Source organism: Allorhizobium paknamense (genome assembly GCF_030815125.1).
Lineage (GTDB): Bacteria > Pseudomonadota > Alphaproteobacteria > Rhizobiales > Rhizobiaceae > Allorhizobium > Allorhizobium paknamense.
In genome coordinates this window covers 173,015-229,556 of sequence record NZ_JAUSWH010000003.1, presented here as the reverse complement: position 1 = coordinate 229,556, position 56,542 = coordinate 173,015, and the positions used below count along the sequence as shown (strand labels likewise).

The 56,542-nt window shown below is 61.6% G+C and carries 48 protein-coding genes and 2 pseudogenes (2 of these 50 cut by a window edge); 18 read left to right on the top strand and 32 right to left on the bottom strand.

Annotated features, from left to right (window positions below; genetic code table 11):
* Positions 1–735: the 5' portion of a histone deacetylase family protein gene (locus QO005_RS06915; RefSeq protein WP_307157261.1), read on the bottom strand. The gene continues 201 nt to the left of window position 1, outside the view; 735 of the gene's 936 nt are visible here — the first part of the coding sequence; the start codon lies at positions 733–735; its stop codon lies beyond the left edge, outside the window.
* Between the two features lie 66 nt (positions 736–801).
* On the opposite strand from QO005_RS06915, the gene QO005_RS06910 reads away from it, so the two are divergent.
* A complete protein-coding gene (locus QO005_RS06910; protein WP_307157260.1) occupies positions 802–1,203 on the top strand; it encodes an acyl-CoA thioesterase in 402 nt (133 codons plus the stop codon).
* A gap of 151 nt (positions 1,204–1,354) precedes the next feature.
* Here QO005_RS06910 and QO005_RS06905 read toward each other — a convergent pair whose 3' ends face one another.
* The 3 genes from QO005_RS06905 to QO005_RS06895 are packed head-to-tail and all read right to left on the bottom strand — an operon-like array spanning position 1,355 to position 3,224.
* Positions 1,355–1,921 carry a biotin transporter BioY gene (locus QO005_RS06905; protein ID WP_307157411.1) on the bottom strand — a complete coding sequence of 189 codons (567 nt, stop codon included), beginning with the start codon at positions 1,919–1,921 and terminating at the stop codon, positions 1,355–1,357.
* A 2-nt stretch (positions 1,922–1,923) separates the two neighbouring features.
* Positions 1,924–2,547 (bottom strand): CbiQ family ECF transporter T component, encoded by a 624-nt coding sequence (locus QO005_RS06900; protein ID WP_307157259.1) that lies wholly within the window; start codon positions 2,545–2,547, stop codon positions 1,924–1,926.
* Positions 2,544–3,224, bottom strand: coding sequence for an energy-coupling factor ABC transporter ATP-binding protein (locus tag QO005_RS06895; RefSeq protein WP_307157258.1), 681 nt, complete (start codon positions 3,222–3,224; stop codon positions 2,544–2,546). Before QO005_RS06895 ends, QO005_RS06900 begins: the two co-directional genes overlap by 4 nt.
* Before the next feature lie 208 nt (positions 3,225–3,432).
* On the opposite strand from QO005_RS06895, the gene speB reads away from it, so the two are divergent.
* A complete protein-coding gene (speB, locus tag QO005_RS06890) occupies positions 3,433–4,329 on the top strand; it encodes an agmatinase (RefSeq protein WP_307157410.1) in 897 nt (298 codons plus the stop codon).
* Between the two features lie 31 nt (positions 4,330–4,360).
* Complete coding sequence (locus tag QO005_RS06885) at positions 4,361–5,596, top strand: winged helix-turn-helix domain-containing protein (protein WP_307157257.1); 1,236 nt, start codon at positions 4,361–4,363, stop codon at positions 5,594–5,596.
* 50 nt (positions 5,597–5,646) lie between these two features.
* Here QO005_RS06885 and QO005_RS06880 read toward each other — a convergent pair whose 3' ends face one another.
* The 3 genes from QO005_RS06880 to QO005_RS06870 form a co-directional block, all read right to left on the bottom strand.
* Positions 5,647–5,949, bottom strand: a complete 303-nt coding sequence (locus QO005_RS06880) for a hypothetical protein (RefSeq protein ID WP_307157256.1) — start codon at positions 5,947–5,949, stop codon at positions 5,647–5,649.
* Between the two features lie 452 nt (positions 5,950–6,401).
* Complete coding sequence (locus tag QO005_RS06875) at positions 6,402–8,405, bottom strand: methyl-accepting chemotaxis protein (RefSeq protein WP_307157255.1); 2,004 nt, start codon at positions 8,403–8,405, stop codon at positions 6,402–6,404.
* A 342-nt stretch (positions 8,406–8,747) separates the two neighbouring features.
* A complete protein-coding gene (locus tag QO005_RS06870; protein WP_307157254.1) occupies positions 8,748–10,568 on the bottom strand; it encodes a HAMP domain-containing methyl-accepting chemotaxis protein in 1,821 nt (606 codons plus the stop codon).
* A 424-nt stretch (positions 10,569–10,992) separates the two neighbouring features.
* On the opposite strand from QO005_RS06870, the gene QO005_RS06865 reads away from it, so the two are divergent.
* Entirely contained in the window at positions 10,993–11,751 is a 759-nt protein-coding gene (locus QO005_RS06865) for a TlyA family RNA methyltransferase (RefSeq protein ID WP_307157253.1), read from the top strand.
* Positions 11,748–13,004, top strand: coding sequence for a class I SAM-dependent RNA methyltransferase (locus QO005_RS06860; RefSeq protein ID WP_307157252.1), 1,257 nt, complete (start codon positions 11,748–11,750; stop codon positions 13,002–13,004). Before QO005_RS06865 ends, QO005_RS06860 begins: the two co-directional genes overlap by 4 nt.
* Positions 13,005–13,120: 116 nt before the next feature.
* Here QO005_RS06860 and QO005_RS06855 read toward each other — a convergent pair whose 3' ends face one another.
* The 3 genes from QO005_RS06855 to QO005_RS06845 form a co-directional block, all read right to left on the bottom strand.
* A complete protein-coding gene (locus QO005_RS06855) occupies positions 13,121–13,423 on the bottom strand; it encodes a hypothetical protein (protein ID WP_307157251.1) in 303 nt (100 codons plus the stop codon).
* A 321-nt stretch (positions 13,424–13,744) separates the two neighbouring features.
* Complete coding sequence (locus tag QO005_RS06850; RefSeq protein WP_307157250.1) at positions 13,745–14,503, bottom strand: crotonase/enoyl-CoA hydratase family protein; 759 nt, start codon at positions 14,501–14,503, stop codon at positions 13,745–13,747.
* Positions 14,504–14,513: 10 nt separating this feature from the next.
* Positions 14,514–16,283 (bottom strand): acyl-CoA dehydrogenase family protein, encoded by a 1,770-nt coding sequence (locus QO005_RS06845; RefSeq protein ID WP_307157249.1) that lies wholly within the window; start codon positions 16,281–16,283, stop codon positions 14,514–14,516.
* 500 nt (positions 16,284–16,783) lie between these two features.
* Here QO005_RS06845 and QO005_RS06840 point away from each other — a divergent pair, with 500 nt between their 5' ends.
* On the top strand, positions 16,784–17,779 hold the full coding sequence (locus QO005_RS06840) for a transporter (RefSeq protein WP_307157248.1): 996 nt from the start codon (positions 16,784–16,786) through the stop codon (positions 17,777–17,779).
* A 43-nt stretch (positions 17,780–17,822) separates the two neighbouring features.
* Here QO005_RS06840 and QO005_RS06835 read toward each other — a convergent pair whose 3' ends face one another.
* Positions 17,823–18,281: a BA14K family protein gene (locus QO005_RS06835; protein WP_370878011.1), complete on the bottom strand. Its 459-nt coding sequence runs from the start codon at positions 18,279–18,281 to the stop codon at positions 17,823–17,825.
* A gap of 327 nt (positions 18,282–18,608) precedes the next feature.
* Between QO005_RS06835 and QO005_RS06830 the strand changes: the two genes are divergently transcribed.
* Positions 18,609–19,214: a DUF6656 family protein gene (locus QO005_RS06830; protein WP_307157246.1), complete on the top strand. Its 606-nt coding sequence runs from the start codon at positions 18,609–18,611 to the stop codon at positions 19,212–19,214.
* Between the two features lie 377 nt (positions 19,215–19,591).
* On the opposite strand, the gene QO005_RS06825 is transcribed toward QO005_RS06830, so the two are convergent.
* Together QO005_RS06825 and QO005_RS06820 are read right to left on the bottom strand one after the other, a co-directional pair.
* A complete protein-coding gene (locus QO005_RS06825; protein WP_307157245.1) occupies positions 19,592–20,671 on the bottom strand; it encodes an FAD-binding oxidoreductase in 1,080 nt (359 codons plus the stop codon).
* Positions 20,672–20,763: 92 nt separating this feature from the next.
* Positions 20,764–22,008, bottom strand: coding sequence for an aromatic ring-hydroxylating oxygenase subunit alpha (locus QO005_RS06820; RefSeq protein ID WP_307157244.1), 1,245 nt, complete (start codon positions 22,006–22,008; stop codon positions 20,764–20,766).
* Between the two features lie 294 nt (positions 22,009–22,302).
* Between QO005_RS06820 and QO005_RS06815 the strand changes: the two genes are divergently transcribed.
* Complete coding sequence (locus QO005_RS06815) at positions 22,303–23,703, top strand: coniferyl aldehyde dehydrogenase (protein ID WP_307157243.1); 1,401 nt, start codon at positions 22,303–22,305, stop codon at positions 23,701–23,703.
* Positions 23,704–23,773: 70 nt separating this feature from the next.
* Here the strand turns inward: QO005_RS06815 and QO005_RS06810 are convergent, their stop codons facing one another.
* From QO005_RS06810 to QO005_RS06800, 3 genes are all read right to left on the bottom strand, one after another.
* On the bottom strand, positions 23,774–24,223 hold the full coding sequence (locus tag QO005_RS06810; protein WP_307157242.1) for a hypothetical protein: 450 nt from the start codon (positions 24,221–24,223) through the stop codon (positions 23,774–23,776).
* An 81-nt stretch (positions 24,224–24,304) separates the two neighbouring features.
* The gene (locus QO005_RS06805) at positions 24,305–25,606 is read right to left on the bottom strand and encodes an MFS transporter (RefSeq protein WP_307157241.1); all 1,302 of its coding nucleotides are present in this window, start codon (positions 25,604–25,606) and stop codon (positions 24,305–24,307) included.
* A 235-nt stretch (positions 25,607–25,841) separates the two neighbouring features.
* Positions 25,842–26,915: a GGDEF domain-containing protein gene (locus QO005_RS06800; protein ID WP_307157240.1), complete on the bottom strand. Its 1,074-nt coding sequence runs from the start codon at positions 26,913–26,915 to the stop codon at positions 25,842–25,844.
* A 229-nt stretch (positions 26,916–27,144) separates the two neighbouring features.
* Here QO005_RS06800 and QO005_RS06795 point away from each other — a divergent pair, with 229 nt between their 5' ends.
* From QO005_RS06795 to QO005_RS06785, 3 genes are read left to right on the top strand one after another with little or no spacing between them, the layout of a single operon-like run.
* Complete coding sequence (locus tag QO005_RS06795) at positions 27,145–28,119, top strand: L-threonylcarbamoyladenylate synthase (RefSeq protein WP_307157239.1); 975 nt, start codon at positions 27,145–27,147, stop codon at positions 28,117–28,119.
* Between the two features lie 9 nt (positions 28,120–28,128).
* Positions 28,129–29,559, top strand: a complete 1,431-nt coding sequence (locus QO005_RS06790) for an FAD-binding oxidoreductase (protein WP_307157238.1) — start codon at positions 28,129–28,131, stop codon at positions 29,557–29,559.
* The gene (locus QO005_RS06785) at positions 29,559–29,912 is read left to right on the top strand and encodes a winged helix-turn-helix domain-containing protein (RefSeq protein WP_307157237.1); all 354 of its coding nucleotides are present in this window, start codon (positions 29,559–29,561) and stop codon (positions 29,910–29,912) included. The genes QO005_RS06790 and QO005_RS06785 overlap by 1 nt, the downstream gene beginning before the upstream one ends.
* Here QO005_RS06785 and modC read toward each other — a convergent pair.
* From modC to QO005_RS06765, 4 genes are all read right to left on the bottom strand, one after another.
* Positions 29,898–30,977 (bottom strand): molybdenum ABC transporter ATP-binding protein, encoded by a 1,080-nt coding sequence (gene modC / locus QO005_RS06780; protein WP_307157236.1) that lies wholly within the window; start codon positions 30,975–30,977, stop codon positions 29,898–29,900. The genes QO005_RS06785 and modC overlap by 15 nt on opposite strands.
* Complete coding sequence (modB, locus tag QO005_RS06775; RefSeq protein WP_307157235.1) at positions 30,974–31,672, bottom strand: molybdate ABC transporter permease subunit; 699 nt, start codon at positions 31,670–31,672, stop codon at positions 30,974–30,976. The genes modC and modB overlap by 4 nt, the downstream gene beginning before the upstream one ends.
* A gap of 11 nt (positions 31,673–31,683) precedes the next feature.
* Positions 31,684–32,445: a molybdate ABC transporter substrate-binding protein gene (modA, locus tag QO005_RS06770; protein WP_307157234.1), complete on the bottom strand. Its 762-nt coding sequence runs from the start codon at positions 32,443–32,445 to the stop codon at positions 31,684–31,686.
* A gap of 117 nt (positions 32,446–32,562) precedes the next feature.
* Positions 32,563–34,749, bottom strand: a complete 2,187-nt coding sequence (locus QO005_RS06765) for a DUF1217 domain-containing protein (RefSeq protein ID WP_307157233.1) — start codon at positions 34,747–34,749, stop codon at positions 32,563–32,565.
* A 390-nt stretch (positions 34,750–35,139) separates the two neighbouring features.
* On the opposite strand from QO005_RS06765, the gene QO005_RS06760 reads away from it, so the two are divergent.
* On the top strand, positions 35,140–35,706 hold the full coding sequence (locus QO005_RS06760; protein ID WP_307157232.1) for a DUF6101 family protein: 567 nt from the start codon (positions 35,140–35,142) through the stop codon (positions 35,704–35,706).
* An 85-nt stretch (positions 35,707–35,791) separates the two neighbouring features.
* Here QO005_RS06760 and ubiA read toward each other — a convergent pair whose 3' ends face one another.
* From ubiA to QO005_RS06745, 3 genes and pseudogenes are all read right to left on the bottom strand, one after another.
* Entirely contained in the window at positions 35,792–36,745 is a 954-nt protein-coding gene (ubiA, locus tag QO005_RS06755) for a 4-hydroxybenzoate octaprenyltransferase (protein ID WP_307157231.1), read from the bottom strand.
* A 179-nt stretch (positions 36,746–36,924) separates the two neighbouring features.
* A pseudogene (locus tag QO005_RS06750) lies at positions 36,925–38,178 on the bottom strand (cyclopropane fatty acid synthase); the annotation flags it as partial.
* 142 nt (positions 38,179–38,320) lie between these two features.
* The gene (locus tag QO005_RS06745) at positions 38,321–40,642 is read right to left on the bottom strand and encodes a Tex family protein (protein ID WP_307157230.1); all 2,322 of its coding nucleotides are present in this window, start codon (positions 40,640–40,642) and stop codon (positions 38,321–38,323) included.
* Positions 40,643–40,805: 163 nt separating this feature from the next.
* Between QO005_RS06745 and purD the strand changes: the two genes are divergently transcribed.
* The 4 genes from purD (at position 40,806) to QO005_RS06725 (ending at position 44,979) form a co-directional block, all read left to right on the top strand.
* Positions 40,806–42,080, top strand: coding sequence for a phosphoribosylamine--glycine ligase (gene purD, locus QO005_RS06740; RefSeq protein WP_307157229.1), 1,275 nt, complete (start codon positions 40,806–40,808; stop codon positions 42,078–42,080).
* A gap of 129 nt (positions 42,081–42,209) precedes the next feature.
* The gene (locus QO005_RS06735) at positions 42,210–42,629 is read left to right on the top strand and encodes a plant virulence effector HPE1-like domain-containing protein (protein WP_307157228.1); all 420 of its coding nucleotides are present in this window, start codon (positions 42,210–42,212) and stop codon (positions 42,627–42,629) included.
* 167 nt (positions 42,630–42,796) lie between these two features.
* Positions 42,797–44,626: a methyl-accepting chemotaxis protein gene (locus QO005_RS06730; RefSeq protein WP_307157227.1), complete on the top strand. Its 1,830-nt coding sequence runs from the start codon at positions 42,797–42,799 to the stop codon at positions 44,624–44,626.
* 110 nt (positions 44,627–44,736) lie between these two features.
* The gene (locus QO005_RS06725; protein WP_307157226.1) at positions 44,737–44,979 is read left to right on the top strand and encodes a hypothetical protein; all 243 of its coding nucleotides are present in this window, start codon (positions 44,737–44,739) and stop codon (positions 44,977–44,979) included.
* Between the two features lie 118 nt (positions 44,980–45,097).
* Here the strand turns inward: QO005_RS06725 and QO005_RS06720 are convergent.
* The 9 genes and pseudogenes from QO005_RS06720 to QO005_RS06680 form a co-directional block, all read right to left on the bottom strand.
* Positions 45,098–45,589 (bottom strand): annotated as a pseudogene (locus QO005_RS06720) (2-thiouracil desulfurase family protein); the annotation flags it as partial.
* Positions 45,582–47,735, bottom strand: a complete 2,154-nt coding sequence (glyS, locus tag QO005_RS06715; RefSeq protein ID WP_307157224.1) for a glycine--tRNA ligase subunit beta — start codon at positions 47,733–47,735, stop codon at positions 45,582–45,584. The gene glyS and the pseudogene QO005_RS06720, both read right to left, overlap by 8 nt.
* Before the next feature lie 102 nt (positions 47,736–47,837).
* Entirely contained in the window at positions 47,838–49,094 is a 1,257-nt protein-coding gene (aroA, locus tag QO005_RS06710) for a 3-phosphoshikimate 1-carboxyvinyltransferase (RefSeq protein WP_307157223.1), read from the bottom strand.
* 98 nt (positions 49,095–49,192) lie between these two features.
* Positions 49,193–49,939 (bottom strand): DUF4328 domain-containing protein, encoded by a 747-nt coding sequence (locus QO005_RS06705; protein WP_307157222.1) that lies wholly within the window; start codon positions 49,937–49,939, stop codon positions 49,193–49,195.
* Positions 49,940–49,960: 21 nt separating this feature from the next.
* The gene (locus tag QO005_RS06700; RefSeq protein WP_370878016.1) at positions 49,961–50,893 is read right to left on the bottom strand and encodes a glycine--tRNA ligase subunit alpha; all 933 of its coding nucleotides are present in this window, start codon (positions 50,891–50,893) and stop codon (positions 49,961–49,963) included.
* Positions 50,894–50,984: 91 nt separating this feature from the next.
* Positions 50,985–51,176 (bottom strand): hypothetical protein, encoded by a 192-nt coding sequence (locus QO005_RS06695; protein WP_307157220.1) that lies wholly within the window; start codon positions 51,174–51,176, stop codon positions 50,985–50,987.
* Positions 51,177–51,189: 13 nt separating this feature from the next.
* On the bottom strand, positions 51,190–52,056 hold the full coding sequence (locus QO005_RS06690) for a S49 family peptidase (protein ID WP_307157219.1): 867 nt from the start codon (positions 52,054–52,056) through the stop codon (positions 51,190–51,192).
* Between the two features lie 87 nt (positions 52,057–52,143).
* Positions 52,144–52,929: a tRNA1(Val) (adenine(37)-N6)-methyltransferase gene (locus QO005_RS06685; RefSeq protein WP_307157218.1), complete on the bottom strand. Its 786-nt coding sequence runs from the start codon at positions 52,927–52,929 to the stop codon at positions 52,144–52,146.
* Between the two features lie 73 nt (positions 52,930–53,002).
* Complete coding sequence (locus tag QO005_RS06680; RefSeq protein WP_307157217.1) at positions 53,003–54,151, bottom strand: acyltransferase family protein; 1,149 nt, start codon at positions 54,149–54,151, stop codon at positions 53,003–53,005.
* A gap of 491 nt (positions 54,152–54,642) precedes the next feature.
* On the opposite strand from QO005_RS06680, the gene QO005_RS06675 reads away from it, so the two are divergent.
* Entirely contained in the window at positions 54,643–55,659 is a 1,017-nt protein-coding gene (locus QO005_RS06675) for a polyprenyl synthetase family protein (RefSeq protein WP_307157216.1), read from the top strand.
* A 406-nt stretch (positions 55,660–56,065) separates the two neighbouring features.
* A protein-coding gene (locus QO005_RS06670; protein ID WP_307157215.1) for a tetratricopeptide repeat protein crosses the window boundary here: on the top strand, positions 56,066–56,542 show its start. 1,371 nt of this gene lie beyond the right edge of the window; only the first 477 of its 1,848 coding nucleotides appear in the window; its start codon is at positions 56,066–56,068; its stop codon lies beyond the right edge, outside the window.

Genomic DNA, 56,542 nt, shown 5'->3' with positions numbered 1-56,542 from the left:
GGCGGAAATCAGGATGAGATCGGGCGCAAAATCATGAAGCGCCGGCAGTACGCGCGATTTGAAGGCCTCGCGGAAGTGATCCGAGCCGGTATTTTCCGAAAGCGGCGCATTGACGATGGTGCCGTGGGCGCCAACCTCTTCTTTCTTGCCGGTCCAGGGATAGAGCGGCATCTGATGGGTGGAACAGAAAAGCACGGAAGGATCGTCCCAGAAAATGTCCTGGGTGCCATTGCCGTGATGCACGTCCCAATCGACGATCGCCACGCGCTCCACGCCATGGACCTTTTGCGCATGGCGGGCGGCAATGGCCACCGTGTTGAAGAGACAGAAACCCATGGCCTTGGTCTTTTCCGCATGATGGCCGGGCGGGCGGCCCGCCACGAAGGCATTGTCCACCGTGCCCGTCATCACATCGTCCACGGCGGCCATGGCGCCACCAATCGCGGTCAGCGCGGCCTGCAGGCTTTTCTGCGAGGCATAGGTATCGGCCTCAAGCTGGTTGATGCGGTCTTCCTCTTCCGGCACTTCCCGCATCACCGCAATGAAATGCTCTTCCGGATGGGCCAGCATGACCGCATCTTCATTGGCCTGCGGCGCCTGGCTGCGGTCGAGACTGGCAAAATTCGGATGTTCCAGCGCGATATTCAGCGAGCGCAGCCGGTCCGGCCGTTCGGGATGACCCTCCGGGGTCCTGTGATCCAGAAAAATCGGATTTTCATAGAGGCGTGTGGTCACGGATTTCGGCCTTGTCTAAAAACTATCCTTCCTTTTACATGGAGAGAATTGGGACGGAAACACGCCATGGCAAGAAAAGAACGCCTTGATGTGACGATGATGACGCTTGGCCTGCGCGATATCGGCCCGGGCGGACGGCTTTCCAATGCCGCGCTGATCGCGCTGGCGGAAGAGGCGCTTTACCGTTTCTGGCAGCAACGGCCGGGAGCGGCGGAGGAGCCGGACTTTCGTTCCACCAAATTCGAAGGCCGCGTGCATGAGGCGCTGTCTGCCGGAGACGCCGTGCAGTTTACCGTGACGGTGGAGAAGATCGGCGGCAAATCCATCGGCTTTTCTATTGTATTGGACAGGGAAAAGCGCCGCGCCGCCGAGGTGGATATTCTCTGGACGGCCGTGGACCGGACAAGCGCCGAGCCCGTCGCGCTGCCGGAGGCCTTGCGCGACTGGCTTTATCAGTGGCTGCCTTAGGGTGTTCCCGGAAAACCAGTTTTCACTTTTCCTAGAGCGTTTCATTGCTTCACGGAAGCATTGAAACGCTCTAAGCCTTTGTTTTTACGCATTTCCTGACGGAAAACCGCTACTCACTTTTCCTGGAAATGCTCTAGGATGTCCTAACCCATCACGCCGTGCGCCGGCCCATCAGCGGATAGCCCACCATGACGGCGCGGCCCGCAAGCGCTGCAATGGCGGCTTTCAGCAGATCGCCCGGAATGAAGGCCAGCGAGCCGAGGAACGCCTTGGGCAATCCCATGCCCGCGACTACGGCAAGGAACGGCACGCCGATCAGGTAGACGACGCCGACACCGCCGACGGTGGCGGCGAGAAAAAAGCCCAGCGTCTGGGGCACGGCGCCAAGCCCGCGAACGGCAAAGCGCTCCGCCACGAGGCCGGAGACGAAGGCGCCGACAGGCCAGCTCAGCAGAAAGCCGCCGGTGGCGCCGAAAAACACCGAAAGACCGCCGCGCCCGCCCGGCAGGATGGGTAGGCCGATGGCCACCAGCAGCAGGAAAAGCGCGCCGGCAAGACCGCCGCGCTTGCCGCCCAGCACCACGCCCGCCAGCATGACGCCCAGCGTCTGCGCGGTGATGGGTGCGGGAATAAAGGCGAGCGGAATGGCAGGCACCAGCCCGAGCGCGGCGATGATGGCGGCGAACAGGGCAATGAGAACGAGATCGCGGGTTTGCATGGTCATGTCTCCCTCTTTTCCTTTTCATGGCCGCGAATGCCGCGGGCGTCAATGGCGGCAGCGATGGCGTCGGCCTCACGCAGGGTGGAAATGATCAGTGGCCCCAGCAGGGTGGTGGCGCGCAGTTTCAGCCCGCGCGCCTGATGCGCCTCGGCAATGGCCCGGTAGCGGTTCACCACCTCCGGCAAAAAGCGCAGGGCAAGCCCGACCGCAAGGCCGATATCGGCGGCCCGCACCAGCCCTGCCCTTTCCAGCGGCCGGGCGGCCCGCTCGATCACCGCCATGAAATCGTGAAGCGGCGTGCTGGCCGTTACGGCAGTTGCCAGCAGGGTGAGCGACAAGAGCCGGAACAGCGTCTCAGCCCCCTCCCTCGGCCCGGCGACAAGGGCAGTGAACAGCGCGATCAGCGCAATCGACAGGGCAAGGGGTTTCAGGGCCGCGAGACCCGCCCTGCCCTGCAGCCCGGCATGCAGATAAAGGCCAAAGGCCAGCAGAGCGGCGATGACCAGCGGCACGAGACCCGGCAGAGCCAGAACGGCGAGCGCCAGAAAGGCCAGCGCCACCAGCTTCACTGCCGCAGGCAGGCGATGCAGCAGGCTCCGGCGCTGAACGTAAAGGCTCATCATGCGAGCGCCAGCTCCCGGTAACGGCAAATGGCGCTCTCGGCATCACCATCGAAGGCGAGACGCCCCTGATGGAAGACCAGCACCCGGCCATAGGCGCGGATCAATTCCAGATCATGGCTGATGACGATCGCCTGCTCCTCCAGCGCCTCGATGGCCGCTGCCACCAGCGCGCGGTTTTTCAGGTCCAGCTGGTTTGTCGGCTCATCGAAGATCACCAGCTTCGGGCGCGTCACCATCACCGCCGCAAGGGCCGCCAGTTGCAACTCCCCGCCGGAAAGCTCGTGCGGGCGGCGCTCGGCCAGATGCGCAATCCCGAAGCGGGCAAGGGCAGCCTCCACCGCCTGATCGAGGGCCGGCCCCTTCAGCCCCTGCGCCTTCGGGCCCATGGCCACATCGTCGCGGATGATCGGCAGGATGATCTGGTTGGCCGGGTTCTGGAAGATGAAGCCGGTCTGCGGCAGAACGGCTTTGGCATCCTTGACCGTATCCAGCCCATCCAGCAGCACCCGTCCCGCACTCGGCTTGACAAGGCCCTTGATCAGCCGCGCGAAACTGGACTTGCCGGAGCCGTTCAGCCCGATCACGCCAATCCGGCTTTCGCCAAGGTCAAGGGTCAAGGGGTGAAGGGCGACCTGCCCCTCATAGGACAGGCTGGCTTGATCGAACTGGATATTCAAGCGGCGTAGGACCTTTCACAGATGGGTGCCCTGTTCTTATAATCAGCCCCGTCATCAAGAAAAGAGCATTTACTTCCTGCCATGGTTTTGCTCGGATGGGCATCTCGGTTTTCCCCGCAAGTTCCAAAGGCCGGAGCCCCTCGTGACACGTTACAACCAGCCCGTCGATGCCGCGCAAATTCCCCGTTTTGCCGGTCATTCCACCTTCATGCGCCTTCCCGCCGTCACCTCCGCCGAAGGGCTGGATATTGCCCTGGTCGGCATTCCCTGGGATGGCGGCACCACCAACCGGGCCGGGGCCCGCCATGGCCCACGCGAAATCCGCAACCAGTCCAGCCTGATGCGCCGGGTGCATCATGTCTCGAAAATCGCTCCCTTCGAGCTTGCCAATATTGCCGATGCCGGTGACCTGCAGGTCAACCCGATCGACCTGATGCGGGCGCTTGAGGAAATCGAAAACGGCATTTCCCGGATCGTCGAGGCCGGTGCGCGACCGCTGATCGCAGGCGGCGACCATTTGACGACCCTGCCGGTGCTGCGCGCCGTGGCGCGCAAGGCTCCCCTCGGCCTCATCCATTTCGACGCCCATTCCGATACCAATGACAGCTATTTCGGCGGCGCGCGCTTTACCCATGGCACCCCTTTCCGCCGCGCCATCGAGGAAGGCCTGCTCGATCCGAAACGCATGGTGCAGATCGGCATTCGCGGCTCAAATTATGAACTGGACGAGCACGACTGGGCAAAGGCTGAGGGCATCCGCATCATCTATATGGAAGAATTCACCGCCCGTGGCCCCGAGGATGTGATGGCCGAGGCCCGCGCCATTGCCGCAGACCAGCCCACCTATGTGAGCTTCGATATCGACAGCATCGACCCCTCCATGGCGCCGGGCACCGGTACGCCGGAACTGGGCGGCTTCCTCACGCGCGAGGCACAGGCCATGGTACGGCTGTTGCAGGGCGTGGATATTGCCGCCGCCGATGTGGTGGAAGTGGCACCCCCCTTCGACCTTGGCGGCATGACGGCGCTGACAGGTGCCACCATGATGTTCGAACTCCTGTGTATCATGGCGGAAAATCAGGCGCGCAAGCGCGGGAAGACTTGAACAAAATAAGAACAAACCCTATCCTGCGCCGATGACCCAGGTGATTGGCAATGACGTGGCGCGATGCATGTTTCTGGAGCGGCAGGGGCTTTCCCGGCCGCCGGGAAAGGCGCTGTCACGGGCGGGGCTGCTGGCGCTGATCGAGGAACTGGGCTTCGTGCAGGTGGACAGCATCGCCACCGTGGAGAGAGCCCATCACCAGATCCTGTTTTCCCGCAACCAGACCTATCGCCGCCAGGATCTGACGGCGCTTCTGGAAGAGGACCGCCAGCTTTTCGAGCACTGGACGCATGATGCCTCGATCATTCCCGCCGCCTTTTACCCCTATTGGAAGCACCGCTTCCGCCGGGAAGAAGAGCGGGTGCGAAACAACTGGCGCAAATGGCAGGGCGAGGCTTTCGAGACCATCTATGAGGACACCTACCGCCATGTGCTTGAAAATGGCCGGGTTCTTTCCCGGGACCTGAAGGAAGAAGAGCATAAATCCGGCGGGTGGTGGAACTGGCACCCCTCCAAGACGGCGCTGGAATATCTCTGGCGCAGCGGCAGGCTGGCCATTGCCGCCCGCGAGAATTTTCAAAAAATCTATGATCTGGCCGAGCGGGTCATCCCGCAGCCGCACTACGATCAGGACGTTGAGCACGATGCCTTTGTCGATTGGGCCTGCCGGTCAGCCCTGACGCGGCTGGGCGCTGCCACCTCCGGCGAAATCGCCAGTTTCTGGGCGCTGGTGACCCCACAGGAAGCAAAAAACTGGATCGAAGACCAGCGCGCGGCGCTGGAAGAGGTGGAGATCGAATGCGCCGGGGACCGGCCACGCCGGGCTTTCGCGCTGGCAGAAGACCTGCCCCGCCTGCTCAACCCCGCAGAGCCGCCTTCCCGCATCCGGGTGCTCAGCCCCTTCGATCCGCTGATCCGTGACCGCAACCGCACGGAACGGCTCTTCGGCTTCTTCTACCGCATCGAGGTCTTCGTGCCGGAGCCGAAGCGGGAATATGGCTATTATGTCTTTCCGCTGCTGGAGAAGGACCGGCTGATCGGAAGGATCGACATGAAAGCCGACCGCAAGACCGGCAGTCTCGATGTGAAGCGGCTATGGCTGGAAAAGGGTGTGCGCCCCTCCACCGGGCGGCTGGAACGGCTGCATGCCGAACTGCTGCGGCTTGCCCGCTTTACCGGCGTGGAACGGGTGGTCTATCGCGATGGCTGGCTTGGCGGATCCCCTTTTTCCGGACCCCCTGTACAACGTGACAAGCCCCGGACATGAAAAAGGGGCATGCCGCCACATGCCCCTTTTCTGTAGACTGAGGGATCAGCCTACTCCTCGTTGGAATACATATGCTCCAGGTAGAGTGCTTCGACCTGCTGCACCGGGGAGGAAGAGGTTTCATCCTCCGACGCGTCCTTGACCGCCGCAGACGATGCGCTGCTCTTTCCGGTGTCCAGGCTCCACAGCGCATTGGCAAGCGAGGCCGAAAGCAGGGTGCTGGTGGAATTGCCGCCGGCAGAGCGCGAGCGTGAGACCACCGCCGTTTCGGCAGCCGCATCTTCCGCATTGGTTACGCCATGGACGTAACGACTCTGATACTGTGAATTTCCAAGGCTGCTGTCGATCCTCATCGCAAGCCCCTTTCCATCGCTTCGTTAAGGCTCTGTTAACCTTTGAAGCTTGCGCGAGGCTTGCGTGTTTGCGGTATCATCCGATCCATTGTGGCTGAAAGAGCCAAACACCCTAAATATAGTTTTAGATCATTCTGAATTCTAAATAATTAAGCGTTCCCAGCGCTGGAATCTTTTCAACCATGCGAAAAGTCTGCAATTTTCGGTCGCAAAAACGAATCACGAACGGCTAGAGCATTGTCCCGAAAAAAGTGGAAACCGGTTTTCAGTCCGGAAATGCGTAAACCAGGGATTTAGAGCGCTTCAGTGTTTCCGTGAAACACTGAAGCGCTCTAAAACATCGCTGATTGGTGCGAATTGACGAAAGACAATCGGCAAAACAAAAGAAGGGCCGCAAAATGCAGCCCTTTTTGTTTGACCTCTGCCGTGCACAGGTCAGATTTTATCATCTGTCAAAATTCCGACCATTCCTGCTTGACGGCGGCAGAGGAGGAACCACCCCCGAAGGCACTGCCCAGGCGCGCGGCAAGGGCACGGGCGGGGGAAGCCACCGGCTTTTGCTGGCCGCTGGCCGGGGCGGGACGCGCTGCCGGGACAGAAGAGGCAGGCCGTGCAGGCGTTGCGCGCGCCGGGGCGGCATGGCCGGTGCCCGCCTTTGTCTGAGCCACGCCCTCATTGCCCAGCTTGAACTGGCGAAGAAGATGCATCAAGGCATCGGCCTCGGACGCCAGCGTATGGCTGGCGGCGGTCTGCTGTTCCACCATGGCCGCATTTTGCTGGGTGCCCTGGTCCATGGCAGTGACGGCGGTGTTGATTTCCGACAGGCCGGTGGACTGTTCGCGGCTGGCCGTGACAATCGCGGTGACGTTTTCGCTGATCTCCTGCACCGCCTTGACGATCTGTTCCAGTTCGCGGCCGGTTTCGCCCACCAGTTCCACGCCAGAGCCGACATGGGCCGAAGAGGTGCTGATCAGGCCCTTGATCTCCTTGGCCGCATTGGCGGAGCGTTCGGCCAGCGCCCGCACTTCCTGCGCCACCACGGCAAAGCCCTTGCCCGCATCGCCGGCTCGCGCCGCCTCGACGCCAGCGTTGAGCGCCAGAAGATTGGTCTGGAAGGCAATGTCCTCGATCACGCCGATGATATTGCCGATCTCGCCGGAGGATTTTTCGATCTCCGTCATGGCGGCCACGGCCTTGCGCACCACATCGCCGGAGCGTTCGGCACCGGTGCGGGTGGTCGTCACCAGTTGCCCGACATCCTCGGCGCGGCGGGCGCTATCGCGCACCGTCCGCGTGACCTGCTCCAGCGCGGCGGCGGTTTCTTCAACGGAGGCCGCCTGCTGCTCGGTGCGGCGGGCGAGATCGTCCGCAGAGGCGCGGATTTCGGCAGCGCCCGCATTGATGGCATGGGCATTTTCGCCCACGGTGCGCAGGGCCGCCTGCAACTTCAGCAGGCTGTCGTTGAAATTGACGCGCAGGCTGTCCAGACGGGCGGCAAAGGGCGTGTCCAGCTGGCAGGCGACATTGCCATTGGCCAGTTCCTGAAGTCCTTGCGCCAGTTGCGAAACGGCGAAGGAAATTTCATCGGCCTCACGCTGCTTTTCGGCTTCGGCGGCGCGATGTTCCTCTTCCGACTTGCGGCGCATGGCCTCGGTTTCGCTGGTCAGCCGCAGCTTTTCCACCGCCGCCTGCTTGAACACCAGAACCGCCTTGGCCATACGGCCCACTTCATCCTCACGCTCGACGGCAGGCACCTCGACGCCGTGGTCGCCTTCGGCCAGCCGGGTCATGGCGGCGGTCATGCCGGTGATCGGCACGACGATGGAGCGGGCGAGCAGCCAGATCAGCGCCACCGCGACACCGCCGGCCACCACGCAGCCTGCGATCAATGCGAATTCAAGATTGGCATGGGCGCTTTCCTGCGTGCTGCGCTGGAGATTGACCTGGCCGATCAGGTCACTGCGAATGGCGGAAGCCGCCTGACGGAAAAGATCGAGATCGCCGGTCGAGCCGCTCGCACCGATCTGCACCACCTGCTCAAGCGGCTGGCCATCCTTTGCGGCCTGGATCTGCGGCATGGCGCGCTGGGTATGGAAACGATCCGCAGCGGCGCGCATGTCGTTCACGAACGAGGAGAGCCGTGCATCGCCTTTCAGTTTAGCGCTGACATCGTCCAGCGCCTTGACCACGGCATCCCGCGCACTCAGAACACCCTGATAGGTACTGTCGGATTTCAGCAGCAGGAAGCCGCGCTGATTTGTGGCTTCTTCCAGCATGGCCTGCTGGGCGCGGTCCACCACTTCCAGGATGGTTTCAACACGCAATTGCTCACGCGAAGCGGAGCTTGCCTGCCGTCCCTGGATCAGCACGACCATCGAGGCGAGGAAGCAGCCTGCCATGATCGCGCAAAAGGTCAGATACAGCTTCTTGCTGAGCGATAAATTCTGAAAAGACATCGGCACTTTCCACTCCTGATCCTGCCGTGACGGAAGGTCGGCATGAAAATGCGGCATCATGATCCAAGCCTTTGTTTCCTGAAAAACGCCTGGAAACCGATCCTGCCGATCAGAAAAAATCCCGCACCCTCGAAAGCCGGTGGCTGACCCTTGCTGCAACCGCCCCAGCCTTGCGGCGTAAGACGGGCCGAGCAGGACGGCCATCCCGTCACCCTTGCGGCGACCCTAGCGCCGGGGCTCTAATAAAGGGTTACGGATACAGCCCTGCCGCGTATATCGACAGCAAAAACCGGCCGTTTCCGGCCGGTTTATTGTCTTTTGTCAAATAGATAGCCTTCAGGCTCATGCCGCCTTGCGATATCCGCCTGCCGCCTGACCGGCAGCAGGCACCTGGAAGCGGCTGATCAACTCCTTCAGCTTGTTGGCCTCGCTGGCCAGCGATGCCGAGGCGGCGGTGGATTGCTCGACCATGGCGGCGTTCTGCTGGGTGGTCTGGTCCATCTGGTTGACGGCTGTGTTGACCTCCGAGAGACCGACGGACTGTTCGCGGGCGGAGGTGGCGATGGCATCCATCAGCGCGTTGATCTGGACGACATGCTGACCGATGGCCTTCAGCGCCACCCCGGTATCGCGCACCAGCTGCACGCCACTATCCACTTCCGAAGACGAGTTCTGGATGAGGCCCTTGATCTCACGCGCGGCCTGCGCCGAACGCTGCGCCAGCTCGCGCACTTCCTGGGCAACAACCGCGAAGCCCTTGCCCGCTTCCCCGGCGCGTGCCGCTTCAACACCGGCATTGAGCGCCAGAAGGTTGGTCTGGAAGGCAATCTCGTCGATCACACCGATGATGTTGGAAATCTGCTGCGAGCTTTCCTCGATCCGGCGCATCGCGTCCTCGGCATGGGAGACGACCTCGGAGGATTTGACGGCTTCCTGATTGGCCAGTTTTGCCACATTGCGGGCCTCTTCGGTGCGCTTGGAGGCATTGGAAACGTTGACGGTGATTTCATCCAGGGCGGCTGCGGTTTCCTCCAGCGAGGCGGCCTGCTGTTCGGTGCGGCGGGAGAGATCGTTGGCGCCACTGGAAATTTCCCGCGTGCCGCTTTCCATGCTGTCCACCGCATGCAGGACCGAGCTGATGACCGAACCAAGCTGTTGGACCGAGGCATTGAAGTCGATGCGCAGGCTGTCATATTCCTGGGCGAAAGGATGGCTGATCTGGAAAGACAGATCACCTGCGGCCAGACGCTTCAACCCATCGCCGAGGGTATCGGTGGCGAAACGCAGCTTTTCGGCATCTTCGACCGCGCGCTGGCGGGCAGCTTCTTCCATTTTCTCGCGCTCGATGCGCGCCCCCTCGGTTTCGGCGGTCAGGCGGCGGTTCTCCAGCCCGGCCTTGCGGAAGACTTCCACGGCCACCGCCATTTCGCCGATTTCATCGGCGCGCTGGCTGTAGGGAATGGCCGATTCCAGATCGCCCTTCGCCAGCACGTTCATGGCGGACGCAATCCGGCGGATCGGGGTCGCAATGCCGCGGATAGCAAAAGCGATGCCGAAGAGAACAATGGCCATTGCAACGGTGGACAGAATGGAGGTGATGACCATGGCACTGCCCGCCGTGGCTTCGGCATCATCGGCGGCTTCTTCGGTCCGGGTGACGACGGCTTGCACAAGCTCGGCGATGGCCGCATTCACGGCATCGGCCTTGGGCTTCAGCACGCCTTTGAAATAGGCCGCACCTTCAGCGTCCTTGCTGTCGCGCTGCAATTGCACATAAGGCGGCGTCGCGGCGCGGTAGTCGGCCAGCAACGGCTTGATCTTGTCCATCAACTGCCTGCCGAGCGCCGTGCGGATCCCGCTTTCATAATCGGCCACCGACTTGTCCAGGGCGGCATTGACTTTGACGATAGCAGCATCTTCATCGGCAAACTCTTGCGGCGTCATCGCCATGGTATAACGGGCATATACCAGCCGCAAATCGGCGAAGTTGCCCTTGATGTCGCGGGCGATCAGCAATTGCTTGATCCAGTAATCACTGACCTCGCTGGCTTTTCCCGTGATCTTGGAAATACTGCTCAGAGCGGTGAAGGATAATCCACCCACAGCCGTGCCCAGAACAACAAGCAAGGCAATGAGCGCTACTTTGATCGTCGGTCGTTTCATAATCACAGTTCCTTTACGGCAGCAGGGGCGCTCACTGCCTCGTTAAATACCTATTCGAACAATCTAAAGTATGTGACATTAATGAATGGTTTCGGTCAAATAGCATAAACCCGTCTTTTTTTGGGGCAATTTTTGCCGCCCAAAATGCGCCATCGACGGATAAGCGAAGGCGTTACGCTCACTTGCACCAAATGAAACCACCATTACTTTTGATCAATTGCTTATATTGAAGCATGCATATAGACACGAAGCCGCCCACTGAAAATCCGGGCTTTTTGTGGGGCTCCTCTCAACAGATCTTTGTCGCGACAGCCTTTATCCCTGGTTAAATTCATATTATTAAACTCAACAAAAGATTGCATTCGGTCCAATCCGGGAAAAGGATGGGCTTGCATGCGCGCGCCGAACCGGCCATTGACGGGGCATGAACGCGCCTTCCCAACGTCTTGACCAGTTGCTGGTCACATTGAACCTGTTTTCCAGCCGCTCGCGGGCCCGCGACGCCGTGGAGCGCGGCGCCATTTGCGTGGATGGCAAGGTGGTGACCAAGCCCGGACAGATCGTCAGTTCCACGGCGCGGATCGAGATCGACGACCCTGCCCGTGATTACGTGTCGCGCGCAGCCCTGAAGCTCAAGGCGGGGCTGGAGCACTTCAAGCTCGACCCGAAAGGCCTCACCTGTCTGGATGTCGGCGCCTCCACCGGCGGCTTTACCCAGGTGCTGCTGGAGCGCGGGGCCGCGCATGTCATGGCCGTGGATGTCGGCCATGGACAGATGCACGAAGCGATTGCCGCCGATCCGCGCGTCACCAATATCGAGGGATTGAACGCCCGCTTTCTGACCATGGAGGATATCGGCAATCGACCCTTCCGGTTTCTGGTGTCGGATGTCTCCTTCATTTCGCTGAAGCTGGCGCTGGCGCCCGCCCTGACCCTGGCTGAGCCCGGAACCCACTGTCTTCTGCTGGTGAAGCCACAATTCGAGGCCGGGCGCGACGCCATCAGCAAGGCGGGCCTCTTGAAGGAACCGGAGACCGCGCCCGCTATTGCCGCCGATCTGGAGAGATGGCTGGTGGCGGAGATGGGCTGGCAAAGCCTTGGCCTCACCCCCTCACCCATTGCCGGTGGCGATGGCAATCACGAATTCCTGCTGGCGGGCGTGAAGCCCGGAGAACAAAAATGAGCACGCAAACCGTTACCATTCACAGTCTCGGCGCCGAAGGCGATGGCATCGCCAACGGGCCTGACGGACCGATCTATGTGCCTTTCTCGCTGCCCGGCGAGACGCTTGCCATCGCGAAAGTCGGCAATCAGGGCACGATCATGTCCATCGCCGCGGCGGCGCCCGAGCGGGTGGAGCCGCCCTGCCGCCATTTCGGGCCGGATGGCGTCGGCGGCACCTGTGGCGGCTGCGCGCTGCAACACATGGAAAAGACGGCCTATAATGCCTATAAGCGCGGGCTTGTGATTGCTGCGCTGAAAGCGCGCGGGCTCGATGTTCCGGTGGGGGCGCTTGTGGAAGCAGAGCCCGGGCAGCGGCGGCGGCTGGTCTATACCGTGCGCAACCGCGAAAAAGGGCTGGTGTTCGGCTTCAATCAGCCGGGCACGCATCAGGTGGTGCCCATCGAAGACTGTCCCATCACCACGGCAAGCATTCTGGCGCGGTTTCCCGCGCTGAAAGCGCTGTGTTCGGCCTTGGCGGGCGGTTCGGATGCTTTTCGCATGACGGTGATTGAAACCGTCACCGGGCTGGATGTCTCCTTCGACGGCGTGCGCGGCGGCCTGAAGGAGCGCGAGCGGCGGGTGCTGTCGGAAACCACGCTGAAGCTCAGGGGCATTGCCCGCGTCTCCGTCAATGGTGAAATCGTCATCGAGCCGCAGAAGCCGCTGCTGGACTTTGCAGGCGCCATGGTCTCGCCGCCGCCGGGCGCCTTCACCCAGGCCACCCGCGAAGCGGAAGAGGCCATGGCCGATCTGGTTATTGCGCATCTCGGCAAGGCGAAGAAAGTGGCTGACCTGTTTGCCGGGATCGGCACCTTCGCGCTCAGAATTGCCCGCAAGGCGCAGGTTCTGGCGGTCGAGTCCGATGAAAAGGCCATCAAGGCGCTGGATGCCGCCGCCCGGGCCACGCAGGGGCTGAAGCCGGTCAAGGCCGAACGGCGCGACCTCTTCCGCCGTCCGCTGATGGCCTTCGAACTGAAGGGGCTGGATGCCGTGGTCTTCGATCCGCCTCGTGCAGGCGCTGAAGCGCAATGCCATGAACTGGCAAAATCCGATGTGAAGACCATCATCGCGGTGAGTTGCAATGCCCTGACGCTGGCCCGGGACCTCACCATCCTCACCGCCGGTGGCTACCGCATCACCTCCATCACGCCGATCGACCAGTTTCTCTGGTCACCGCATGTGGAGATCGTTGCGACGCTGAGCAAGGGGTGAGATCGGAGCGCTCTGGAGCGTTTCATTCTTTCACGGAAACATTGAAACGCTCTAACTCTTTGTTTTTACGCATTTCCGGACGGAAAACCGGTTCCCACTTTTCTCGGGACAATGCTCTAATACTGCACCAATCGCCCGCTACCGACAGCATTCTGGCAGCGGCAGCTTTCGCCGACACGGCCAGCCCGGGCCGGGCAGCTATAGCGCCCGGCTTGCTTGTCGCTGGCCGGGGGCTTGATGACGCACACATAGCGGGCCGGGCGTACACCCTGCCCCTGCGCGGGAATATTGCGATTGGTGGTGTTGGGCTCGGCCTGGGCCAGTTGCAGCAGGCCGTCCGCAGCAGGCTGCGCAGCAGCGGCTGGAAGAGCGGCGGCAAGCGAGGCGAGAGTGAATAGAAGAGCAGCGATCTGGCGCATCAGGCCTCCGGCAGATTGAGAGCATTTCCAGGCGGAAAATCGTCACGACGCTTTTCCTGGCAATGTCGCTTTATATTCAGCATTTTCAACGTGTAACCCACCGGGCAGTGGCTTGGAAAGGCATTTTGCGTTTCTCCGTTAAAAGAGCCGTCAGGCCATGCCCTCTACAGCGCCGTGCGCCATATATGGCGCACAAAGGTTCGCTGTAGCGCTTTATATCTGCTGCATAATTCGACCGGAGTGAAACGAGGATCGATAAAATTATGCTCCAAAAATAAAAAGTTAGAGCGCCGATCTGATTCAATCAGATCGAAAAGCGCTCTAACGCCTCGCCATAAAGGCCTGAAAGGCCGCAAGCGCCTCGGCGCTTTTCAGCCGATCGGCGAAATGGCGAACTTCTTCTTCCATTCTGGCCATCAATTCCGCCCGATCACCACCGATCAGGCTGCGGGAAATGGCAAGCGCCTGCGGCGGCTTCTGCGCAAGGCGGGAGGCAAGCGTCAGCGTTTCGGCCTCCACCGCATCAGGCTCAACCACCTTCCAGATCAGCCCGGCGGCATGGGCTTCTTCGGCGGAAAAGCCTTCGCCGAGCGCCAGCAGGGCAAAGGCCCGCTGGTGCCCCATGATCTTCGGGGCAAGCAGGCTGGAGCCTGCCTCCGGCACCAGCGCCAGATCCACAAAGGGCGTCTTGAACAGGCTGCGGGAGGAAGCGACCGTCAGATCGCAATGCATGTGAAGCGTCGTGCCGATGCCGATGGCGAGACCATCGACCCCCGACACGAGGGGCTTGCTTGACCCCGCCAGCGCCTTGAGAAAGGCAAAGGCCGCAGGCTCCTCGCGGCTGCCGGAGGTGGCGTAGGCGATGAAATCCGCCATGTCGTTACCAGCGGAAAAACAGCCTTCCGTGCCGAGAAAAGCCACGGCGCGGAGGCTGTCATCGTCATTGGCCTCGTTCAGCGCCGCCGTCATACGGTAATACATGGCAGCCGTAATGGCGTTTTTCTTGTCCGGCCGGTTGAAGCGAATGACAAGCACGCCCGGGTGGTTGTCCGGGCGCTCGATCAGGATGGTGTCGCTCATGCCGGCCACCTCACGCCAGCACGGCGCGGGCGGCGGCAAGGCTTGCCGCACCGCCGGTGACCGTGGATTTAAGAGCTGCCGTTTCCGCCAGCAGGTTTTCGGCAGCAAAGCGGGTCAGGGCCTCGCGCCGGTCATCGCCATCGGCGAGCGCGCCCTTAGCGAGATAAGCGCCGGTGAGCGTCAGGCCAAACAGCCGCTGATAGGGTGTGGCACCAGACAGCGCCTCGGCCAGCGCGCCTTCGCCGAGCTTCGACAGCAGCCATTCCGTGGCCTCCTGCAGATCCTTGATGGCGCCGAGCAGGCGGGTGGCGGTTTCCCCGAAACCGGGGCGGTTGGAGGCATCCACCGCCACGGCCACCGCCTTCAACTCCTCGATAAAGCCGCGCACATGATCGCCGCCCGATTGCGGCAGCTTGCGGGTGACGAGGTCGATGGCCTGAATACCGTTGGTGCCTTCATAGATCGGCGCGATGCGAATATCCCGCAGCAGGCGGGCGGCCCCCGTCTCCTCGATAAAGCCCATGCCGCCATGCACCTGAATGCCGAGCGAGGCAACCTCGACACCGATATCGGTGGAGAAGCTCTTGGCGATGGGGGTGAGGAGTGCTGCGCGCTCGGCAAAATGCCGGGCCTCGGCGCCTTCGAGATGGTGGCTCATATCGATGGCATGAGCGCAGGCATAGCAGATGGCGCGCGACCCTTGCGTCAGCGCCTTCATCGTCACCAGCATGCGGGCGACATCGGGATGCTCGATGATCGGGCTCATGCCCGCCTCCGTCCAGCCGGGGGCCTTGCCCTGGCGGCGCTCCCTGGCATAGGCCAGGGCCTTCTGGGTCGCGGCTTCGGCAATGGCCACACCCTGCATGCCGACCGCCAGACGCGCATTGTTCATCATGGTGAACATGCAGGCGAGGCCCTTGTTTTCCTCGCCGATCAGGTAGCCGATGGCCCCCGGTTCATCGCCGAACTTGCCGTCGCCATAGATCATCGTGCAGGTGGGCGACCCGTGAATGCCAAGCTTGTGCTCCAGCGAATGGCAGTGCAGATCGTTGCGCGCACCCAGCGAACCGTCTTCCTTCACCAGGAATTTCGGCACCAGGAACAGCGAGATGCCGCGCGAACCTGCCGGTGCATCCGGCAGGCGCGCCAGAACCAGATGGACGATGTTGTCGGTGGCGTCATGATCGCCCCAGGTGATGTAGATCTTCTGGCCGAAAATCCGGTAGCTGCCGTCATCGCGCCGATCGGCGCGGGTGCGCAGACCGCCGAGATCGGAGCCCGCCGCAGGCTCGGTGAGGTTCATCGTGGCCATCCACTCACCGGAGACCATTTTCGGCAGGAAACGCTCCTTCAGCGCCGCCGCCCCGTGGGCATGCAACGCTTCCGCCGCGCCCATGGTCAGCACCGGGCCGAGGGTGAAGCTCATGGAGCCGCCATTCCACATTTCCAGCGCCGCAACATTCAGCATCTGCGGCAGGCCCTGGCCGCCATATTCGGCATCGAGCGCCAGACCGTTCCAGCCGCCTTCGGCCCAGCGGCGGTAGAGATCGGCCCAGCCCGTGGGCAGCACCACGCCGCCTTCGCCAAGCTTTGCGCCCTGCCGGTCCCCCGCCTCGCCCAGCGGCACCATTTCCTCAGCCGCGAAACGCCCTGCCTCTTCCAGAATGGCATCCACCAGATCCTCCGAAAGATCGCCGAAACGTCCTTCCGAAAGGGCCGGACCGAGCCCGGCGACGTGTTTCAGGGTAAAGGCGATCTCCTCGACCGGGGCCTTGTACATGGCAGTCCTCCTCCGCATGTCTTCGTCAGAACGGCGCATAGGAGCCTTCAGGCAAATCCGTTCTGCGCCGCCTCACTCTTCGTTCTCATGGCTAATTGATTTTTACGTAAGCGTCAATAAATCCGTCCGCCTGCCGGTTGAAATCCGCAGGCCTTTCCCGCCAAACCCTTGGACAGACGAGAGCTTTTGGGGATTGCGCCTCGGGCAAGCTGGACAAAGAGATAATAGTGTCACATTCATTGCTTACAGCAAGGTCGTCCGGCGCGTCCCCGCCGGTCACAACCAGAAGCGGGGTGGCTTAGGCTATCCCGCTTCTGTTGGTTTTGGACAGGCTCGCAACGAGTGGCCCTCAGGGCAAAGCGGGATCAGTTGCCTATAAAGCATTTCCAGGAAAAGTGCGTAGCGGTTTTCCGTCCGGGAATGCGTAAGAACAAAGAGTTAGAGCGTTTCAATGTTTCCGTGAAACACTGAAACGCTCTGGATTTTCAAGCTGGTGAACCATGCTGACGGAAGCCCCTGCCATTCCCGGTCTCGTCTGGGCCTATCATATCGACGCGGCAAAAGGCGTGGCCACCCGGCTGCCCACCAGCCAGCCGGCGGACACGCTTTTGCCGCAGGAGGGATTTCTGTGGCTGCATCTCAATCTGGCGGATATTCGGGTGCCGGGTTTCGTGGAACAGTTTCCGGGACTGACGGAGGCCGCCCGCGCAGCACTGCTCAATCATGAGCATCACGCCGCTCTCTCTGTGGATGAGCAGCTGATCTTCGGCACGCTGGTGGATTTCCAGCGCGAATTCGACAGCACGACGCGGGATTTCGGCTGGCTGCATTTTGCGCTTTCGGATCGCTTCATTATCACCACCCGCGTACAGCCGATCCGCTCCGTGGACCTGCTGCGCGGCGCCATCGAAAAGAACCCGGCGAAATTCGCCTCTCCCATGCAGGTCTATGAGGTGCTGGTGGCGGAATTCCAGCGCGGCATCATCCAGCTTGTGCTGGAGCTGACCGATGAGATCAACCGCATCGAAGATGTGGTCTATGGGGAGGATATGCGTGATGAGCGCACCCGGCTGGCACCCGTGCGGCGGGTGATCGTGCGGCTCCACCGGCACCTGCGCGGCATGCTGAGCCTGATGCGCCGCGCCGCTGCCGTGGATGACGATGAAATGCCCTCGGGCTTCGAGGATGTCGCCTTCCGGTTGATCAACCGGCTGGAATCCGCCGATCATGACGTCTATGCCCTGCATGAGCGCGCCCGGCTGCTGCATGAAGAGATCGATTCCAAGCAGACCTCGGAAACCAACCGGCATCTCTACGTGCTGTCGCTGATGACCGCCTTCCTGCTGCCGCCATCGCTGGTCACCGGCTTTTTCGGCATGAACACCTCGCACCTGCCCTTTACCACCGGGCCGGAAGGCTGGATCTATGCGACGGGGCTGATGCTGGGATCGATCCTGCTGGCCTGGCTGGTGCTGCGGCGGGCCAATATCCTATAAAAAAGCCCGGAAAACCGGGCTTTTCTGTTTTATTTCTCTGTCGTCAGTAATAAGGCGAATAGCACTGCTGGCGCGTGCCATTATAGGTCACGAAGGTGTTGCTGTAGCTGTCATAGCTGCGATAGCGGGCCGAGCACCACTCGTAATGGCGCGGATTGACGCCATTGGAATAGACCGGCGGCGGGGCTGCCGGGCGCGGCTCAGAGGCAATGGCTCCACCGATGATCGCACCGGCGGCAAAGGCCGCGAGCGGATACCAGTAGCCATCGTGATGGCGGCGATAGCCGGGATGATAATCACGGTAGCCGCGATAGCCACGATAATAGCCTGGGCCTGGGCCGGGACCGTAGTCGCCGCGCCACTGCACCTGCTCCACCATAGGCACGCGATCGGCCGCGGGCGAAGCTGAGGCGAAAGGCATGGCTTCCGCAGAGGTCAGGCTGGCGGACAGCACGGCCAGACCCGTGGCAGCGATTGCAAACGCTTTGATCGTCTTCATCATCGTCTCCAACAAAGACCATGTTCGTGCAGAACACGGCACACCACTTTGATATAGGAAAGGTTTAATTCATCTCAACTGAACCCTGTATTAACGAAATCGCAAGCTTCAGGAAATCCAATAGCTCTAGAACGGCAGGAGGCCTCCAGGCCCGGTCTGTTTCCGGGATGATGGACGGCGATCAAAAAACGCTTGTTTCTGCTCGTTTACAGCGCCGTGCGTTTTATCAAACGCACAAAGGACGCTGTAACACTTTAAATCTGCTGCATAATTTTATCCTTAAATCCATTAGGATTTAAGGAATCATGCAGTAAAACCGGGAAGCCGACGATGTCCAAGCTGCGATATTATGCGGTTGCGAAGACCGAGGAACCGGCCAAGCGCCTGCCCAAGGGCATTCACACCGAGTTTCTGCGCACCGGAAAGATCATCCGCGACCAGGAAGACTGGCTGGCGGATGAAAAGCGCTACCTGACCTATGAGGAGGTGGCGGCCCGCACCGGGCAGCGTCTGGAGGCGGCGGGCGAAACCACCCATCAGCGCATCAACAGCTTCCACAAGGCCATCCGCTTTCCGAAAGTGGTGTTTCACCGCACGCTTCAGGATATTCCGCATCTGGGCTACTGCCATGTCACGGCGGCGCGCAGCAGCTTTGCCGATTATGCCGATGTGCCCTGGGCCTTCTACATCGCCAATTTCAACGCGGAACTGGGCGGTGAGGAAGCCTTCTTCAAGCGCATCACCCCGCAATATGGCCGGATGTATTTCGCCGTGGCGCTGAAGCCCGATCCCAAGCTGCGGCAGATGGTCATCGACCGCTCCATCCGCGATGGTGGCCTGCTGTTTCGCACCAGCGATCCGATGCAGGCCCTGAAAAACGTGCTGCTGCTGGGCGCGCGCACCTCGGCGCTGCGCAAGATCATCGCTAGTATGTAACTCTTGTTTCTATGCATTTCCGGAGCGAAACCGGTTTCCACTTTTCTCACAGTACACGACATCACGGTATGTCGTGCAGCCTACCCCCCTCTGCCTTGCCAGGCATCTCCCCCTCAAGGGGGGAGATTGCAATACGGACAAGGCGTCATCCCTCGATAAATATTTGTGATTGCAGCATTTTTCAGGGATTTAGAAAGGGTCTTCATCTTGCCGATCTCCCCCCTTGAGGGGGAGATGTCCGGCAGGACAGAGGGGGGTAAACCACACGCAAAACCCTAGCGTCGTGTACTGTGCACTTTTCTCAGGGCAATGCTCTAACTCTTTGTGTTTACACATTTCCGGACGGAAAACCGCTACGCACTTTTCCTGAAAATGCTTTAGACTTCGACTTCCACATCTCCCTTCGGGCGGGAGCAGCAGGCGAGGATATAGCCTTCCTCGATCTCGTCATCGAGAATGCCGCCATTGTGGTTCATCTCGACCTCGCCGGAAATCTTCATCACCTTGCAGGTGCCGCACAGGCCGGATTCGCAAGCCGCCCCAATACGCACGCCAACGGAGCGCGCCGCCTGCAACACGGTAAAGCCGGGCTCGCAGGTGGCCGTCTTGCCGGCCATGGTGAAGGAGACCTTGAGCGGCTTGGCCTCCACCCCCTCCTCGTTGATGAAGACCGGCGCTTCCGGCGCGGCGGGCTTGAAGCTCTCCTCATTGTAGCGGCTCATGTCGAAACCGGCACCGGCCAGACTTTCGCGCACGGTGGCCATGAAGGGTTCCGGCCCGCAGCAAAACACTGTGCGGTCCAGGAAATCCGGGGCGAGCAGCGCGATCTTCGCCTTGTCGATCCGACCCTTCAGCCCGGTCCAGAGCTGCGAGCGTTGCAGATCCTCAACGATGAAGCCGAGCTGGAAATGCGGCAGGTAGCGGGCCTTGTATTCCAGTTCCCAGCGGAAAATGATGTCGTCCGGCGTGCGGGCGCAATGGATGAAGGCGATATCGCTGTCCGGCTGGCGGTCGGCCATGTCGCGGGTCATCGACATCATCGGCGTAATGCCGGAGCCTGCCGAAATGAACAGATATTTTTCGCCCGGATGCTTCACATAGGAAAAATCGCCGAGGGGGCCGAAGGCCTTGATCTTCATGCCCGGCTTCAGATGGTCGAACATCCAGCGGGTGCCGATGGAATCGGCCTGCGCCTTCACCGTCACCGCCACCGTATAGGGCCGGGACGGGCTGGACGAGAGCGTATAGGTGCGCAGCACCGGCTCCGGCCCCACCGGCAGTTCCAGCGTGACGAACTGGCCCGGCAGATAGCGGAACCAGTGTTCCGGCCTGTCGGGCTTGAAGGTGAAGGTCATCACGCCCGGCGCTTCCGGCGTCCAGGCCACGCATTCCAGAAGATGCTCCTTGTCGGACCAGGGACGCATCTCATCGACATGCTTGTAGGAAGGGTTTGCCATGATCTACCATTACGGAATGCGGGGGAATGCGGCGCGCGCATTCCATAACATTAAGAAGAAAAAGGCCGGAAACGGTGCCGGCCTTACGAGGATCAGGCAACCACCGAAAGGCGCTGCTTGTCGCCCTGCAGGCGGTTGATCATGAAGTTGGAATACCATTCCACGAACTGCATGACGCCCCCTTCGTGATCGGGCGAATAGGGGCCGGGCTCATAGGCGGGCGAACGGATGCCAAAGGCATTTTCCTCGACGATGGCGCGGTCCTGGTCATTGGTCATGTTCCAGACATGGGTGAGCTGGTCGACATCGTAATCGACACCCTCCTTGGCATCCTTGTGCACCAGCCAGGTGGTGGTGACCGCCGTTTCCTCGGCGCTGATCGGCAGGACGCGGAAGGAAATGGCGTGATCGACCAGCAGATGGTTCCAGGTGGTCGGATAGTGGAAGAGCAGCATGGTGCCGATATGCGAGATCTTCACATCGTCCGACAGCGGCCGTTTGACGGCGCGCTTGCCGTCCATCGTATAGCTTTCGGCGTCCTCGATCAGGGGCATGCGCGCCACGCGGAACTGGCCGCTCTGGTGCATGGTGAACTGGCTGGGAAGACCGGCACCCTCGCAGCGCTGCCAGTGTTCGGTGATGAAGGGATCTTCGCCCGCGCCCTGCACGCCCGTGGCGGACGGGGCTTCCGGATAGGTGCGGCAAAGCTCCGGATGGTTACCGGCGCAATGGTAGCATTCCCGGTTGTTTTCCCAGACGAGCTTCCAGTTGCCCTTTTCGATGATGGTGTTTTTGTGCGCCACCTTCGCCTCATGCAGGCGGTGCGGCAGCATGTAGGGCTCGGCCGTGGCGCGGAAGGTGGAGAAATCCGCCGGCTCTTCGGTAAGGCAGATGAAGATGTAGCCCGCCATGCTTTCGCAGGCCACCGGCTTCATGCCAAATTGCGACTTGTCGAAATCCTCGCCCATCTGGCGGGCAAAGACCAGCGACCCGTCGAGGTCATAGGTCCACTGGTGATAGGGACAGACGAGCTTGGCGGAGGCGCCGCGCTCCTGGGTGCACACGCGGTGGCCGCGGTGGCGACAGGTATTGTGGAAGGCGCGGATCACGCCGTCACGCCCACGCACGATGACCACCGGATAATCGCCGATCTGCACCGTGACATAGTTTCCAGCCTTCGGAATTTCGCAATCATGGCCGACGAACAGCCAGTCGCGATACCAGATCATCTCCATATCGAGCTTGAAATAATCCTGATCGATATAAAAGGGCTGTTCCAGGCTGTAGCCTTCGCGGCGGTTTTTCAGCTGGCGCAGGACGGAACTCTGGAAATCCATGACATCCTCGTTTCATAAAAAGCGCGGGGATCGTAGGAAAGCGGCTTTCCGCCTCGTTCCGGGCCGCCCGGCGTAACCTTCATCTTGTCTTCGGGACCGGTGCATCGCCGCTGCCCTTCAGCATGCATCTACTTAGCCATAAGCCCGCCTGCCGCACACTACTGGCCTACGACATCGCCCCCATGGATTGCGACATCATGACGGGCGGGGCCAAGAAGGCAAGCATGACATGACCATTGCCTCTTTGTCTTCTCCAATCAACAATGGATCATCTTGTTCCAGATCCGGTTGACCATGTCGAAATCATCCTTGGAAATGCACAGCCTGCTCAGAGCCCAGCGCGCCGCCTTTGACGAAGCCCCCTTCCCCACCGTGGCGGAGCGGCTGGAGAAGATTGCCCGCGTGCGGCGGCTGGTCGAGGCCTATGGCGCGCGCCTTTGCGAAACGATCGACCGGGATTTCGGCCGCAGGCCTCACGCCGAAACCGAGCTTCTGGAACTGGGGCCGGTGCTGACGGCGGAGCGGCATGTGCGCCGCCATCTCAAGCGCTGGATGCGGCCCGAGCGGCGAGCGGCAAGCCTGGATTTCCTGCTGTTCCGCAACCGGGTTTTCTACCAGCCGCTCGGCGTCGTCGGCATCATGGCGCCGTGGAACTATCCGCTGATGCTGACGCTGGAGCCGCTGATCGAGGCGCTGGCGGCGGGCAACCGGGCGATGATCAAGCCCTCCGAACTGCTGCCGGAAACCGCCGACCTCTTGCAAACCGCCATTTCAGACTTCTTCTTGCCCGAAGAGGTGACGGTGGTGACGGGCGGGCCGGACGTGGCGGCGGCGTTTGCGGGCCTTCCCTTCGACCATCTGCTCTTTACCGGCTCGACCGCCGTGGGCCGGAAAGTCATGGCGGCGGCAGCGGCCCATCTGACGCCGCTGACGCTGGAACTTGGCGGCAAATCGCCCGCCATCGTCACCGAAAGCTGGCCGCTGCAAAAAGCGGCTCGCGACATCGCCTTCGGCAAGATGGTCAATGCCGGCCAGACCTGTATTGCCCCCGATTACGTGCTGGCGCCGCGCCCTCTGCTCAAACCGCTGGCAGAAGCAATCCTGAAAGAGATCAAGGGCTTTTATCCGCAAGCACGGCAGGGGGCGGATTATTCCAGCCTCGTGGGAACTGGCCGGGCGCGGCTGGAAGCGGCGATTGCAGCGGCAAGCGCGGACGGCGCAGATGTGCTGACCTGCGACAGCGCCCTTCCAGGCCCGGGCGCACGGCTTGCCCCGACGCTCATTCTTGCCCCCAACCCCGAAAGCCCGATCATGCAGGAGGAGATTTTCGGCCCCGTCCTGCCGATCATGCCTTACGAAACGCTGGAGGAGGCGATCCGCTTCATCCGCTCCGGCCCGCGGCCACTGGCGCTCTACCTTTTCTCCGGCGACCGGGCCGAGCAGGCGGAAGTGCTGGCCGAGACCCATTCCGGCAATGTGACGATCAACGGAACCCTGCTGCACATTGCCCAGCCGGACCTGCCCTTTGGCGGCGTGGGTCCAAGCGGCGTCGGCGCCTATCACGGTCGGGACGGATTTCGCCGGTTTTCCCATGCCAAGGGCGTTTCGGACGTGCGCGGGCTGAACCCGGCGCGGCTGATTTCCCCGCCCTTCGGCAGACTAGCCCGGCTTATCGCCCGCTTTCAGCGGCGCTGAGCAATTACACGCAAAGTGGGAATCGGTTGTCTGTCAGGAAGTTCGTGAACACCAGTAGAAAGAGCCAGGATCATTCAAAGGCGCGGTCAAACACCCATGACATCACCGGTGGCTCGCCGATACGGATATCCTTGTAGCTCGAGGTTATCGTGGTGAGGACCGTTTCGTCGTCGGTCTCGATCTCGTAGAAGGTACTGTCGACCGCCCTGATGATCACCCAGGGGTTGCCCGGCTGCTCCGAGTTCCGAGCCGTGAACTCTCCCCAGATCACCTGTCGGGTATTTTCCGCCAGACATGCCAAGTCGGAGCCAGACAGGCAGGCATTGTTCGCAGCCAGCGCCTCAAGCTGTTCCCCGCCTTCACCAGTGGCCTCAAACCATTCGAGCCCAGGTTTGGACGACTTGACCGAAGAAATTACCCATGTCGCCTGCAAGGAGCGAGGTGCAAGAAGCCGCAGCACATCCATGAGCTGAATGGCGAGAAACCCGTCGCTGATATCGTACACTCTCAGTCTAGCCATAGATCCCCCCTGCCGAGACAGGAGAGGAGGTGACATCGACAGAGACACCTTGTCAACAAGGCGCTGGACGGCAAACCGCCACTACAGTTTCCCCGGAACGGCTTTGGCTTCAATCACCTCGCGCTTGCCACCCTTGCGATAGAGGAAGAGCGAGGCGACGAGGCCGCAGAGACCGGCAAAACCCATCCAGTAGCCGGGGGCGGCCTTATCCTGCGTCGTTTCGATCAGCCAGGTGGAGATGGCGAGCGACGAGCCGCCCAGCGTGGTGGCAAGGCTGTAGGCAAGCGAGAAGCCTGCCGTGCGGACGTTGACGGGCACCACCTCGGTGAGCGCCACCACCATGGCGCCGTTATACCAGGCATAGATGAAGGAGAGCCACAGTTCCACGGCCAGCATGCGTCCGAAGGTGATGTCGCGGATCAGCCAGGCCAGGGCCGGATAGGCGGTGAAGACGGCGAGCAGCGAAAAGCCGATGAGAATGGGCTTGCGGCCAATGCGATCGGACACCGCGCCCGAAACCGGCAGCCAGATGAAATTGGAAAGGCCGACGGCAATCGTCACCAGCAGGGCATCCGCTTCCGGCAGTTTCAGCACGGTTTTACCGAAGGAGGGCGTGTAGACCGTGATGAGATAGAAGGATACGGTGGTCATGATCACCATGCCGACGCCGCCCAGCACCACCGCCCAATTGGCGGCCAGCGTGCGGAACACTTCGCCCGTGGTTGGCGCCTTGTGGGCGCGGGCGGCAAATTCCGCCGTTTCCTGCAGCGACCGGCGGATAACGAAGATGAAGGGAATGATCAGACAGCCGATGGCGAAGGGAATGCGCCAGCCCCACTCGGAAATCTGCTGCGGCATCAAGAGCTTGTTGAGGGTAAAGCCGATCAGCGCCGCGACGATGATGGCCACCTGCTGGCTGGCCGATTGCCAGCTGACGTAAAAGCCCTTGCGGCCAGGGGTGGCCATCTCCGCCAGATAGACGGAGACACCGCCCAGTTCGACACCCGCCGAAAAGCCCTGCAAGAGGCGACCCACCAGCACCAGCAGCGGTGCGGCGATGCCGATGGTGGCATAGCCAGGTACGAAGACGATCAGCGCCGTGCCCATGGCCATCAGCGCCAGCGTGACGATCAGCCCCTTGCGCCGCCCGATGCGGTCGATATACGGCCCGAGCGTCAACGCGCCGATGGGCCGCATCACGAAGCCCGCCGCGAAGCTGAGGAAGGTGGACATCAACGAGACGAGTTCATTCTCGTTCGGAAAGAAGGTGTGGGCGATATGGCTTGCATAGATGCCGAACAGAAAGAAGTCGAACATCTCGAGGAAATTGCCGCTGGTCACGCGGAACACTGTCTTGATCTTTTCCGCCCGTGTGTCGTCCATGGCATTCTCCTCACGCCGTCATGGCCGCCGCGCCTTGGGAGCCGCACGGCAAACCTCTTCATAGAAGCTTGGAGTTAGCGCTATCACGCCCGGCAGGCAACCGGAAAAAGACCGGGGCCGTCGCCGGCCCCTTTTTGATCAGTCTGGGGGAGCCGTTACCGGCCCCTTCTCGATCAGTCTGGGGGACCGTCGCCAGCCCCTTCATCTTTGCGTGCCTGATCGCCGAGGCGACCTGTCACACAACATAGGGTTTGTAGATCAGCCAGTCCTTCGGCACATAGGCATTGTTGTCGGCGCTGCCATAGAGGGTCACGGTATCGCCGCCCGCCGCCTTGGAGGCGCCCAGCGCCCGCTCGGAGAAGGTCATCAGGTCGAAGGCGTTGGGGGCCTGTTCGGAAAGGCAGAGGCCGAAGGACATGGTGAGCGGGCCGAGCGAGCCGTTCGATCCGGCATTGACCACGGCGGTGGCCTTGAGCTTGGCGCGCACTGCATTGACGATACGGCTGATCTCGTCCTGGTCGGAGGTGTAGAAGAGGATGCCGAACCGGCTGCCATCGAAACGGCAGACGAGGTCGTCAGTGCCGGCCACGGCCTTCACCACCTTGGCGATCTGCTTGATGAAGCGTTCCGTCACCGTCGGCCCCAGATGATCGGCGAGCTTCGAAAATTCGTCGATCTCGCCGACGGCCAGCCCACAGAGCATAGGCATGGAGGGATTGGTGTAGATCTTGGCAAGCGCCTTGTTGAAGGCGCGGCGGCTGCCCATGCCGGTCAACGGATCGACGAATTTCGCCTGCTCCACCTGCTCGGCCTCGCGCTGCACATCGGCCAGTTGCTCGGTCTTTTCCACCACCGTCTTCACGACATTGCTGTTTTCCGCCACACGCTGATCCGTGGCGGCCTTCAGCGCCTGGATCTGGCGGCTGAGTTCGGGATTGCCAAGATCGGCTTCCGCGCCGATCACCCGGCTGGCATCGCCGATCAGGCGGCCATAATCCGACAGCGAGGATTTTTCCTGGTTGAGCAGGCTGATGAAGCTGCTCATCTCGGCGCGCACCCTGTTGCTATGGCGGGCGAGGATGGCCTCTTCGTGATGATGCGGCAGATATTTGCGGCCCAGCGCGTCCAGCGCCTCCTGGCTCTTGACCTTGCCAAGCGCGATGAACTCGCGCACCAGATCCGGATTGCTGCCCGAATAGGCCTCGTAAACCAGTTCGTAATTGCGTGGGAGACCTTCAATCCCCATTTGATGCATGGCGGTGGCAACGCGCAATGCGATACTGGAAGCCGGGTTTTTCAAAGGCTGCATCGAATGCTTTCCCCACATCGAATCAGGTGCTGGAGGCAAGAGTAGCCCGATCCTTCTTTCTTTCTCTTACGGCGATCCGTAAAGTTTTAGCTATCGGCGGCCAACCGCGCAAATCCCTGGTTTTCACCGGTTTTGCCGTTGAAACGGTGTTAAAAAATACTTCACAATAGAGGCCGGGGATGGAATAAGGCAGGCATGATCCCACCGCGCCCGCAGGACGATAACAGGCATGGCTGACATTGTTTCCACGCGCCCGGACGGCAAGGCCGCGATTGCGGCGGCGCTGCCGCCTCTTGAGGCGGGCGCGTGCATCGCCATTCCCACCGAAACCGTCTACGGTCTGGCGGCGGATGCCACCAATCCCCGCGCCATCACCCGGATTTACGAGACCAAGGGAAGGCCAAGCTTCAACCCGCTGATCTGCCATATGGCCGATCTCGCCATGGCCGAACGCCATGCCCTGTTCGATCCGCTGTCGCGAAAGCTTGCCGAACGCTTCTGGCCCGGCCCGCTGACGCTGATTCTGCCGCTCAGAGCCGACAGCACGATCCACGCCTTGGCCACGGCGGGGCTGGAGACGGTGGGCATTCGCGTGCCGCTCGGCTTTCCCGGCGCGCTGATTGCCGCCTTCGGCAAGCCGCTTGCCGCCCCCAGCGCCAATACCTCCGGGCGGATCAGCCCGACCACTGCCGCGCATGTCTTTGAGGATCTGGGAGGGAAGATCCCGCTCATTCTCGATGGCGGTGCCGCGCCCGTCGGGGTGGAATCGACCATTCTCAAGGTGGAAAACGGCGTGATCCGCCTGTTGCGGCCCGGCGGACTTTCCGCCGAGGCCATCGAGGCAGCCACCGGGCTTACCGTGCAGCGGCCTGAAAAGGCGGGCGCCATCATCGAGGCGCCGGGCATGTTGGCCTCCCATTACGCGCCGGAGGCCGCCATGCGGCTGAACGCCACCCATGTGGAGCCGGGCGAAGCGCTGATCACCTTTGCGGGTGCAGCACCCCAAGGTCTTGAAACGGCGGCACTGGTGCTCGATTTGAGCCCTGCGGGCGATCTTGCCGAGGCGGCGGCCAATCTGTTTCACATGATGAAACTGGCCGATGCCAGTGGTGCGCGGCGCATTGCCGTCACCGCCATTCCCGAAAACGGGCTCGGCGAAGCAATCAATGACCGGCTGCAAAGGGCGGCGGCGCCGAAAAGCTGAGGGCGAACCATGAATGACCAGTCTTCTTTCCCGGCCGTGCTGGAGCGCTTCATCGCCATTGTCGGCGCAAGCAATGCGCTGACGGAACAGGCGGATATCGCCCCCTATCTCCATGAAAATCGCGGCCTCTATCACGGCGCCTCGCCGCTGGTGCTTCTGCCGGGCTCGACGCAGGAGGTTTCCGAGATCATGGCGCTTGCCACCGAAACCGCCACGCCCATCGTGCCCGTCGGCGGCCGCACCGGCCATGTCGGCGGGCAGGTGCCGCGCACGGGCGGGCGCGATGTGCTGCTGTCGCTTGCGCGGTTGAACCGCATTCGCGAGGTCGATCCGGTCGGCAATGTCATCGTCGCCGATGCGGGTTGCATTCTCGCCGATATCCAGAAGGCGGCGGAGGCGGTGGACCGGCTCTTTCCGCTCTCGCTCGGCTCCCAAGGCTCCTGCCGCATCGGCGGCAATCTCGCCACCAATGCCGGCGGCACCGCCGTTCTGGTCTATGGCAATATGCGGCAGCTCTGCCTGGGCCTGGAAGTGGTGCTGCCCACCGGCGAAATCTGGGATGGGCTTCGCCGGTTGAAGAAGGACAATAGCGGCTACGATCTGCGCGATCTCTTCATCGGCGCGGAAGGCACGCTGGGCGTGATCACCGGCGCGGTGCTGAAGCTTTATCCGCGTCCGCTCGGCCATGAAGTGGCTTTTGTCGGCCTGCAATCGCCGCAGATGGCGCTTTCGCTGTTCGAAAAGGCCAGTGCGCTGTGCGGCTCGGCGCTCACAGGCTTCGAGTTGATGCCGCGCATCGGCGTGGAGTTCACCACCCGCCATATTCCCGGCGTGCGCGATCCGCTGGCCAACCCGCATGCCTGGTACGCATTGATCGATATTTCCACCTCAGACAGCGCCGACAGCGCCCGCCATATGATGGAAGCCGTGCTGCATGCCGGTGCCGAGGCGGGATTTGTAGAAGATGCGGTGATCGCCGGTTCCGTGGCGCAGCAGCAGGCGCTCTGGCATATGCGCGAGAGCATGTCGGAGGCGCAGAAGCCGGAGGGCGGCTCCATCAAACATGATGTGTCGGTTCCGGTCGCCAGCATTCCCGCCTTCATGCGCGAGGCGGCGGATGCGGTGATGGAGGCCGTGCCTGGCGCGCGCATCTGCGCCTTCGGCCATCTGGGCGACGGCAATATTCATTACAATATCAGCCAGCCCGTGGGGGCCGACAAGGACGCCTTCATTGCCCGCTGGCGGGAGGTCAACGCCATCGTCCACGCCATCGTGCGCGCCCATGGCGGCTCGATTTCCGCCGAGCACGGCGTCGGCCAGTTGAAGCGCGACGAACTGGAGGCGACGCGTCCCGCCATCGAAACCGAGTTGATGCGCCGCATCAAGCATGCTTTCGATCCGGCGGGCATCATGAATCCCGGCAAGATGGTTTCCCCCTGATGAGCGAGCCGCCGAAGCTCACCTTCCGCATCGATTTTGCCAATGGCATGCGGCTTGGTCCCGGCAAGGTGGCGCTGCTGGGGTTGATCTCCGAAAAAGGCTCGATCCGTTCGGCCGGTGAAGCGCTCGGCATGTCCTATCGCCGCGCCTGGCTGCTGGCGGATGAAATCAATACCATGTTCGCGGAGGTCTCCATCATCACCCGCCATGGCGGCAAGCAGGGCGGTGGCGCGGAACTGACGGCGTTCGGACAGGCTCTTCTCGCCCGCTCACTTGCCATGGAAGTCCGCGCCCGCGCGGCGATGGCGGAGGATCTGGCCTGGCTTGCGGCGCAAACCTCAAGGCCTGGATGACCGGCGAAAAACGCCGCTGGTCTCGATGGAAACCGCCTTGAAGAACAGCGTGACGGAAACCCCTTCGGCAAGCTGGAGGGCCAGGAGCGAACGGTGGGTGATTTCAGCGCGGATGATCTCGCCGCCGCAATCGACATGCACCGTCACCGTTCCCTGATCCTCGCGGATGGCCCTGACGGTTCCGGGCAGGCGGTTGAGCGTGGAGAGCGCCCCTTCGACCTCACGACCCAGAATGACATCGCTGACGGGCAGGAACAGGCGGATTCTCATGCCTGTGGCAAGACTTGTCTGGCGCAGGAAGAGCGGCCCCGCCGGAGTTTGCGCCAGCGTCAGCCCTTCTGCGTCGTCATGGCCGGTGATGACCGCCTGAAGGAAACTGCCCGGGCGGCTTTCGGCAAGGGCCGGCAGGTCGTGGCGGCTGTCGATGAGGCGCGGCCTGCCCTCTTCGACCGCCACCACGCGGTCGGCCAGCCGCGTCACCTCCGCCAAGGCGTGGGTGACATAGAGAATGGGAATGCCTGCGTGATCCCTGATCCGCTCGATATCCGGCAGGATCTGCGCCTTCAGACCCTGATCGAGCGCGGAAAGCGGCTCATCCATCAGCAGCAATTGCGGTGCCGCCATCAGCGCCCGGCCCAGCGCCACCCTCTGCCGCTCGCCGCCGGACAATTGCCCCGGCATGCGCGACAGCAGATGATCGAGCCGCAACAGGGCGGCAATGCGCTCCAGGCTTTCCTTTTTTTCTGTGCGCGGCGCAAAGCGCTGGCCGTAGGTGAGATTGCCCGCCACGCTCATATGCGGAAAAAGCCGCGCCTCCTGAAAGACATAGCCGATGCGCCGCCGGTGCGGCGGCAGGAAATGCCCGCCGGCGGCATCGCTCCACAGCACGCCATTGAAACGGATCGTCCCCTCTTGCGGGCGGATCAGGCCCGCCACGGCGTTGATCAGCGAGGTCTTGCCGGACCCGGACGGACCGAAAATCACCGTCAGCCCCGCATCCAGCGCGAGCGTGGCCTCCAGCGTGAAGTTTCCCTGACGGTGGCGAATATCGATCGTCAGCGTCATTGCGCCACCCTGGCGGCCAGACGCTGCGACAGCGCCTCCGAGGCAATCAGCGCCAGAAGCGAGAGCGCCACCGAAACCAGTGTCAACCGCAATGCCCCCGCCTCGCCGCCCGGCACCTGGGTATAGCTGTAGATGGCGGAAGAAAGCGTCTGCGTCTCGCCCGGTATGTTGGAGACAAAGGTGATGGTGGCGCCGAATTCGCCCATGGCTTTGGCAAAAGCCAGCACGGCACCGGCGGCAATGCCCGGCAGGATCAACGGCAGGGTGATGGTCAGGAAGACCATGACGGGTGAAGCCCCGAGCGTCGAGGCCGCCGTTTCCAGCCGCCGGTCCACCGCCTCCAGCGACAGCCTTATGGCGCGCACCATCAGTGGAAAGCCCATGACGGCAGATGCCAGTGCCGCCCCGGTCCAGCGGAAGGAGAAGGTCAATCCCAGCCAGTGGTCGAGGACGGCCCCGACCGCGCCGCGCCGCCCAAAGGTGATGAGCAGCAGATAGCCGGTAACGACCGGCGGCAGGATCAGCGGCAGATGCACCAGCCCATCGACCAGAAAATGCCCTGGAAACCGCCGCCGCGCCAAAAGCCAGGCGGTGGCGATGCCGAAGGGCAGCGAGACGATGACGGCGACGCTTGCGACCTTCAACGTCAGCAGAAGCGCGGTGATCTCATCTGCTGAAAGGGCACCGAATGACATGTCCGCACCCGTCAATGCGCCTCGCCCAACATCGTAAACCCTGCCGCCTTGAACACCTCTGCGGCCTTGGCTCCTTGCAGGAAGGTGAGGAAGGCGCTCGCATCGGGATTTTTCGTCGCTTCGGTCAAGGCGGCGGGATAGATGATCGGCGGATGGCTGGTTTCCGGGAAGCGGTCGATAATCTTCACGCCGGGATCGACCCTGGCGTCGGTCTCGTAGACGATGCCGAGCGGCGCTTCCTGGCGGGAGACCAGAAGCAGCGCGGCACGCACATTGTCCGCCTGGGCGATCTTGTCCTTCACGCTCTCCCAAAGCCCGAGCTTTTCCAGCGCCGCCTTGCCATACATGCCGGCGGGCACCGATTGCACCGCGCCCATGGCAAGACGTCCATCCCCCAACGCCGCTTTGAGATCGGCATCGGAACCGATCTTGAGGGCCAGATTGGATTGGGCCGCAGTGATCAGCACGATGCGGTTGCCCAGCAGGTTCACCCGGCTTTGCGGATCGATCAGATCGGCCTTCGCCAGATAATCCATCCAGGTGAGGTCTGCCGAAATGAAGAGGTCTGCCGGGGCACCCTGCTCGATCTGCTTGGCAAGCGCGGAACTGGCGGCAAAGGATATCGTCACCTCCTTGCCGGTTTGCGTCTTCCAGTCGGCAGCCAGCCGGTCGAGCGTTTCTTTCAGGCTGGCAGCGGCAAAGACCGTGACCTTATCCGCCGCCCGTGCGGGCTGGAGGCCTGGGGCCAGCAGCAGGGCGAGAAAAAAAGACATAAAACGCCGCCGCTGACACCATCCGACCATGATCAACCCCATCGATATATCCGTTGGGATATATCGCTACCCAAAGCAAAGCCGCAGGGCAAGCCCTACAATGGGTCGAAAAGAGGATCAGAGGCTGTTGATCGCTTCCAGCGAGCTTGCCGAAATGCCGTCCGAGCTGGACCCGCCGCCGAGAATGGTCAGTGCGGCGCTGGCCGCCGAGGTATCGGTGCCGGTGCCATTGTTCAGATCATACATCGCCATGAAGCGTTGCAGGAACTTCTTCTGCTTGTCGGGATCGGTGAGATCCTTGAGGTCGAGGTTCTTCTCCACCAGCGCCTTCTGCTTTTCGATATCCATGCTGCTCATTTCCGTGGGCAGGCTGAAGGTGGTGCGGAAGACTTCGAGCAGCGCCTGATCGCCGAGAATGTCATAGGCCGAGGTGATGGTCGGCGCCTTGCGCTCCCAATAGAGCGCCAGGCGCACACCGGCATTGTCATCGCCCTGCTCGGTTTCCAGCGTCTGGTGCAGGTAGAGGTTCTGCGTCTGGACAACCTCGCCGCGGTTCTGGATGCCCTGTTCGGTGGTGTGGGTCAGTTTGCCGTCCGTGCCGAAATTGAAGGAGGCGACAAATTCGGCATAGCGCTCATCGCTCTGGGTATTGGCGAAGCTTTTCGGATCGTTGAGGTCGGACTTGAACAGTTTCTTCAGCATATCGTCGCTGACATCCTTCGGATCGAGCCCGTAGGAGGTCAGGACGAAATCGGTGAGCTTGCGATCCTTCAACAATTCGTCGACAGAGCGGATCTTGACGATATTTTCCTGATAATATTTCGCGTCAGCCTCGGCCTCGGTCTTGGCCTTGGTCTGGTCCTTGCCGTCCAGGAATTTGGTTTTCTGGACGATATAATCCTTCGCGACGGCGGTAATGGTGCTTTCCTGCTGCGCCAGCAGCGGCACGTCCGGCGTGCCGTCGGACTTGAAGTTGAAGGCCGAGGCCAGACTGATCAGGCGCTTGTCCTTGCTCTTGTTGGCATAGCTGGTGGGATCGGTCATGTCGCTGGTCAGGACCTTTTTCAGCGTCGCCTTGGAAAACTCGTCCTCGCCAATGCCATAAGCCTTCATCAGCATCGGATAGATGCGGACATTGTTCAGCAGGTCATCCACCGTCTTCAGTGATTTCATCTGGGTGGAATAATAGCTGGTCAGGCTGTCGATCGTTGCCTGATCCTTGTCGTCATAGTTTTCACTATAGCCGGAAGTGGTCTGGGCAAGTTGCGTCTCCGACTGGGCATTGCCCGCCGTCACCGTGCCATCGGTGGAGAAATTGAACATGGCGGCAATCTTCGGATAGCTGCCATCGCCCTGGGTATTGGCATAGCTGTTCGTGTCGCTGAGATCGCTGGTGACGATGTTTTCGAAGGTGGATTTCAGCATGTTCGTGTCGAGACCAAGCGCCTTCTTGACATAATCGAACATGCGGCTGTCGCCGGTGATGTCGGAGACGCTGGTGACGGTGGCGATCTTCTTCGTGTAATACTCCGTCTCGCGCGAGGCCATGAAGGAGCTTTCGACGGTGGATTTTTCCTCGAGATAGAGGTTTTCAAGCTCTTCCTTCTGGTCCGCCGTCTGGGCGGTGCTGTTGACCAGCGTGCCGTCGGAATTGAAGGAAAAAGCCTTGGCGATGCTGAGATAGGCGGATTTGTCGGTGGTCAGCGTGTTGACATAGGAGGAGGTGTCGTTGACATCGCTGGTCAGCACCTTCTTCAGATGGTCTGCCGAATAATAGGTCGGATCGATGCCGTAGGCCGACAGGATCATGCTGGAGAGGCGGCTGTTCTTGACGATGTCATCCACCGAGGTCACCTTGTCGATGGCGCTGTCGTAATATTCGACATCCTCCTTCAGCGTATCGCCTTCGGTGGTCAGCGACTGCTTGTAGAGGCCGATCACATCGTCTTCCTGCGCATCGGTCTGGGCATCGGTCGTGCCCTTGGAAAAATTGAAGGAGGCTGCGAACTTGCGGTAGCGATCATCCGTCAGCTTGTTGGCATAGCTGTTGGAATCGGTCAGATCGCTTTCCAGAACCTTCTTCATGAAGGCCTTGGCGTAGATCATGTCCTCCAGACCGTTGGCGGTCATGGCGTAATTGTAGAGGCGGTCGTCATCGAGAAAATCCTCGACGGTTTTCACCTTGCCGATGTTTTCCTTGTAATAGGTGGCTTCGCGGCTGACCTGGGGCTCCTGCGATACGCGCTTGAGACTGGCCTTCATGTCCCGCGTGATCATGTCGTAGGTGGCATAGGTGGAAACCATGGCGATGCTCCTGTCATCGGCAGGTGCGCACCCCACACGGGCCTCCTGCCGTTGCTGGCGGTGCTTTCACCCATCATCGGACGAAGCACCCAAATTTCGACAGGTCATCATGACCGACAAGCCTTGCCCCTGGCTTTTGGGCAGGTCATACTACCCCAGTATTTCCCCAAATTCTATTAGAGAATTGGCTAAAAACAGACAGAAAACGTTCACCGAAATGAAACCTTCCGCGCTTGGATTTCAATAACCATCCCACGCGACAAAGCTTTCTTAACCGCGATTTTTAAGCGCTCCGGAACAGGCCGGCGCTATCTTCTGCCCCAGAGGACAAGAAAAGTCCCGAAGAAAGAGCCCCTCGAGACGGCTCTCAGGTAAAACAAGGGTAGCATGATGACAAACACGGTTATGAAGCCCGTATGGGCCGGCGCGACGTTCCGGCTGGATCCCGCCCGGTTTCCGCAGCAGATGAGTTATGCGTTGCGCGATGCCTCCGGTGATGTCAGTATCACGGTCGACGAACGGGGTGCGGTGCTTCGCAAGATCCTGCCTTCAAGCGGCCTGCCATTGTCCTTCGCCCTGCCGGCTCGCGCCTTCAAGGGTGTGGCTGCCCGTGCCATTGACCACGGAAACGGGGAGGTTACAGTGACGCTTGAATTGCATCATGACGATCCTGAATTGAGCATTCCGCTGCTGGTGGCGCATGACCTGTGCGACATCGCCGCCGACTGGCGCGCCTGGGCGCAGGCTTTCCGCATTCCCATGCTGATGGTGGAAGCCGATGGCGTGGCCCGGCCGCTGGAGGATCATCTGGGGGAGATCCGCACGCAGCCGCCGCGCACCCGCCGCCGCCACTCCTATTTTGCCGAGCGCCGTCCGCGCTTCCTGGTGCGCCGCAGCACCGGTTCGCTCGGCGTTGCCATGAAGATTTCCGGGCGCGAGATCATCGCCCGGCGCTGATTTTCGCCAATCCATGTTAGCGTTTTCAGGCCCATGCACCCGCATGGGCCTGTTTCGTTTTGAGGCAAATATCGCCAGCTGACATTTACGCAAACGGAATGGCGACGAGGAGCCCGAGGAACAGAATAATCCCGACCGGCGTGTTCATCTTGAAGAGCGCCAGGCACTGGTCCGGATTGTCGATGTCGAGCACGATGATCTGGTAAGCGAGCAAGGCCGCCGCCGCCGCCAGCCCGATATAGGCCGGAAAGCCGGCACCGGCAAAGGCAAAGGCGGCAAGGAGCAACAGCAGCATCAGGCCATAGAAACCGATCAGCCAGATCCTGGTATCCTCGGCAAACAGCCGCGCCGTGGAGCGCACGCCGATCAGCGCATCGTCCTCCTTGTCCTGATGGGCATAGATCGTGTCATAGCCGATGGTCCACACCACGGCGGCGACATAGGTGAGCACGGCCGGCAGCGACAGCGTGCCGAACAGCCCGGCCCAGCCCATCAGCCCGCCCCAGGAAAAGGCAAGACCGAGAAAAAATTGCGGCCAATCCGTAAAACGCTTGGCAAAGGGATAGATCGCCACCACCAGCAGCGAGGCCAGGGCAAGCCCGATGGCAAAGCCGTTGAAGGAGAGCAGAACCGCAAGCCCCACCAGCATCTGCGCCAGGATGAAGAGCTTTGCCGCCCCGCGGCTGACCCGCCCCGAGGGGAGTGGGCGCGAGCGGGTGCGCGCCACTTCCATATCGATCTTGTGGTCCACCAGATCGTTATAGGTGCAGCCCGCCCCGCGCATGGCGACGGAACCAATAAAGAACAGCAGCAAATGGCCGAGGAACAGCCAGGCATTGAGCCGCCCCTCGCCCGCCAGCGCATTGGCCGCCAGCGCCGACGACCAGAAACAGGGCCACATCAGCAATTGCCAGCCGATGGGCCGGTCCCAGCGGGCCAGTTGCGCATAGGGCCAGACGGGCCGCGGCAAAAAACGGTAGACCCAGTTGTCGGAGGGTGCGTCAGAAACGCGGGCGGAGGAGAAGGCTTCGTGTGTCATGATGCATTGATAGACGAAAGGGCCCAAACCGGAAAGCGCCCCCGCACAGAAGCCGGAGACGCGATCGGCAAGACAGCCGGCAGCCTGTCCTATTCTGCCGCCTGTCGTCCGGGGCGCAGCACGGGCGGGTCGAGTTCCTCTTCCGGCAGCGAAGCGGGCGGCTCCTCCTGGCCGTCGCGGAAAATCACCTTTTCCAGCGGTGGGCGCATTGCTTCCTTGGCTTTCAGCTCCGCCTCGCGCTCCAGGATGTAGTCGCGATTGCCCGGCACGGCCATGCGCTTCTTGGTGATCTGAAGCTGGAAGATGAAGAAATCCTCGTGGCTGAAGGCCATTTCCGAACCTGCCAGATAGAATTCCCACATGCGCACGAAGGCCTCGTCGTAAAGCCTTGCCGCCTCTTGCCTGCGCGCCATGAAGCGCTGACGCCAATGGCGCAGCGTATGGGCGTAGTGCATGGGCAGGATTTCGCAATCGGCCACCAGCAATCCGCTTTTTTCGATGGCCGGCAGCACTTCCGCCAGCGACGGTATATAGCCGCCGGGAAAGATATATTTCTCGAAGAAGGGGTTGTTATAAAGCGCCGGATAGGGCTGACCGATGGAGTGCAGCACCATCACCCCGTCATCCGCCAGCAACTCCTTCACCTTGCCGAAAAAATTGCGGTAATTGGCGCGCCCCACATGTTCGAACATGCCGACCGAGACGATCCGGTCGAAGGGCTTCGCCGTCATGGTGCGATAGTCCTGCAGGTTGAAACGGACGAAATCCTCCATGCCCCGGCGGGCTGCACGGTCACGCGAGACCTTCAACTGCTCTTCACTGAGCGTGATGCCGGTCACATCCACGCCGCAAAGTTCGGACAGATAAAGCCCCATACCGCCCCAGCCGGAGCCGATTTCCAGCACGCGCTGCCCTTCTTCCAGGCAAAGCTTGGCGGCGATATGGCGTTTCTTCGCAAGCTGCGCCTCGTCCAGCGAAATGCCGGGCGGATTGAAATAGGCGCAAGAATATTGCCAGTCCTCGTCGAGGAACAGATCGAAGAGCTTGGCGCTCAGATCATAGTGGTGGGCGACATTGCGCCGGTTGTGATTGACGGGAAAAAGCCCTCTCAGCCTCGCCTCGGCAATCCGCACCAGACCGCGCCACAGCATGGAAAAATTCAGATCCGTGACGAGGGTATTGTCCTTGATCAGCGTCAGCAGGTCGTAGATGTCGCCCTTTTCGACAAGCATGCGGCCCTGCATGTAGACTTCGCCCAGTTTGAGCTGGGCATCCCGGGCAACCTCTTCTTCGGCCTGATCGTCCAGGAAGCGGAGGGCGACAGTCGGGTCCGACCCGTCCCCCATGCGTTCGGTCTGACCATCGGCGCCGGTGACCTCAAGCGTTCCCCGGCGAATGATCCTCTGCAATATGCGACGTAGCGATAATGCCATTGACACCTCCAGAAGTGAAGGATTTCCGTCCCGACAGACGGATACCCTATGCTCTTTGGAGGCTGTGACAAGATGCTTTTGTCACATATTTTTAACCAAAATCATGGAACAAAACCCATAGGTTGCGCATAAAATGCGCTCGCTACTTCCGGCGCATGGCCTCTGCCAGCGCCGCGCCAAGACCGCCCATGGAGGACTGCTCGCTCTTGCGGGGCTCTCCCTTGCCGGCATGGCGCATATTGGCATTGCCGCGATTGTCACGCATCGAAGGCGGCGGGGCCTCGCCGCCATCCTTGCGCATGGAAAGGGCGATGCGCTTGCGCTTCACATCCACCTCCACCACGCGCACCTTCACCACGTCGCCAGCCTTCACCACATCATGCGGGTCCTTGATGAAGCGATCCGCCAGCTGCGATACGTGCACCAGCCCGTCCTGATGGACGCCGATATCCACGAAAGCGCCGAAGGCCGCGACATTGGTGACCGTGCCTTCCAGCAGCATGCCGGGCTTCAGGTCATCGATCTCGTTCACGCCTTCTGCAAAGGTGGCCGTCTTGAAGCTCGGACGCGGATCGCGGCCCGGCTTTTCAAGCTCGGAGAGAATGTCCTTCACGGTCGGCAGGCCGAATTTTTCATCGACGAACTGGCGGGGGTCGAGGCTTTTCAGCGCCGCACTATCCCCCATCAGCGTGCGCAGATCGCGCCCGCAGGCCGCGACGATCTTCTTCGCCACGCCATAGGCTTCCGGGTGAACGGCGGAGGCATCGAGCGGCTCCTTGCCATTGGGAATGCGCAGAAAGCCCGCGCATTGTTCGAAGGTGCGCGCCCCGAGCCGCGCCACCTTCAGCAAATCCTTGCGGGTGGCGAAGGGGCCGTTCTGGTCGCGATGGGAAACGATGGCCTCGGCAATCGAGCCGCCAAGGCCGGACACCCGCGCCAGAAGCGGCGCGGACGCCGTGTTGAGATCGACGCCGACCGCATTTACCGCATCTTCCACCACGGCATCCAGCGACCGGCCAAGCTTGCCCTGATCGACATCATGCTGGTACTGGCCGACGCCGATGGATTTCGGTTCGATCTTGACGAGTTCGGCCAGCGGGTCCTGCAAACGCCGCGCAATCGATACGGCACCGCGCAGCGAAACATCGAGGCCCGGAAACTCCTTGGCCGCCGTTTCCGACGCCGAATAGACGGACGCGCCCGCCTCCGAGACGATGACCTTGGTGGGCTTCGGCGCATCGGCCGCTGCCGGAAGTGCGGCCAAGAGATCGGCCACCAGCTTTTCCGTCTCGCGGCTGGCTGTGCCATTGCCGATGGCGATCAGTTCCACCTTGTGCTTGCGGATGAGGCTTGCAAGTTCGGCCTGCGCGCCGCGCAGGTCGTTCTTCGGCTGGAAGGGATAGACGGTCGAGGTTTCGAGCAATTTGCCGGTGCCATCCACCACCGCCACCTTGACGCCGGTGCGGATGCCCGGATCAAGCCCCATGGTGGGCCGCGATCCGGCGGGGGCGGCCAGCAGCAGATCCTTGAGATTGCGGGCAAAGACATGGATCGCCTCTTCCTCGGCGCGCTCGCGCAGTTCGCGCATCAAATCGAGTGACAGCGAGGTGGAAAGCTTGACCCGCCAGGTCCAGCCCGCGACATCCAGCAGCCATTGATCGGCGGGGCCCTTCGCCTTCACCTCATAGGCATTGGCAACCATCCGCTGGGCGGGCTTGATGGCGGCGGTCTCGTCCTTGTCGGCCTCGATGGCGAGGGTAAGCACCTCCTCGTTCCAGCCGCGCAGCATGGCCAGCGCCCGGTGGCCGGGTACGGTTGCCCAGCGCTCGGAATGGTCGAAATAATCGGCGAACTTCTCGCCCACAGCCTGCTTGCCGTCCACCACCTTGGCGTAAAGCCAGGCCTTGTCCTTGAGGTATGTGCGCAGCGTCTTCAACAGTTCCGCATTTTCCGACATGGCCTCCGCCACGATGTCGCGCGCCCCTTCCAGCGCCGTCTTCACATCCGGCACATCCTCTTTCAGATAGGCCTCCGCAAGCTTTGCCGGATCGCTGGCGCGGTCGGCCAGAATGGCGTCCGCCAGCAGTCCCAGCCCCTTTTCGCGGGCAATTTCCGCCCGGGTGCGGCGCTTCGGCTTGTAGGGCAGATAGAGGTCTTCCAGTTCCGCCTTGGTGGTGGCGGCGAAGATCTTGTCCATCAGCTCGCCGGTCATCTTGCCCTGGCCGGTAATGCTTTCGACGATGGAGCCGCGGCGCGCGCCAAGCTCGCGCAGATAGGTCAGCCGTTCGGCCAGCGTGCGCAGCTGGGTATCGTCCAGGCCGCCCGTCACTTCCTTGCGGTAGCGGGCAATGAAGGGCACGGTCGCGCCCTCGTCCAGCAACTCCACGGCAGAGGCCACCTGCTCGGGGCGTGCCTTGATCTCACCGGCAATAAGGGCGGCAATGGATTTGATGTCGTCGGCCATGGCGATGCTACTTCTCCGAAATTGGTGCAGGGACCATAACGAGAGATCGTGGCGAGGCAACGGATGTGCAAGCCCCTCCACAGGAAAGCCGCCCTTCCGGCTTTTTCCTTGATTTTTGCGCGCCCGCGCCGTAACCGCCCATCAAAGACATTGGAGGCAGGCCATGAAAGTGCTGTTGATCGGTTCCGGCGGACGCGAACATGCTTTGGCATGGAAGATTGCGCAATCTCCCCTTCTGGAAGAGCTTTACGCCGCCCCCGGCAATCCCGGTATTGCCGAGCATGCGGTACTGGCCGATCTCAATGTCGATGACCATGATGCCGTGCTGGCCTTCTGCCACGAAAAAGGCATTACCTTCGTCGTCGTCGGGCCGGAAGCACCGCTGGTGGCGGGGATTGCCGACAGGCTGCGCGCGGGCGGCCTTGCCGTCTTTGGCCCTTCGGCGGCGGCTGCGCAACTGGAAGGCTCCAAGGGCTTTACCAAGGATATCTGCGCCCGCTTCAACATTCCGACCGGCGCCTATCAGCGCTTCAACAACGCCCCGAAAGCAAAAGCCTATGTGCGTGCACAGGGCGCACCGATCGTCATCAAGGCCGATGGCCTGGCCGCAGGCAAGGGCGTGACGGTGGCGATGACGCTGGAGGAGGCGCTGTCCGCCATCGACGATTGTTTCGAAGGCGCCTTTGGCGCAGCGGGCGCGGAAGTGGTGGTGGAGGCCTTTCTCGATGGCGAAGAGGCAAGCTTCTTCTGCCTCTGCGACGGAAAAACCCTGCTGCCGCTGGCAACCGCCCAGGATCACAAGCGCGTCGGCGATGGCGATACCGGCCCGAACACCGGCGGCATGGGGGCCTATTCGCCTGCTCCGGTGATGACACCGGATCTGGTGGAGCGGACGCTGAAGGAGATTATCGAGCCGACCATGCGCGGCATGGCGGAACTGGGCATGCCGTTCAGCGGCGTGTTCTTCGCCGGGCTGATGATCACCGCCAAGGGGCCGGAACTGATCGAATATAATGTGCGCTTCGGCGACCCGGAATGCCAGGTGCTGCTGACCCGCCTGAAAAGCGATCTTCTGCCGCTGCTCTACGCCACCGCCACCGGAACGCTGGATCAGGTGACGGCGGAATGGCATGACGACCCGGCGCTGACCGTGGTTCTGGCCTCCAAGGGCTATCCCGGTTCCTACGCAAAGAACACGGCGATTGCCCATCTTCCCGCCGAAAGCAGCGACGCCAAGGTTTTCCACGCCGGAACAGCGCTGAAGGACGGACAACTGGTGGCCACCGGCGGGCGGGTGCTGAACGTGACGGCACGGGGAAAAAGCGTGCGCGAGGCGCAGGCCAAGGCCTATCGCCTGCTGGATGAGGTGACATGGGAAAACGGCTTCTGCCGCCGCGATATCGGCTGGCGCGCCATTGCCCGTGAAGAGGAAGGCTGAAGGCCTCCCGGTAATTCAAATTTTACCGTCTTTGCTGACCGGAATGAAAGATGCACGGACTAGGATCGGCTTCTGATAGGACATCCGCCGATGCGGCTGTCCTCTGCTGATCTGAAGAGGCTCAAACCGATGCGTTCTGTCATTCTTGCGGTTGCTATGGTGAGCGCCCTGCCCCTTGCGGCGGCGGCTGGCTCCATCGACGTGATTTCCGCGCCGCGTGTGACGGCAAACAGCATTCTCTCCGTCACCTGCGCTCAATGCCCGGCGCCCCAGCAGAAGCCGAAGCGGGAAGAGGCCGCCGCGCCGCAGCTTGCTCCCGGCACGCAGACCCTGGAATTTCGCGAGATTCACGGTGAAAAGAAGCTTGTGCGCACAGAAGCCTGGCTGGGTGGCTCGCCTGTGATGTTCGTCAGCAAGGCCGATCAGTGGATGGCAACCCCCAGCATGCTGGCCAGCACACCGCCCGTGGCCGCGATTGACGGCGCCACCACCACCGCCGCGCTCTCGCCCGCCTTTTCGCCTGAAAGCCTTGCCCTGAGACTGAACTGATTGCCGTTGATCCTGTGCTTGCCGGGCGAGCGATCCCGGTAGAGGTGCGAGGATTTTTACCCCCGAATATTATGGGGTAAAACTATTGTTTTAGGACATAGTTCATCTTTTATTTAGTGATGCCTTCTAAAATCCCGACCCTATCCATTGGGCTTTTCGGGGCAGATATGAAAAATCTCAGGATTTCGCTGCAACTTTTCCTGCTGGTCGGTGGCTTGATGGCGGCCTTTGCCATTGCCACCTTCTTCCAGATCCGTTCGGCATCGGAAACCATCTATCAGCAACGCTATGAAATGCTGCGCACCGAGGTGGAAACCGCCATTTCCGTCCTCAAGCGCTATCAGGCCAAGGAAGCGGCAGGCGAACTGAGCCGCCAGGACGCACAGAAGCAGGCTTACGACATCGTCAACGCCATGAAATTCGAGCCGGACGGTTATTTCTTCGGCTATGACTATGATGTCACCATGCTTTTCCATCCCGATCCGAAGCGCGTGGGCCAGAACTTCAAGGGCAAGGCCGACAGCAAGGGCTATGCCTATCGCGACGAACTGGTAAAGCTTGGCCGCGCCGGTGGCGGGCAGACCGACTTTTATGGCCCGAAACCGGGCCAGGAAGGGGATAACTTCCGCAAGACCTCTTATGCCAAAGCTTTCGAGCCCTGGGGCGTGGTGGTGGTGACCGGGCTTTACATGGACGATCTCGATGCGGAAGTGAATGCCGCCATCTTCAAGGCGATCTCCGTCAACCTGATCGTCGGCGTTCTCGGCCTTGCTGCCGCCTATATGGTCATTCGCGGCATTTCCCGTCCGCTGAAGGCGATTCACGACAGTCTGCGCGCCGTGGCCGATGAAAATGTCTCCATCGCCATTCCGCATGCCGAGATGCCGAACGAAGTGGGCATGATGGCCAAGGCCACGAAATCCTTGCAGGAAAAGGTGCGCGAGCGTCACGCCATGGTGGCGCGCGAGGAAGAACAGCAGCGCGCCCTGGAGGCCGAGCGTGAGCGCAGCGCCGCCATGCAGGCAGAGGAAGCCCGCCAGCAGGCACATGTGGTGGCCACCATCGGCACCTCGCTGGAAAAGCTGGCGGTGGGCGACCTGACGGTGCGCTGCGACGATCTTGGCCCGAAATATGAAGGGCTGCGGCATAATTTCAACGATGCGCTGGCACGGCTGGAGCAGGCCATGGCCCGCGTCAACCTCAAGGGCACGGATATCGGCGTCAGCAAGGAAGAAATCCGCCGGGCTTCCGGCGAACTGGCGCAACGCACCGAACGTCAGGCCGCCAATCTGGAAGAAACCTCCGCCGCGCTGGATGAGCTGAGCGTCGCCATCCGCCAAACGGCGGACGGCGCCCGCGAGGCGGCCAACCGCGTACAGACGGTCAGCCAGGAGGCACAGCAGAGCGACACCGTGGTCAACCGCGCCATCGAAGCGATGAGCGGCATCGAAAAATCCTCCGAAGAAATTGCCAAGATCATCGGTGTGATCGACGAAATCGCCTTCCAGACCAACCTTCTGGCGCTGAATGCCGGTGTCGAGGCCGCCCGCGCCGGCGAAAGCGGCAAGGGGTTTGCGGTGGTCGCACAGGAAGTGCGCGAGCTTGCCCAACGCTCCGCCGCCGCCGCCAAGGAAATCCGCGAGCAGATCGCCCGCTCCTCAGGCCAGGTGAATGAGGGCGTCCAGCTTGTGGGCCGCACGGGTGACGCGCTGCGCCGCATTGCCCAGCAGATCACTGAGGCCAATGAGGTGGTCTCCCGCATTGCCGCCAGCGCCCAGGAGCAGGATACGACGCTGCGCTCCATCTCCTCGGCTCTGAACCAGCTCGATACCGCCACCCAGCAGAATGCCGCCATGGCAGAGGAAACCACGGCATCGGCGGAAGTGCTGGCCAATGATACCGGCGAATTGCTGACCCTGATCCAGGGCTTCCGTGTGTCCCGCCAGAACGGTGGGGATCTTTCCACCATGGCCGAGCGCATGCGGCAGGCCGGCTGATCGTCCATCCTACTCTGTTCACAAATGAAAGGGCGGCGGGAACCAATCCCGCCGCCCTTTCATTTGCATGAGGTGATTGTGTTATAAGCTGACAAAAGGGAGGATGAGCCATGTCACTACATGTTTCCGATCTTCGCGGCAGTCTGGTGAGCCTGCTGACGGAAATGGGTCTGATGGAGCCCGAAACGGCCCGCACCGAGGCCCATGAACTGCCGCCCCTCAGCAGCGAACAGGAATTGCTGCTGGCCTGCTATCGCTCCGGGCAGATGGAGGAATGGGCGTGGCAGGCGCATCTGGATCATGATGCGGTGCTGGCGGACTATTGGCGCGGGATTGATACCAAGCGTCACTGATCGAGCACGAGGCTTACTGCATAATTCCTTAAATCGGAATCGATTTAAGGTGAAAATTATGCAGCAGGTTTAAAGTGTTACAGCGTCCTTTGTGCGTTTGATAAAACGCACGGCGCTGTAAGGCTTCGATCTCTGTCTGGGTAAAAACATGGATTCCGGCACGGCTGAGGCGCGCCGCCGTCACCCCGAAGCCGGGATGGCGCGTGCCGGAAAAGAAACCGTCATAGAGAAAGCCCGCCCCACAGGAGGGGCTGCCATCGATCAAGAGTGCAAACCGGCAGCTTTGTAACCGGGCTTCCCGGAAGGCGAGGTCTGCTCCGGCTATAAATTCTGCCGTGACATCCCGTCCCGTCTTTTCCAGCACCCGGGCGCGACCGTCCAGAACATCATCTCCGGTTTTTCCGCCCTCGATCTCCGCAGGCGGACGCGGGGTCGGCAAACCGCCCGCTTCCTCGGGGCAGAAGGCAACAAGCCTGCCCTCTTCCCGCCAGCGATCCATCAGCGCATGGTCCAGGGCTTTGCCCTTCCCGTCATAGCGAACCGGCAAGCCGAGAAGACAGGCGCTGACGAGGATCTTGTCCCTTCGCCGCGCCCGCCTTTGTTCAACCACTGATCTTGGAGAAATCCGCGACCGTGCCGGTGGCTTCGCGGATGGCCTTCAACAGGGCCAGACGATTGGCGCGGATGGCCGCATCCTCGTCATTGACCAGCACATCCTCAAAGAACCTGTCGACCGGCGCCCGCAGGGTGGAAAGGGCCTGCATGGCGGAGCGGAAATCCTCCCGTGCCACGGCCTCGGCTGCCGCCTTGGTGGCTTCGGTGATCGCCGCATAAAGCGCCTTTTCCGCATCGAGCTTCAACAGCGCATCAGACACACCATCGGCCACCACCGTGCCCTTCTTTTCCTCCGCCGCCAGAAGCTGCGTGGCGCGCTTGGTGCCAGCCAGCAGGTTCTTGCCATCCTCGGAGGTGATGAAGGCGGTGAGCGCTTCAGCGCGGCGGGCCACCATCAGCAGATCGTCGGCCTCCGGTGTCAGGACCGAGTCTATAATGTCGTGGCGGGCACCCTGATCGCGGAGATAGACCTTGAGGCGGTCGTGGAAGAAGGAGAGCAGATCAGCATCCTTTGCCACGGTGGACAGAGGCAAGCGAATGCCCTTCTCCAGCAAAATCCGCACCACGCCCAGCGCCGCGCGGCGCAGCGCAAACGGGTCCTTCGACCCCGTCGGCTTTTCGTCAATCGCCCAGAAGCCGATGAGCGTATCGAGCTTGTCGGCCAGCGCCACGGTGATGGCCACCTTGTCTTTCGGCAGGCGGTCGGAGGGGCCTTGCGGCCTGTAATGGTCCTCTAATGCAGCGGCGACGCTTTCCGGTTCACCTTGCAGCAGGGCGTATTTGCGGCCCATCACGCCTTGCAGTTCCGGGAATTCGCCCACGGCTTCGGTGCGCAAATCGGCCTTGGCGAGAACCACGGCACGGTCCACCAGTTTTTCATCTGCGCCGACGATGGGGGCCAGCGCCTTGGCCAGAGCCCGGATGCGCAAGACGCGCTCGCCCTGGGTGCCGAGCTTGGCGTGGAAGGTCACGTTCAGCGCGTCGAGCTTGGCCATGCGCTGGTCGAGCGGCTTTTTCAGGTCGAGGCCGAATTTGTCGGCAGAGGCTTGCAGCGTTTCGAGGTCCGGCAGGTTGCCCTGGTCGCGCTTCCAGAAATGCAGCGCATCCGAAAGCCGCGCCCGCACCACCTTGCCATTGCCGTGGATGATTTCCCTGCCGCCATCATGGGCGGCGATGTTGGAAATCAGAATGAAATGATTGGAGAGCTTGTCCGTTTCGCCGACCGGACGGGTGACGAAGCATTTCTGGTTGGTCTTGATGGTGAGGCGAATGATTTCCGCCGGAATGGAGAGGTAATCCGCCTCGAACGTGCCAAGCAGCACTTGCGGATATTCCACCAGGCCGGAGACCTCTTCCAGCAGGCCCTCGTCTTCCACCAGTTCCAGCCCGCTGGCAAAGGCCACATCGCGGGCGTCGTGCAGGATGATGTCCTTGCGGCGCTCGGCGTCGAGAACCACCTTGGCCTTTTCGAGGCTCGCGGCATAATCGTCGAAACGCTTGACGGTGATGGCCTCAGGCGCATGGAAGCGGTGGCCATAGGTAACGTTGCCCGCCACGATGCCATCCACCTTGAAGGGGATGACCGCCACTTCATCATGCTCGGATCCGAAGGTGCAGACGATGGATTGCAGCGGGCGCACCCAGCGCAGGCTTTCCGAACCACGGCCTTCAATGCCGCCATAGACGGCGCCCTTCGGGCTTGAAGCAGCCCCCGAGCGCATGGATTTAGGCCAAGGGAAGCTTCGAATGATGCCGGGCATGACATCGGTGATGATCTCTTCCGCCGAACGGCCCGGCTTTTCGACCAAGGCCACGTAGAAATCGCCCTTTTTCGGATCGGTCTTCACCACGGCCTGATCGATAGAGGCAAGCCCCGCGCCGCGCAAAAAGCCGTCAATGGCCGCCTGCGGCGCGCTCACGCTGGGTCCCTTCTTCTCTTCCTTCACATCGGCCGAACGGGCGGTCAGGCCACGAATGTCCAGCGTCAGACGGCGCGGCGTCCAGTATTCCTTCGCGCCCTCATAGGTCAGGCCAGCCTCGACCAGCGCATCGGTCACGAGCTTTTTCAGATCACCCGCCGCCTTGCGCTGCATGCGGGCGGGGATTTCCTCGGAGCGGAGTTCGAGCAGAAGATCAGGCATATCAGGCTTCCTTGCCTCATCAGAGGCCAGAGTTTTACGGCTGGCCCCTGCTAGCAAAAAGAAGGGCCGTCTTACAATGGTTAACTTGCCGGGAAAGCCCGATCAGGGTTTTTCGAAGGTCACGCCCAAGCTTGCCAGCGCATCCCAATAATCCGGATAGGTCTTGGCGACGCAGCCGGGGTCGAGAATGGTAATGCCGGAGATTTTCAGGCCTGCCAGGGCAAAGCTCATGGCGATGCGGTGATCGGCGAAGGTGTCGATCCTGGCTGGCAGAACCTGTCCGGCAAGCGCCGGATCGGCGGCGACGATCAGGTCATCGCCCTCTTCCGTGGCAAGACCGGGACGAATGGCGTTGAGCCCGGTGGAGAGCGCGCGGATACGGTCGCATTCCTTCACCCGCAGATTGGCGATGCCGACGAAGCGCACCGGCGTTTCATTGAAGGCGGCAAGGACCGCGATGGTGGGAATGGCATCCTGCATCTGCGACCCGTCGATGACGGCGGGCATATGGGGAAAGGCCGAGATGACAGCATGGGCCTTGGCATCCGGCTGGGTGAAGGCCTCGGCGGGGGTGCCGATATCGATCTTGCCACCGGTCAGGACTTCCGCGCCCCAGAGATAGGTGGCAGCCGACGCATCGGGCTCGACATGGAAATCGGCGGCCCGGTAGCCCGTGGGCTGCACGCGCCAGATCGAGGCGCTTACCTCCTCGACGCTTGCGCCGAAGGCGCGCATCGCAGCCAGCGTCAGATCGATATAGCCGCGCGCACCGATCTCCGCACCCTTGAGTTCGATTTCAAAAGGCTGGCGGGTGAGCGGAGCCGCCATCAGCAGCGCCGAGACATATTGGCTGGAAAGCCCGGCATCGATCACCACCCGGTCTTTTGAAAACCCGCCCTTGGCATCGATGGCAACGGGCGGGCAGCCGCTGGGGGCGGCAATGGCGACACCCAGCGATTGCAGCGCTTCCACCAGCGGCAGGATGGGGCGCTTGCGCATATGCTGGTCGCCATCCACTGTGAAGCGGCCCTTCTGCAGTGCCACGGCTGCCGTCAGGAACCGTGTCGCGGTGCCTGCATTGCCGAGGAAAAGCGGCTCCGCCGGCTCCTGCCAGGCGCCGGAACTGGTGACGACGAAGGTGGTGGCGTCCGGCTCGTCCACCGTCACGCCCATGGCGCGCAGCGCCTCCGCCATATAGCGCGTGTCATCGCTTTTCAGCGCGCCGGTCAGGCGGCTGGTGCCCCGGGCAAGGCCCGCCAGCAACAGCGCCCGGTTGGTAATGGATTTCGAGCCGGGCGGGCTGACATGGCCGGTCAGCGGCTGGGTGACGGGAAGAAGGGTCAGCGTGTCGAGGCTCATGCGGCAATCCGGCGGTTCGGCGGTGAATACTGGGAATTTGGGTAGCGTGGACCGCCCGCCGTTGCAATCTTGAAAACAGGGATCGTGCAAATATGCCGTCAGATCGTCGGCGGCTCAAATCGCGGCGGCAGTTCCTGCCGGTCCGGCAGCCGTCCCCGCGCCAGCCGGGTTTCCTGCGCCTCGCTCATCCGGTGCAAAAGGGCATCGAGCGCCACCAGCCAGAGCAGCACCACCACGCTGTTGCCTGCTGCCAGATGCAGCACATGCAGCATGATCTCCGGCAGGCCCTGCGCCACGCCCGCCAGCGCCGACATATAGCGGCCACTGAGGATGGCGGCGATGTAAAGTCCGTGGGCAACGAGGATCAGCAGCACCATATCGCGGCTTTGGTTCTGTGGCTCCGCCTCTCCCAGCAGCAAGGGGTCTACCCGCGTGGCGCGGACGATGTCCATCAGCGCCACCGGCGGCACGAAGAAATGCACGATGGGCACGAACCAGCTGGCCGCTGTCACCCAGGGGCCGAAGCGCGGCTTGCGCTCGGGATTGGCCGCCAGGGCAAAACGGCCTGCAAACCAGACCCAGACGACGGTAATGACGAAACATAGGAAGCGGGCCACCTGCAACACACCGTCGAGCTGGCTGCCCCAGAACTGCACCAGCCGCACCATCTGCATATTGACCTGGGCAAAACCCGGCAGGCCATTGCGCATCAGCACATATTGCGCCCAGGCGCCGTAGAGATAGATCAGCACCGCGATGACATGCAGAATGCCGCAGAGGAGTGCTGCCGCCAGCCAGACGCGGCGCGTCCAGATGAGCCGCGTCAGGAGGGTTTCCAGCGTCATGGGCGACCCTCCGCGCGGTGATCAGGCAGCCTTGCCGAAATTGACACCACCGGCATCGGTGAGCAGGAAGGCCTCGCCGCAGGCCTTGGCGAGCGTGCGCACCCTCAGGATATAGCTCTGCCGTTCGGTGACGGAAATCACGCCGCGTGCATCGAGAAGATTGAAGACGTGGGACGCCTTGATGCACTGGTCATAAGCCGGAAACACGCATTTATGCAGACGTTGATTGTCGCTATCACCCGGCGCACCGGCAGCAAGCAGCGCCTGGCATTCCTTCTCGGCATCGATGAAATGCCGGTGCAGCATTTCGGTATTGGCGAATTCGAAATTGTGCCGGGAATATTCCTGCTCGGCCTGAAGGAAAACATCGCCGTAGGAGATCTTTTCCTCGCCTTCCCGGCCATTGAAGTTCAGGTCATAGACATTGTCCACGCCCTGCACATACATGGCCAGCCGCTCCAGACCATAGGTCAGTTCGCCCGCCACCGGCGAGCATTCGATGCCGCAGACCTGCTGGAAATAGGTGAACTGGCTGACTTCCATGCCATCGCACCAGCATTCCCAGCCCAGGCCCCAGGCGCCCAGCGTCGGGCTTTCCCAATCGTCTTCCACGAAGCGGATGTCATGCAACAGCGGATCGAGGCCGATGGCCTTCAGCGAGCCCAGGTAAAGCTCCTGCAAGTTGGAAGGATTCGGCTTCAGAATCACCTGATACTGGTAATAATGCTGGAGACGGTTGGGGTTTTCGCCATAGCGGCCATCCGAGGGGCGGCGCGACGGCTGGACATAGGCGGCCCGCCACGGCTTCGGCCCTAGCGCGCGCAGCGTCGTTGCCGGGTGGAAGGTGCCCGCGCCCACTTCCATGTCATAGGGCTGGAGCACCGCGCAGCCCTTGTCGGCCCAGTAGTTATGGAGCGTCAGGATCAGGGCCTGGAAGGAGCGCTTGGGGTCCATATGCGGGGCGAGAGAAGAAGTCATGGTCAATACCGCCTGTCAAATCTGGGCCTGACCTGCCACGACAGCGCGGGCGGGTCAAGACGGACCCCTACTCATCCTCACGGGGAACGCGATATTCGCCGGTCCGGGGGTCCTTGATCAGCGTGGTGATGGCCCCGGTCTGGCGTTCCTTTTCCTGGCGCTTGCTGCGGCGCACGACCTTCTCGGCATCCGCCGTGAAGCGGCGGACATACCAATAGATCAGCAGGATGACAAAGGCGAAGAAGAGAATGCGAAACATGGGATCGGGGCCGTCATAAACCGTAACGCGCCCACAATGCCCTTTCTTCGAGGGTTTCCGCAAGGCTGGAAGCGGCAGCCGTGCCGATTGCCTGCGATGCGCCGAGTGCTGCATCCACACCGTGCGCCTTTCTGCCGAACAGGCCACGGCTGCCCGAGACCAGTTGCAGCCTGGCCTCCTTGCCGTAGCGGGCCTTGATCTCCTCGCGCAGACTGCCGAGCTTGTCGACGAGCCCAAGCTCGAAACCCTTGCGGCCCGTCCAGAACAGGCCGGAGAAAAGATCAGGGTGATCGGCCAGCCGAATGCCGCGCCGCGCCTTGACCATGTCGATGAAGACCTCGTGAATATCGGCCTGCAAGGTCTTCAGATAGGCGATATCGCTTTCCTTTTCCGGCTGGAAGGGATCGAGAATCACCTTGTTCTCGCCGGAGGTGTAGACGCGCCGCTCGACGCCGACTTTCTTCAGCAGTTCCGGAAAGCCGAAGCCGCCGGAAACGACACCGATGGAGCCGACGATGGAGGTGGGATCGGCAATGATCTCATCCCCGGCAATGGCGATCATATAGCCGCCGGAGGCCGCCACATCCTCCACGAAGACCAAAACCGTCTTGTTCTTTTCCTCCGCCAGACTGCGGATGCGCTGGTAGATCATCCGCGATTGCACCGGCGAGCCGCCCGGAGAATTGATCGACAGCGCCACGGCGGGGCTGTTTTTCAGCGAAAACGCCTTTTCCAGCTGGCCGGCAATACTGGCAAGGTTGAGCGCCGGGCGAAAGCGGCTGCCGCCGCTCATGATCGGCCCATGCAGGCGCACCACGGGAATGACCAGTTCCTGCTTGCGAAACCGTTTCGGCAAAAACCGCTTCCAACCGCCTGCCATGATCCCTGAAGCCTCCAGAGCCCGTTCCTGTTGATCCTCCGTGATGTAAGAGAGGACGCGGGAAACGCAATGGGCGCGCCCTGAAAATCAGCGGGACCTGCGTGAGGCGAGGCGGTAATAAGCCTGCCTGCCATTGTTCAAATCATCCACGAGGGGCAGGAAGGCATGGCCTTCCGCGCCATGCATGAAAAGCGGGCTGCGAAACTGTGGCCGGGCGCGAGAGCCCTTGATGGCGGTGAGCAGCAGGCGGATGGCGCTTTCGCCCTCGCGCGGATGGATCAGCGTGATTTCCACCCCGCCGAAGCGCTGGCCGCAGGCGGCCATGATCTCCATCAGCGATTCGGGCCGGGCAATCAGCGACAATTGCCCGCCGGGCTTCATGATGGCGCCTGCGGTGCGGATCCAGGCTTCGAACAGGCCCTTCTGCAAGGCATGCGCCTCGGCCTTCAAGGCATCGGGCGTCAGGCGGTCACGGCCGTCATTGAAGGGCGGGTTCATGATGACGTGGTCGAACACGTCTTCCATCAGGCCCGCCGCGCGCCGGGCCTGACCCGTCAGCGTCACATCGGCGGCAATCAGATGCAGGCGGGGGGCAAGGGCGGCATTCTCCGGCAGCGCCAGCGTCCGGCGGGCATAATCCAGCATATCGGGCGAGCGCTCCACCAGCGTGACCTCGGCGGCCTCCAGCCGGGCGGCGACCGCCAGACCGGCAGCACCTGCACCAGCGCCGAGATCGGCCACCCGCACCGGGTGCTCCGCCGCCACCAGCGATGCCAGCAGCATGGCATCCATGCCGGAACGGTGCCCCCTGCCCTTCGGCTGCAACAGGAAGAAACGCCCGCGATGAAAGGCATCGATGGTTTCGGCCTGCACCCTGCTGCTCCTGTGCTCTGCGGTGATGGGCCTCCATACAGGAGCGCCCGTCAAAGTGCAAAGCCCGGCATGATCAGGCGGCTGCAGGTTTGCGCTTCAGCACCATGCGCCCAAGCTTCTGCCCCGGCACTTCGATGAAGCGATAGCCGAGGAAAGCAAGGCCGTAGACCACCGGGATCGTGACGAGCAGCGACAGCGCAAAGCGCACCGGATTGCTGAAATTCCCATGGGTGATGAGAAAGGCGATAACCGGCTGCATGATGAGAAGATGGATGAGATAGGCGCCGAAGGACAATTCGCCCAACAGGTGGAAGAAGCGATTGCCCAGCAGATCGCCGAGGCGCGTGAGCGGCGCGGCAAGCCGCCCCGGCAGATGCCGGGCATGCACCAGCGCAAAGAAGCCGGTGACGATCAAAAGCCGCACCCCTTCATGCAGGCGGCCCATTTCGCCGCCGATGGGAATGAGCACCAGCAGCAGCGCTGCCGCCAGCGCCAGCCACGCCTTTCGCTTTTCCCAGAAGAGGGCCGCCGCCATCAACATGCCTGCGGCAAAGACGTGCAGCTTGAGCGGCAGAAAGGCAGGCATGGGAAAATGCACCCCCGCCCGGTCCGCCAGAATGGCCAGAGCGACACCGCCCGCCACCACCCCGGCGAGCCCCCGCGCCCAGCCGAAAAAGCCGACCAGCAGCATGATGAAGGGAAGCGCGGCATAAAACTGCATTTCCAGACCGATAGACCAATCCGGCAGCGGCGTGCGATAGGCGAAATTCGGATGCAGGCCATAGAGGAAGCTCATATGCGCCAGATGATTGGTGACACTGCCATCGAGATAGCGCGAGGCCGCTTGCGGATGCACACCATTGAAGGCATCGATCACCATCCGCGCTTCATAGATCACCGGCCCAAGCGCCAGCGCCACGAAGAGCAGCACATAATAAAGCGGGGCGATGCGAAAGAAGCGCCGCAGCCAGAAGCTTGCCCAGGTCGCCGGGCTTTCCCAGGGCTCGCGATCCCGGCGGAGCTGATAGTGAAACACCATCAGAAAGCCGGAGAGCAGGATGAAGAGATCGACCCCGAGATCGGGGCTGGCAAGGATCGGCACGCGGAAGCCCGTCAGCAGATGCGCATGACCGACAAGAACCCAGAGTGCGGCCAGTCCGCGCAATCCATCGAGGCAGGCAATTCGCATATGACTGCTCTTGTCCGAGCGGTTTTCCTGCATGACGCCCCCTTTTCGCCGCGACGGCCACCCACCGTCGTGCGTCGCAAACAAAACATCATGACGCAATTGCACGCAAACTAAGGCAGTATTTCGGCACTGCACAACGGCGATTGCAGCGCATGATCCCAAGGCTCGAAGATGCTAGCGCATCCTCGCCTTGAAGGGATTTCGAATATCTCAAATGCATCAGGGGCTTGAGATATTCGAAAAGGGAATGCGAACTGCCATTTTCAATGACCGTTCGCATGAGACTTCCCGCGCCGGAGGTTGAAAGGGAACACGGATCGCAACGCCATGTTATCCTATCAATTCTGCTCGACACGGCATTTCCGCTCTTGCCGCAGGGCGAGCGGGTTTTTATGCTCTTTCGCAAAGCGATTTATGGGTTTAATGCACGTGGCGCCGGAACCGGCCGAATGGGCAGGTTTAAGCCACACAGGCCGCGGCCTTCCAGGTCGTGGGCCGCTCGACATGAACAGGAGTCCAGTGCTTTGGGCGCAGTCGTACCGCTAGGTGAAAAGAAGAACAAACAGGCCTCGGTGAAGCCGCTGGTGGACCTGACGAAGGACATGATGGAGCGGGTCAACCAGTTGATTCTCTCCAAGGCCGGCTCCGATGTCGCAATGATTCCGGAAGTGGCCAATCACCTGATCTCCTCCGGCGGCAAGCGGCTCAGGCCGATGCTGACGCTCGCCTCCGCCGCCATGTTCGGCTATGAGGGCGATGGTCATATCAAGCTGGCGACCAGTGTGGAATTCATGCACACGGCCACCCTTCTGCATGACGATGTGGTGGATGAAAGCGATCTGAGGCGCGGCAAATCTACCGCCCGCATGATCTGGGGCAACCAGGCCAGCGTGCTTGTGGGCGATTTTCTGCTGGGCCAGGCCTTCAAGATGATGGTCGAGGTCGGCTCGCTCGACGCGCTCGACGTTTTGGCCACTGCCGCCTCCGTCATTGCCGAGGGCGAGGTGTTGCAGCTTTCCGTGGCCAAGAACATGGAAACCACCGAGGACGATTATCAATCGGTCATCCGCGCCAAGACGGCGGCGCTGTTTGCCGCCGCCGCCGAAGTCGGCCCCATCGTCGCGGGTGCCGATCGTGGCGCGCGCAATGCGCTGAAGTCCTACGGCATGAATCTCGGCCTTGCCTTCCAGCTGGTGGATGACGCTCTGGATTATGGCGGCAAGGCCGCCGAGCTTGGCAAGAATACCGGTGACGATTTCCGCGAAGGCAAGATCACGCTGCCCGTCATTCTCGCCTACCGGCGCGGCACGGAGGCCGAGCGCGGCTTCTGGCGCGAGGCGATTGAAAACGGCCAGAACGACGATGCCAATCTGGAACGCGCCATGGGCCTCATCACCCGCTATAACGGCCTTGCCGATACGGTGGCACGCGCCGTGCATTATGGCGATGTCGCCCGCGATGCGCTCGCCCCCCTGCCCGACAGTGCTTGGAAACAGGCGCTCATGGATGTGATTGACTTCTGCATCGAGCGCGTGAGCTGACATTTTACGCCTGAACAAAAGCAATGGCGTGCGCAAAAAAGCCACGCTGTTGCCTCAAGCAGATCGGAATGTCACCCGAAGGGCAAAAGCAATTTTCCGTGCGGATGGGCATTCTGCCAAGGCTCAAAGATGCTGGCGCATCCCCGCCTTGAAAAGATTTCGAATATCTCAACTGCATCAAGGGCTTGAGATATTCGAAAAGGGAATACGAAGAGTTCTTTTCAAGAACACTTCGTATTTCACACAGACTTGGTGCGTTTCGATGATTCCGCGCGGGAGGGAAACGCGCTAGGTTGAGATTCTACAGTTGCCTGTTGCGCTGGATGCGCACGGCTCTGTCTTGGATGTTGAGGCAAATCGTTCAGGGTCAGCGCTCCGGCTGGCTATCTCGTTGAAAGGCATGTTCATGCGGCAGATCTTTGCCAGACGTTTTCTCTCCGGTTCGGCGCTTCTCGTCGTGACCTGTCTGGGTGTGGGCGGCATGATCGCTGGCCCTCTGACGGCCCGGGCCGAAACGACGGCGCAACCGGCGGCGGAAGGCTTCTCGCTGAAGGATGTCGACAGTTTCTCCGGCGCTTATCTTGCCGCCCGCACCGCCAATGCCGATCGTGATTTTCCGCTGGCCGTCGAGCTTTACGGCAAGGCGCTGGGCTTTGCGCCGCACGATACCGAATTGCAGGAAAGCCTGATGCTTTCGCATTTCATGGCGGGCAATTTTGCCGAGGGCGTCAAGCTGGCGCGCGAACTGCGCAAGGATGCCGCCGTGGAGCGCATCACCGTCCTGGCCCGTGGCCTGGAGGCCATTCGCACCAAGGATTACAAGGAAGCCGAAAAGATCCTGGCCTATAAAGGGCCGAACGATCTCGACCGGCTGACCAACGCC

What these genes read in the sequence shown, in the direction of transcription:
- QO005_RS06910 (WP_307157260.1), top strand. Translation starts at nt 802, where the DNA reads ATGGCAAGAAAAGAACGCCTTGATGTGACGATGATGACGCTTGGCCTG.
- QO005_RS06905 (WP_307157411.1), bottom strand. Translation starts at nt 1,921, where the DNA reads ATGCAAACCCGCGATCTCGTTCTCATTGCCCTGTTCGCCGCCATCATC.
- QO005_RS06900 (WP_307157259.1), bottom strand. Translation starts at nt 2,547, where the DNA reads ATGATGAGCCTTTACGTTCAGCGCCGGAGCCTGCTGCATCGCCTGCCT.
- speB (WP_307157410.1), top strand. Translation starts at nt 3,433, where the DNA reads ATGCGCCTTCCCGCCGTCACCTCCGCCGAAGGGCTGGATATTGCCCTG.
- QO005_RS06885 (WP_307157257.1), top strand. Translation starts at nt 4,361, where the DNA reads ATGACCCAGGTGATTGGCAATGACGTGGCGCGATGCATGTTTCTGGAG.
- QO005_RS06880 (WP_307157256.1), bottom strand. Translation starts at nt 5,949, where the DNA reads ATGAGGATCGACAGCAGCCTTGGAAATTCACAGTATCAGAGTCGTTAC.
- QO005_RS06875 (WP_307157255.1), bottom strand. Translation starts at nt 8,405, where the DNA reads ATGTCTTTTCAGAATTTATCGCTCAGCAAGAAGCTGTATCTGACCTTT.
- QO005_RS06870 (WP_307157254.1), bottom strand. Translation starts at nt 10,568, where the DNA reads ATGAAACGACCGACGATCAAAGTAGCGCTCATTGCCTTGCTTGTTGTT.
- QO005_RS06865 (WP_307157253.1), top strand. Translation starts at nt 10,993, where the DNA reads ATGAACGCGCCTTCCCAACGTCTTGACCAGTTGCTGGTCACATTGAAC.
- QO005_RS06860 (WP_307157252.1), top strand. Translation starts at nt 11,748, where the DNA reads ATGAGCACGCAAACCGTTACCATTCACAGTCTCGGCGCCGAAGGCGAT.
- QO005_RS06855 (WP_307157251.1), bottom strand. Translation starts at nt 13,423, where the DNA reads ATGCGCCAGATCGCTGCTCTTCTATTCACTCTCGCCTCGCTTGCCGCC.
- QO005_RS06850 (WP_307157250.1), bottom strand. Translation starts at nt 14,503, where the DNA reads ATGAGCGACACCATCCTGATCGAGCGCCCGGACAACCACCCGGGCGTG.
- QO005_RS06845 (WP_307157249.1), bottom strand. Translation starts at nt 16,283, where the DNA reads ATGTACAAGGCCCCGGTCGAGGAGATCGCCTTTACCCTGAAACACGTC.
- QO005_RS06840 (WP_307157248.1), top strand. Translation starts at nt 16,784, where the DNA reads ATGCTGACGGAAGCCCCTGCCATTCCCGGTCTCGTCTGGGCCTATCAT.
- QO005_RS06835 (WP_370878011.1), bottom strand. Translation starts at nt 18,281, where the DNA reads ATGATGAAGACGATCAAAGCGTTTGCAATCGCTGCCACGGGTCTGGCC.
- QO005_RS06830 (WP_307157246.1), top strand. Translation starts at nt 18,609, where the DNA reads ATGTCCAAGCTGCGATATTATGCGGTTGCGAAGACCGAGGAACCGGCC.
- QO005_RS06825 (WP_307157245.1), bottom strand. Translation starts at nt 20,671, where the DNA reads ATGGCAAACCCTTCCTACAAGCATGTCGATGAGATGCGTCCCTGGTCC.
- QO005_RS06820 (WP_307157244.1), bottom strand. Translation starts at nt 22,008, where the DNA reads ATGGATTTCCAGAGTTCCGTCCTGCGCCAGCTGAAAAACCGCCGCGAA.
- QO005_RS06815 (WP_307157243.1), top strand. Translation starts at nt 22,303, where the DNA reads ATGTCGAAATCATCCTTGGAAATGCACAGCCTGCTCAGAGCCCAGCGC.
- QO005_RS06810 (WP_307157242.1), bottom strand. Translation starts at nt 24,223, where the DNA reads ATGGCTAGACTGAGAGTGTACGATATCAGCGACGGGTTTCTCGCCATT.
- QO005_RS06805 (WP_307157241.1), bottom strand. Translation starts at nt 25,606, where the DNA reads ATGGACGACACACGGGCGGAAAAGATCAAGACAGTGTTCCGCGTGACC.
- QO005_RS06800 (WP_307157240.1), bottom strand. Translation starts at nt 26,915, where the DNA reads ATGCAGCCTTTGAAAAACCCGGCTTCCAGTATCGCATTGCGCGTTGCC.
- QO005_RS06795 (WP_307157239.1), top strand. Translation starts at nt 27,145, where the DNA reads ATGGCTGACATTGTTTCCACGCGCCCGGACGGCAAGGCCGCGATTGCG.
- QO005_RS06790 (WP_307157238.1), top strand. Translation starts at nt 28,129, where the DNA reads ATGAATGACCAGTCTTCTTTCCCGGCCGTGCTGGAGCGCTTCATCGCC.
- QO005_RS06785 (WP_307157237.1), top strand. Translation starts at nt 29,559, where the DNA reads ATGAGCGAGCCGCCGAAGCTCACCTTCCGCATCGATTTTGCCAATGGC.
- modC (WP_307157236.1), bottom strand. Translation starts at nt 30,977, where the DNA reads ATGACGCTGACGATCGATATTCGCCACCGTCAGGGAAACTTCACGCTG.
- modB (WP_307157235.1), bottom strand. Translation starts at nt 31,672, where the DNA reads ATGTCATTCGGTGCCCTTTCAGCAGATGAGATCACCGCGCTTCTGCTG.
- modA (WP_307157234.1), bottom strand. Translation starts at nt 32,445, where the DNA reads ATGTCTTTTTTTCTCGCCCTGCTGCTGGCCCCAGGCCTCCAGCCCGCA.
- QO005_RS06765 (WP_307157233.1), bottom strand. Translation starts at nt 34,749, where the DNA reads ATGGTTTCCACCTATGCCACCTACGACATGATCACGCGGGACATGAAG.
- QO005_RS06760 (WP_307157232.1), top strand. Translation starts at nt 35,140, where the DNA reads ATGACAAACACGGTTATGAAGCCCGTATGGGCCGGCGCGACGTTCCGG.
- ubiA (WP_307157231.1), bottom strand. Translation starts at nt 36,745, where the DNA reads ATGACACACGAAGCCTTCTCCTCCGCCCGCGTTTCTGACGCACCCTCC.
- QO005_RS06745 (WP_307157230.1), bottom strand. Translation starts at nt 40,642, where the DNA reads ATGGCCGACGACATCAAATCCATTGCCGCCCTTATTGCCGGTGAGATC.
- purD (WP_307157229.1), top strand. Translation starts at nt 40,806, where the DNA reads ATGAAAGTGCTGTTGATCGGTTCCGGCGGACGCGAACATGCTTTGGCA.
- QO005_RS06735 (WP_307157228.1), top strand. Translation starts at nt 42,210, where the DNA reads ATGCGTTCTGTCATTCTTGCGGTTGCTATGGTGAGCGCCCTGCCCCTT.
- QO005_RS06730 (WP_307157227.1), top strand. Translation starts at nt 42,797, where the DNA reads ATGAAAAATCTCAGGATTTCGCTGCAACTTTTCCTGCTGGTCGGTGGC.
- QO005_RS06725 (WP_307157226.1), top strand. Translation starts at nt 44,737, where the DNA reads ATGTCACTACATGTTTCCGATCTTCGCGGCAGTCTGGTGAGCCTGCTG.
- glyS (WP_307157224.1), bottom strand. Translation starts at nt 47,735, where the DNA reads ATGCCTGATCTTCTGCTCGAACTCCGCTCCGAGGAAATCCCCGCCCGC.
- aroA (WP_307157223.1), bottom strand. Translation starts at nt 49,094, where the DNA reads ATGAGCCTCGACACGCTGACCCTTCTTCCCGTCACCCAGCCGCTGACC.
- QO005_RS06705 (WP_307157222.1), bottom strand. Translation starts at nt 49,939, where the DNA reads ATGACGCTGGAAACCCTCCTGACGCGGCTCATCTGGACGCGCCGCGTC.
- QO005_RS06700 (WP_370878016.1), bottom strand. Translation starts at nt 50,893, where the DNA reads ATGGACCCCAAGCGCTCCTTCCAGGCCCTGATCCTGACGCTCCATAAC.
- QO005_RS06695 (WP_307157220.1), bottom strand. Translation starts at nt 51,176, where the DNA reads ATGTTTCGCATTCTCTTCTTCGCCTTTGTCATCCTGCTGATCTATTGG.
- QO005_RS06690 (WP_307157219.1), bottom strand. Translation starts at nt 52,056, where the DNA reads ATGGCAGGCGGTTGGAAGCGGTTTTTGCCGAAACGGTTTCGCAAGCAG.
- QO005_RS06680 (WP_307157217.1), bottom strand. Translation starts at nt 54,151, where the DNA reads ATGCAGGAAAACCGCTCGGACAAGAGCAGTCATATGCGAATTGCCTGC.